59 protein-coding genes, 2 tRNA genes and 1 pseudogene (1 of these 62 running past the window's edge) are annotated in these 57,671 nt (G+C 43.9%); 30 read left to right on the top strand and 32 right to left on the bottom strand.

Going from position 1 to position 57,671, the window contains the following annotated elements:
* Window positions 1-4 precede the first annotated feature (4 nt).
* The 6 genes from ACNPNW_RS14475 (at window position 5) to panD (ending at window position 2,756) form a co-directional block, all read left to right on the top strand.
* A tRNA-Gln gene (locus ACNPNW_RS14475) sits at window positions 5-79 on the top strand.
* A 92-nt stretch (window positions 80-171) separates the two neighbouring features.
* Window positions 172-246 (top strand) — tRNA-Gln (locus ACNPNW_RS14480).
* Window positions 247-282: 36 nt separating this feature from the next.
* Window positions 283-1,236, top strand: a complete 954-nt coding sequence (locus ACNPNW_RS14485) for a ribose-phosphate pyrophosphokinase (RefSeq protein ID WP_004280601.1) — start codon at window positions 283-285, stop codon at window positions 1,234-1,236.
* Between the two features lie 98 nt (window positions 1,237-1,334).
* Window positions 1,335-1,631 carry a 50S ribosomal protein L25 gene (gene rplY / locus ACNPNW_RS14490; RefSeq protein WP_004645781.1) on the top strand — a complete coding sequence of 99 codons (297 nt, stop codon included), beginning with the start codon at window positions 1,335-1,337 and terminating at the stop codon, window positions 1,629-1,631.
* An 18-nt stretch (window positions 1,632-1,649) separates the two neighbouring features.
* A complete protein-coding gene (gene pth / locus ACNPNW_RS14495; RefSeq protein ID WP_448767090.1) occupies window positions 1,650-2,231 on the top strand; it encodes an aminoacyl-tRNA hydrolase in 582 nt (193 codons plus the stop codon).
* 144 nt (window positions 2,232-2,375) lie between these two features.
* Window positions 2,376-2,756 carry an aspartate 1-decarboxylase gene (gene panD / locus ACNPNW_RS14500; protein ID WP_004280606.1) on the top strand — a complete coding sequence of 127 codons (381 nt, stop codon included), beginning with the start codon at window positions 2,376-2,378 and terminating at the stop codon, window positions 2,754-2,756.
* A gap of 68 nt (window positions 2,757-2,824) precedes the next feature.
* On the opposite strand, the gene ACNPNW_RS14505 is transcribed toward panD, so the two are convergent.
* The 4 genes from ACNPNW_RS14505 to ACNPNW_RS14520 form a co-directional block, all read right to left on the bottom strand.
* The gene (locus ACNPNW_RS14505; RefSeq protein WP_420937845.1) at window positions 2,825-3,391 is read right to left on the bottom strand and encodes a GDYXXLXY domain-containing protein; all 567 of its coding nucleotides are present in this window, start codon (window positions 3,389-3,391) and stop codon (window positions 2,825-2,827) included.
* Window positions 3,388-5,193, bottom strand: coding sequence for a DUF2157 domain-containing protein (locus ACNPNW_RS14510; protein ID WP_448767091.1), 1,806 nt, complete (start codon window positions 5,191-5,193; stop codon window positions 3,388-3,390). The genes ACNPNW_RS14505 and ACNPNW_RS14510 overlap by 4 nt, the downstream gene beginning before the upstream one ends.
* Window positions 5,194-5,283: 90 nt before the next feature.
* Window positions 5,284-5,895 (bottom strand): LysE family translocator, encoded by a 612-nt coding sequence (locus tag ACNPNW_RS14515; RefSeq protein WP_004280611.1) that lies wholly within the window; start codon window positions 5,893-5,895, stop codon window positions 5,284-5,286.
* A 45-nt stretch (window positions 5,896-5,940) separates the two neighbouring features.
* Window positions 5,941-6,426: a DUF1289 domain-containing protein gene (locus tag ACNPNW_RS14520; RefSeq protein WP_114541676.1), complete on the bottom strand. Its 486-nt coding sequence runs from the start codon at window positions 6,424-6,426 to the stop codon at window positions 5,941-5,943.
* A 189-nt stretch (window positions 6,427-6,615) separates the two neighbouring features.
* Between ACNPNW_RS14520 and trhO the strand changes: the two genes are divergently transcribed.
* From trhO to ACNPNW_RS14540, 4 genes and pseudogenes are all read left to right on the top strand, one after another.
* A complete protein-coding gene (trhO, locus tag ACNPNW_RS14525) occupies window positions 6,616-7,548 on the top strand; it encodes an oxygen-dependent tRNA uridine(34) hydroxylase TrhO (protein ID WP_448767092.1) in 933 nt (310 codons plus the stop codon).
* Between the two features lie 206 nt (window positions 7,549-7,754).
* Window positions 7,755-8,033 carry a hypothetical protein gene (locus tag ACNPNW_RS14530; RefSeq protein ID WP_005103989.1) on the top strand — a complete coding sequence of 93 codons (279 nt, stop codon included), beginning with the start codon at window positions 7,755-7,757 and terminating at the stop codon, window positions 8,031-8,033.
* Window positions 8,034-8,120: 87 nt separating this feature from the next.
* Window positions 8,121-8,738 carry a DedA family protein gene (locus ACNPNW_RS14535; RefSeq protein WP_005103990.1) on the top strand — a complete coding sequence of 206 codons (618 nt, stop codon included), beginning with the start codon at window positions 8,121-8,123 and terminating at the stop codon, window positions 8,736-8,738.
* A 27-nt stretch (window positions 8,739-8,765) separates the two neighbouring features.
* A pseudogene (locus tag ACNPNW_RS14540) lies at window positions 8,766-9,182 on the top strand (ABZJ_00895 family protein); the annotation flags it as partial.
* Window positions 9,183-9,262: 80 nt separating this feature from the next.
* Here ACNPNW_RS14540 and ACNPNW_RS14545 read toward each other — a convergent pair.
* Window positions 9,263-9,787, bottom strand: a complete 525-nt coding sequence (locus ACNPNW_RS14545; RefSeq protein ID WP_004280621.1) for a YecA/YgfB family protein — start codon at window positions 9,785-9,787, stop codon at window positions 9,263-9,265.
* Between the two features lie 71 nt (window positions 9,788-9,858).
* Window positions 9,859-10,065, bottom strand: a complete 207-nt coding sequence (locus tag ACNPNW_RS14550; RefSeq protein WP_004280622.1) for a PA3496 family putative envelope integrity protein — start codon at window positions 10,063-10,065, stop codon at window positions 9,859-9,861.
* Window positions 10,066-10,416: 351 nt separating this feature from the next.
* Here ACNPNW_RS14550 and rpoD point away from each other — a divergent pair, with 351 nt between their 5' ends.
* The 6 genes from rpoD (at window position 10,417) to ACNPNW_RS14580 (ending at window position 17,016) form a co-directional block, all read left to right on the top strand.
* Complete coding sequence (rpoD, locus tag ACNPNW_RS14555) at window positions 10,417-12,351, top strand: RNA polymerase sigma factor RpoD (protein WP_423090317.1); 1,935 nt, start codon at window positions 10,417-10,419, stop codon at window positions 12,349-12,351.
* A 113-nt stretch (window positions 12,352-12,464) separates the two neighbouring features.
* The gene (locus tag ACNPNW_RS14560) at window positions 12,465-12,752 is read left to right on the top strand and encodes a YbeD family protein (RefSeq protein WP_004280625.1); all 288 of its coding nucleotides are present in this window, start codon (window positions 12,465-12,467) and stop codon (window positions 12,750-12,752) included.
* 151 nt (window positions 12,753-12,903) lie between these two features.
* The gene (lipB, locus tag ACNPNW_RS14565) at window positions 12,904-13,563 is read left to right on the top strand and encodes a lipoyl(octanoyl) transferase LipB (RefSeq protein ID WP_423090200.1); all 660 of its coding nucleotides are present in this window, start codon (window positions 12,904-12,906) and stop codon (window positions 13,561-13,563) included.
* A 74-nt stretch (window positions 13,564-13,637) separates the two neighbouring features.
* Complete coding sequence (locus ACNPNW_RS14570) at window positions 13,638-14,171, top strand: hypothetical protein (protein WP_423090199.1); 534 nt, start codon at window positions 13,638-13,640, stop codon at window positions 14,169-14,171.
* A 1-nt stretch (window position 14,172) separates the two neighbouring features.
* Window positions 14,173-15,357 (top strand): iron-containing alcohol dehydrogenase, encoded by a 1,185-nt coding sequence (locus ACNPNW_RS14575; protein WP_004280629.1) that lies wholly within the window; start codon window positions 14,173-14,175, stop codon window positions 15,355-15,357.
* 267 nt (window positions 15,358-15,624) lie between these two features.
* On the top strand, window positions 15,625-17,016 hold the full coding sequence (locus ACNPNW_RS14580; protein ID WP_004280630.1) for an APC family permease: 1,392 nt from the start codon (window positions 15,625-15,627) through the stop codon (window positions 17,014-17,016).
* A gap of 68 nt (window positions 17,017-17,084) precedes the next feature.
* Here ACNPNW_RS14580 and ACNPNW_RS14585 read toward each other — a convergent pair whose 3' ends face one another.
* The 8 genes from ACNPNW_RS14585 to rplU form a co-directional block, all read right to left on the bottom strand.
* Window positions 17,085-17,567 carry a hypothetical protein gene (locus ACNPNW_RS14585; protein ID WP_423090198.1) on the bottom strand — a complete coding sequence of 161 codons (483 nt, stop codon included), beginning with the start codon at window positions 17,565-17,567 and terminating at the stop codon, window positions 17,085-17,087.
* An 89-nt stretch (window positions 17,568-17,656) separates the two neighbouring features.
* Complete coding sequence (locus ACNPNW_RS14590; protein WP_338839773.1) at window positions 17,657-18,133, bottom strand: tRNA (cytidine(34)-2'-O)-methyltransferase; 477 nt, start codon at window positions 18,131-18,133, stop codon at window positions 17,657-17,659.
* Window positions 18,134-18,494: 361 nt separating this feature from the next.
* Window positions 18,495-19,877: a siroheme synthase CysG gene (gene cysG / locus ACNPNW_RS14595; RefSeq protein WP_420937840.1), complete on the bottom strand. Its 1,383-nt coding sequence runs from the start codon at window positions 19,875-19,877 to the stop codon at window positions 18,495-18,497.
* A gap of 72 nt (window positions 19,878-19,949) precedes the next feature.
* Entirely contained in the window at window positions 19,950-21,221 is a 1,272-nt protein-coding gene (gene serS, locus ACNPNW_RS14600) for a serine--tRNA ligase (protein ID WP_004645799.1), read from the bottom strand.
* 100 nt (window positions 21,222-21,321) lie between these two features.
* A complete protein-coding gene (locus ACNPNW_RS14605; RefSeq protein ID WP_420937838.1) occupies window positions 21,322-22,083 on the bottom strand; it encodes an RsiV family protein in 762 nt (253 codons plus the stop codon).
* A 169-nt stretch (window positions 22,084-22,252) separates the two neighbouring features.
* Window positions 22,253-22,948 carry an outer membrane lipoprotein periplasmic chaperone LolA gene (gene lolA / locus ACNPNW_RS14610; protein ID WP_420937837.1) on the bottom strand — a complete coding sequence of 232 codons (696 nt, stop codon included), beginning with the start codon at window positions 22,946-22,948 and terminating at the stop codon, window positions 22,253-22,255.
* A 246-nt stretch (window positions 22,949-23,194) separates the two neighbouring features.
* A complete protein-coding gene (gene rpmA / locus ACNPNW_RS14615; protein ID WP_004280639.1) occupies window positions 23,195-23,449 on the bottom strand; it encodes a 50S ribosomal protein L27 in 255 nt (84 codons plus the stop codon).
* Between the two features lie 19 nt (window positions 23,450-23,468).
* A complete protein-coding gene (gene rplU, locus ACNPNW_RS14620; RefSeq protein WP_004280640.1) occupies window positions 23,469-23,780 on the bottom strand; it encodes a 50S ribosomal protein L21 in 312 nt (103 codons plus the stop codon).
* Between the two features lie 446 nt (window positions 23,781-24,226).
* On the opposite strand from rplU, the gene sdsA reads away from it, so the two are divergent.
* The 9 genes from sdsA to ACNPNW_RS14665 all read left to right on the top strand — a co-directional run bounded on the left by sdsA (window position 24,227) and on the right by ACNPNW_RS14665 (window position 35,773).
* Window positions 24,227-25,204, top strand: coding sequence for an All-trans-nonaprenyl-diphosphate synthase (gene sdsA, locus ACNPNW_RS14625; protein WP_004280641.1), 978 nt, complete (start codon window positions 24,227-24,229; stop codon window positions 25,202-25,204).
* 15 nt (window positions 25,205-25,219) lie between these two features.
* Window positions 25,220-27,268: a site-specific recombinase gene (locus ACNPNW_RS14630; RefSeq protein ID WP_253099835.1), complete on the top strand. Its 2,049-nt coding sequence runs from the start codon at window positions 25,220-25,222 to the stop codon at window positions 27,266-27,268.
* Between the two features lie 151 nt (window positions 27,269-27,419).
* Window positions 27,420-28,022 carry a phosphatase PAP2 family protein gene (locus ACNPNW_RS14635; protein WP_219308715.1) on the top strand — a complete coding sequence of 201 codons (603 nt, stop codon included), beginning with the start codon at window positions 27,420-27,422 and terminating at the stop codon, window positions 28,020-28,022.
* Window positions 28,023-28,058: 36 nt separating this feature from the next.
* Window positions 28,059-29,327, top strand: a complete 1,269-nt coding sequence (locus ACNPNW_RS14640; RefSeq protein ID WP_004814853.1) for an efflux RND transporter periplasmic adaptor subunit — start codon at window positions 28,059-28,061, stop codon at window positions 29,325-29,327.
* A 12-nt stretch (window positions 29,328-29,339) separates the two neighbouring features.
* The gene (locus ACNPNW_RS14645; protein WP_311203737.1) at window positions 29,340-32,516 is read left to right on the top strand and encodes an efflux RND transporter permease subunit; all 3,177 of its coding nucleotides are present in this window, start codon (window positions 29,340-29,342) and stop codon (window positions 32,514-32,516) included.
* Complete coding sequence (gene adeK, locus ACNPNW_RS14650; RefSeq protein ID WP_004280647.1) at window positions 32,516-33,982, top strand: multidrug efflux RND transporter AdeIJK outer membrane channel subunit AdeK; 1,467 nt, start codon at window positions 32,516-32,518, stop codon at window positions 33,980-33,982. The genes ACNPNW_RS14645 and adeK overlap by 1 nt, the downstream gene beginning before the upstream one ends.
* Window positions 33,983-34,090: 108 nt before the next feature.
* Window positions 34,091-34,447 (top strand): YbjQ family protein, encoded by a 357-nt coding sequence (locus ACNPNW_RS14655; protein ID WP_005104015.1) that lies wholly within the window; start codon window positions 34,091-34,093, stop codon window positions 34,445-34,447.
* Between the two features lie 3 nt (window positions 34,448-34,450).
* The gene (locus ACNPNW_RS14660) at window positions 34,451-34,900 is read left to right on the top strand and encodes a YbjQ family protein (protein WP_004731922.1); all 450 of its coding nucleotides are present in this window, start codon (window positions 34,451-34,453) and stop codon (window positions 34,898-34,900) included.
* 198 nt (window positions 34,901-35,098) lie between these two features.
* Entirely contained in the window at window positions 35,099-35,773 is a 675-nt protein-coding gene (locus ACNPNW_RS14665; protein ID WP_448767093.1) for a DUF1345 domain-containing protein, read from the top strand.
* Between the two features lie 120 nt (window positions 35,774-35,893).
* Here the strand turns inward: ACNPNW_RS14665 and ACNPNW_RS14670 are convergent, their stop codons facing one another.
* The 3 genes from ACNPNW_RS14670 to ACNPNW_RS14680 form a co-directional block, all read right to left on the bottom strand.
* Entirely contained in the window at window positions 35,894-36,391 is a 498-nt protein-coding gene (locus ACNPNW_RS14670; protein ID WP_004280652.1) for a DUF2505 family protein, read from the bottom strand.
* Window positions 36,392-36,540: 149 nt separating this feature from the next.
* The gene (locus ACNPNW_RS14675; protein WP_004280654.1) at window positions 36,541-36,816 is read right to left on the bottom strand and encodes a hypothetical protein; all 276 of its coding nucleotides are present in this window, start codon (window positions 36,814-36,816) and stop codon (window positions 36,541-36,543) included.
* Between the two features lie 259 nt (window positions 36,817-37,075).
* Window positions 37,076-37,561, bottom strand: coding sequence for a hypothetical protein (locus ACNPNW_RS14680; protein WP_219308713.1), 486 nt, complete (start codon window positions 37,559-37,561; stop codon window positions 37,076-37,078).
* Window positions 37,562-37,932: 371 nt separating this feature from the next.
* Between ACNPNW_RS14680 and ACNPNW_RS14685 the strand changes: the two genes are divergently transcribed.
* Entirely contained in the window at window positions 37,933-38,400 is a 468-nt protein-coding gene (locus ACNPNW_RS14685) for a GNAT family N-acetyltransferase (protein WP_448767094.1), read from the top strand.
* On the opposite strand, the gene ACNPNW_RS14690 is transcribed toward ACNPNW_RS14685, so the two are convergent.
* From ACNPNW_RS14690 to ACNPNW_RS14710, 5 genes are all read right to left on the bottom strand, one after another.
* Complete coding sequence (locus tag ACNPNW_RS14690; protein WP_448767095.1) at window positions 38,397-40,208, bottom strand: sensor domain-containing diguanylate cyclase; 1,812 nt, start codon at window positions 40,206-40,208, stop codon at window positions 38,397-38,399. The two genes, ACNPNW_RS14685 and ACNPNW_RS14690, sit on opposite strands and share 4 nt — an antisense overlap.
* 241 nt (window positions 40,209-40,449) lie before the next feature.
* Window positions 40,450-40,788, bottom strand: coding sequence for an FKBP-type peptidyl-prolyl cis-trans isomerase (locus tag ACNPNW_RS14695; RefSeq protein ID WP_004280661.1), 339 nt, complete (start codon window positions 40,786-40,788; stop codon window positions 40,450-40,452).
* A gap of 85 nt (window positions 40,789-40,873) precedes the next feature.
* Complete coding sequence (locus ACNPNW_RS14700; protein ID WP_039902312.1) at window positions 40,874-41,497, bottom strand: MgtC/SapB family protein; 624 nt, start codon at window positions 41,495-41,497, stop codon at window positions 40,874-40,876.
* Window positions 41,498-41,582: 85 nt separating this feature from the next.
* Entirely contained in the window at window positions 41,583-42,113 is a 531-nt protein-coding gene (locus tag ACNPNW_RS14705) for a YaeQ family protein (RefSeq protein ID WP_448767120.1), read from the bottom strand.
* Between the two features lie 101 nt (window positions 42,114-42,214).
* Window positions 42,215-43,222, bottom strand: a complete 1,008-nt coding sequence (locus tag ACNPNW_RS14710) for a CobW family GTP-binding protein (RefSeq protein ID WP_253139031.1) — start codon at window positions 43,220-43,222, stop codon at window positions 42,215-42,217.
* 391 nt (window positions 43,223-43,613) lie between these two features.
* Between ACNPNW_RS14710 and ACNPNW_RS14715 the strand changes: the two genes are divergently transcribed.
* Both ACNPNW_RS14715 and ACNPNW_RS14720 read left to right on the top strand, forming a co-directional pair.
* Window positions 43,614-43,847 (top strand): hypothetical protein, encoded by a 234-nt coding sequence (locus ACNPNW_RS14715; RefSeq protein ID WP_219308707.1) that lies wholly within the window; start codon window positions 43,614-43,616, stop codon window positions 43,845-43,847.
* A gap of 353 nt (window positions 43,848-44,200) precedes the next feature.
* On the top strand, window positions 44,201-45,805 hold the full coding sequence (locus ACNPNW_RS14720) for a bifunctional 3-(3-hydroxy-phenyl)propionate/3-hydroxycinnamic acid hydroxylase (RefSeq protein ID WP_253174387.1): 1,605 nt from the start codon (window positions 44,201-44,203) through the stop codon (window positions 45,803-45,805).
* An 81-nt stretch (window positions 45,806-45,886) separates the two neighbouring features.
* Here the strand turns inward: ACNPNW_RS14720 and ACNPNW_RS14725 are convergent, their stop codons facing one another.
* The 7 genes from ACNPNW_RS14725 to ACNPNW_RS14755 all read right to left on the bottom strand — a co-directional run bounded on the left by ACNPNW_RS14725 (window position 45,887) and on the right by ACNPNW_RS14755 (window position 51,812).
* Window positions 45,887-46,501 carry a glutathione S-transferase family protein gene (locus ACNPNW_RS14725; protein WP_253174386.1) on the bottom strand — a complete coding sequence of 205 codons (615 nt, stop codon included), beginning with the start codon at window positions 46,499-46,501 and terminating at the stop codon, window positions 45,887-45,889.
* Between the two features lie 131 nt (window positions 46,502-46,632).
* Window positions 46,633-47,526 carry a LysR substrate-binding domain-containing protein gene (locus tag ACNPNW_RS14730; protein ID WP_191112525.1) on the bottom strand — a complete coding sequence of 298 codons (894 nt, stop codon included), beginning with the start codon at window positions 47,524-47,526 and terminating at the stop codon, window positions 46,633-46,635.
* 26 nt (window positions 47,527-47,552) lie between these two features.
* The gene (locus ACNPNW_RS14735; protein WP_253174385.1) at window positions 47,553-48,728 is read right to left on the bottom strand and encodes an MFS transporter; all 1,176 of its coding nucleotides are present in this window, start codon (window positions 48,726-48,728) and stop codon (window positions 47,553-47,555) included.
* Window positions 48,729-48,768: 40 nt separating this feature from the next.
* On the bottom strand, window positions 48,769-49,332 hold the full coding sequence (locus tag ACNPNW_RS14740; RefSeq protein ID WP_253174384.1) for a TetR/AcrR family transcriptional regulator: 564 nt from the start codon (window positions 49,330-49,332) through the stop codon (window positions 48,769-48,771).
* Between the two features lie 150 nt (window positions 49,333-49,482).
* Complete coding sequence (locus ACNPNW_RS14745) at window positions 49,483-50,004, bottom strand: acyl-CoA thioesterase (protein WP_004280680.1); 522 nt, start codon at window positions 50,002-50,004, stop codon at window positions 49,483-49,485.
* 287 nt (window positions 50,005-50,291) lie between these two features.
* Window positions 50,292-50,468 carry a hypothetical protein gene (locus tag ACNPNW_RS14750; RefSeq protein WP_005263564.1) on the bottom strand — a complete coding sequence of 59 codons (177 nt, stop codon included), beginning with the start codon at window positions 50,466-50,468 and terminating at the stop codon, window positions 50,292-50,294.
* A gap of 339 nt (window positions 50,469-50,807) precedes the next feature.
* Window positions 50,808-51,812, bottom strand: a complete 1,005-nt coding sequence (locus tag ACNPNW_RS14755; RefSeq protein WP_448767096.1) for a patatin-like phospholipase family protein — start codon at window positions 51,810-51,812, stop codon at window positions 50,808-50,810.
* A 124-nt stretch (window positions 51,813-51,936) separates the two neighbouring features.
* Here ACNPNW_RS14755 and chrA point away from each other — a divergent pair, with 124 nt between their 5' ends.
* Window positions 51,937-53,142 carry a chromate efflux transporter gene (gene chrA / locus ACNPNW_RS14760; protein WP_253174383.1) on the top strand — a complete coding sequence of 402 codons (1,206 nt, stop codon included), beginning with the start codon at window positions 51,937-51,939 and terminating at the stop codon, window positions 53,140-53,142.
* Between the two features lie 55 nt (window positions 53,143-53,197).
* On the opposite strand, the gene ACNPNW_RS14765 is transcribed toward chrA, so the two are convergent.
* Together ACNPNW_RS14765 and gltS are read right to left on the bottom strand one after the other, a co-directional pair.
* Complete coding sequence (locus ACNPNW_RS14765) at window positions 53,198-54,673, bottom strand: alanine/glycine:cation symporter family protein (RefSeq protein ID WP_004731963.1); 1,476 nt, start codon at window positions 54,671-54,673, stop codon at window positions 53,198-53,200.
* 45 nt (window positions 54,674-54,718) lie between these two features.
* A complete protein-coding gene (gene gltS / locus ACNPNW_RS14770) occupies window positions 54,719-55,957 on the bottom strand; it encodes a sodium/glutamate symporter (RefSeq protein WP_253174382.1) in 1,239 nt (412 codons plus the stop codon).
* A 902-nt stretch (window positions 55,958-56,859) separates the two neighbouring features.
* Here gltS and ACNPNW_RS14775 point away from each other — a divergent pair.
* The gene (locus tag ACNPNW_RS14775) at window positions 56,860-57,567 is read left to right on the top strand and encodes a nitroreductase (RefSeq protein WP_253174381.1); all 708 of its coding nucleotides are present in this window, start codon (window positions 56,860-56,862) and stop codon (window positions 57,565-57,567) included.
* A 76-nt stretch (window positions 57,568-57,643) separates the two neighbouring features.
* Here the strand turns inward: ACNPNW_RS14775 and ACNPNW_RS14780 are convergent, their stop codons facing one another.
* Window positions 57,644-57,671 carry the end of a multidrug effflux MFS transporter gene (locus ACNPNW_RS14780; RefSeq protein ID WP_253174380.1) on the bottom strand. It continues 1,190 nt past the right edge of the window, so only the last 28 of its 1,218 coding nucleotides appear in the window; its start codon lies off the right edge, out of view — the gene reads right to left on this strand; its stop codon occupies window positions 57,644-57,646.

Here is a 57,671-nt window from a genome sequence, read left to right on the forward strand (position 1 = left end):
AATTAGGGGCGTCGCCAAGTGGTAAGGCACCGGGTTTTGATCTCGGCATCCGTTGGTTCGAATCCAGCCGCCCCTGCCATTTTCTCGAAAAAAGACAGAACACTCATTTGCTGTAAGACTGTTAATTTACCTTGACACTTTACCGCAAAAATATTAAAGTTCTGCCGCATTAGGGGTATCGCCAAGTGGTAAGGCACCGGGTTTTGATCTCGGCATCCGTTGGTTCGAATCCAGCTACCCCTGCCATCTATTCCCATATATCCCAACCGCCAAGGGTGCTTCATGCCCAATCTTGTCGTTTTTAGTGGATCTGCGCATCCACAATTCGCTCAAAAAGTCGTAAGTCACTTACATATTCCTCTAGGCGCTGCCTCTGTAGGTCAGTTCTCTGACGGTGAAATTGCTGTCGAGATTACTGAGAACGTTCGTGGTAAAGACGTATTTATCGTACAACCTACTTGTGCCCCAACTAATGATAACCTAATGGAAATCTTGGTGATGGCTGATGCTTTGCGTCGTGCAAGTGCGGGTCGTATTACTGCCGTGATTCCTTATTTTGGTTATGCTCGTCAAGACCGTCGTCCACGTTCAGCACGTGTTCCAATCACTGCAAAAGTTGTAGCAGACATGCTCACTACTGTAGGCGTTGACCGTGTGGTGATGATCGACTTGCATGCTGACCAGATCCAAGGCTTCTTCGATATCCCTGTAGACAACATCTACGGTACACCAGCCCTACTTGCTGACTTGCGTCAACAATCGCATCACAACCTGATGGTGGTTTCACCTGACGTGGGTGGTGTAGTGCGTGCACGTGCTGTTGCGAAACAGATGGGCGATATAGATCTTGCAATCATCGATAAGCGTCGTCAAAAAGCGAATGAATCACAAGTGATGCATTTGATTGGCGATGTAAAAGATCGTGATTGTGTCATCGTTGATGACATGGTAGATACTGCTGGTACGCTATGCAAAGCTGCTGATGCATTGAAAACTTTCGGTGCTCGCAAGGTTGTTGCATATGCAACGCATCCAGTACTTTCTGGTAAAGCGATTGAAAACTTAAAGAATTCTGTGATTGATGAACTGGTTGTGACTGATACCATTCCTCTTTCTGATGAAGCTTTAGCACTGGGCAAGATTCGCCAGGTTTCAGTAGCCAGTATGGTTGCCGAAACGATTCGTCGTATTAACAACGAAGAATCTATTAGCGCAATGTTCGATTCTTATCTATAATAGAGCGCTGAATTTTCAAAGCCCTGCCATTTGGTAGGGCTTTTACTCACCAGACTGGTCGCAAGTCTGGTTCATTTAACTTAAATAGGATGTCTATCATGGCAAACTTCGTATTAAACGCAGCAGCACGTGAAGAAGCAGTTCAAGGGAAAGGTGCGAGCCGCCGCCTTCGTCTTCAAGCTAAAGTTCCTGCAATCATCTACGGTGGTGAAGCTGCTCCTGTAGCAATTACTGTTGAGCTTCGTCAGCTTGTTAAATTCTTAGAAAACAATTCATTCTTTGAAGAAGTTATCGAAATTGATGTAGACGGTAAAGTTGAAAGCGTGAAAATCCAAGCGTTACAACGTCACCCAGCTAAAAACACACCAATGCACGCTGACTTCAAACGCGCATAAGTGTTAATGGTGTAATTAGTGTCAAATATTTCACTGATTGTTGGTTTGGGTAACCCAGGTTCTGAGTATGCCCAAACCCGCCATAATGCAGGCTTCTGGTTCGTAGAACGCCTTGCAGACCAATATGGCATTAGCCTCAAAAAAGACCCGAAATTCAACGGATTTAGCGGTCGTGGCAATATCGAAGGTCAAGACGTCCGTCTTCTTTTACCAACCACTTTTATGAACCTTTCCGGTAAAAGTGTTGTTCCTTTCGCCAAATTCTACAATATCGCACCTGAATCGATCATGATTGCCCATGATGAACTGGATATGAATCCTGGTGTCATTCGCCTGAAAACTGGCGGTGGTCACGGTGGTCATAATGGTCTACGCGATATCGTGCCGCATATTGGTTCAAACTTCCATCGCCTGCGTATTGGAATTGGCCATCCTGGTGCCAAAGACCGTGTTTCCGGTCATGTGCTCAGTAAAGCGCCTAGCAGCGAACAGAATTTAATGGATGATGCGATTTCCCATGCCCTCGCTCGCACAAAAATGCTAGTGAACGGTGAAGTACAGCAAGCCATGAATCAAATCAACGCATATAAGCCGAACTAAACATTCAAAAATTGCTGGACAATTCCGCTTGCCAGAAAGTTTATTTAAGCGCAAAATGCGTTTGCTCGATTGTTCACCATACAGCAAGCAAGATTGATTTAACCAAATGATCAAACTCTTAGGTCAACTCAGGGGACGCTAGCCATGCTATCTCGTTTATTAAAATGCAAAATTCACCGCGCTCACGTTACACATGCAGAACTACACTATGAAGGTTCATGTGCAATTGATGGCGTTTTGATGGATTTGGCTGGCATTCGTGAATACGAAGAAATTCATGTGTGGAACGTGACCAATGGTAAACGTTTTGCAACTTATGCAATTCGTGGCGAAGACAACTCAGGCATCATTTCAGTGAATGGTGGCGCTGCGCATCAGGCGGATGTAGGCGATATCGTGATTATTGCAACCTTTGGCGATTTCACTGAAGCTGAAGCGAATGCCCATCAGCCTCGTTTGGTTTATGCTAACCCAAACAATACAGTCAGCCACACTGCCAACTGTATTCCGGTACAAGTTGCATAAGCTGATCAGACCAGATACCTAAAAGCTCGCATATCGCGGGCTTTTTTAATACCGGAACATTGACCTATTTAACTGCCTTCTCGCCAGCTTTTAGAGCTTTCACAGTTTAAGGGTTTTAATTTTTGATCCAGCAAATCAAATAACAAGGCCTCACCATTTTCCTTCACCTTCAGCTCTGCAAATTTGGCGTTACGATAACAAGGCTCCAGACCTTCGGCAAACATGAAACTGTTGGCAGCAGGATACAAAGCTTCAAAAGTATTGCGTGGATTTTTCAGAATTAATCGGGCTGAACGTTCCGACTGATTTAGTGCATTTCGATCAAAACTGGTTTTGATGACTCTGCGCTGCTGATCCAGCTGCACATAACTCATCACATGGGATTGATTTTTAAAATCTTCAATCTTGATGTCAGAAATAGGCTGTTCGGAACCATTCCTCACAGCCACTGCGCTAAAATGCAGATCATAGTTCAGTGCCATATAATCCCCTTGCAGGATCGAACGTGGATCGACTGGCGCCAACTCGACAAAGATACTGTCGCTTTTTGCCAGATGCCATTCATGCTGGATGATCAATCCCCCGAATAAAGCGATACTAAAAACACTCAGGTGCAGCGCCAGAAACTTTTTCATGAGGCCACTCCTGCTTTCAACTGAAACTTCGGTGAACTCAACACATAAGCCAGAAGCAACACCAGCACACCTGAGGCAAAAATACTGACACTTTTAAATAAAAAGCTGAGTCCCAGATTGTAATACAGTAGCCATAACCAGAAGATCAGTAGCAAAATGCTCAAGGCTTGCATCAATCGTTGTTGATTCACCATTGCCCAAGCCATAAACACCAAAATAATAAAAATTTCAAAGTAACCCAATGCAATCAGCAGAATTCCCGCGGCAGGAATCAGCCAGAGTTGAATCCGTGAAAATTGCTTAAGATGAATCTCGACAAAACTCAACAGCCAGAGCGCTGGCAAAATATAGAAAACAATTGCTTCATCTATGCCGCGAGGCTGCAATTGCTGAGCCACACCAAATTGCAGTAGGCATTGAAAAATAGCTGTCACTGCCAAAATACTAATCATCCATAAAGTCACGCTTTTGGCATAAGCTGAAGCGAGCCAATGTCTCGCACTTAGCAAAGCTACCGTCAGAATGCTGTAATTCAGCAGCATAATCCATGTCATCAGCCGCTGATCCTGAAAAAATGCATGTTGCTCGACCAGAACTGCAATTCCCAGTATATGTGCAAGTAACAACTGCAACAGCACCACTAGCCAATGCATACGACTCATGATAGTCAGCAGCGTAATGCCGACTTGTATCAGCCAGATTAGTAATAGACTCTCTGTAAGTAATTGAGTATGAATCAATACCGCGGCCTGACCGCAAACCCACAAACAATAAGCCAATTGCCGCAGAAAAACTGAGGGCTTGCTACGAATCAACCACCAGGCGACTGCGATAAAAATGATTCCCATCAGGATCGAAAAACTTTCCCAATAGGTCAGCAACAGCATGGCCAAGATCACACCAGCAATCCATGCGCCAAGGGCCAGTGGAATGACCGAAAACCGGCTCTTGGGCAACAGCTTGATCAGCAAACCTGTAATAGCTGCGAACCAGCTGAATATCAGCAAAGCTAGTATCAATAAGCCAGCGGCAGAATCCTGTAAATATTGCTCAGTGAGATCAAAAATTAGAATGCTAAAGCTCAGGGCCAGTCCTGCAACCAGTAAACTGGTTTCAAGCTGTTGCTTTCGGGTATAGAAATAAACACTGAATAAAATCGGCAGAACCAGTACCGAGCCCAAATACCAGATCGAATCCGAGTCGACAAACCGGAACATACTCACTACCGAAATGAGCACCACGATGGCGATAAACAGATAGCGCAAAACCGGATAATAACGTAATGCATAGATCATGCTTAATCCGGTCAACAGATTCAGACTGAGCAGATAAAGAGTTTCAGCACGTACCAACCAAAAGCTTTGTTTAAAATAAAAATAGAGTGCTAACTGGCTGACCACGCAAAATAATGCAAAGATCCCAATATTCGGACGATACAACCAAGGCAACAACAGCAAAGCCCAGAGCAGAAATAACTGATAACTGTCAGCACCAGTCTGATAAATCTGTCCAATCACGGCCAGACTTAAGCCCAGCATTAGACCCGATACAGTATCCAGACTTTGTCTTAACTTTTCCCGCGCAGCGAAACGTACACTCAGCAATGCCGAACCCAACAATAAAATTTGAGGAATAAATAGCTGGATGAATTTGGGCAGCATCCACCAGTTTGCCGCCAGTAAATACGCAATACTGACAGCGATCAGCGCAAGCCCAATGATGTAAAGAATTTGAAGCACAGCAGGTTGAATAAATAACAGCGGGGAAAATGGACGGTCTGGCGATGGTACTGTTCTAGACATACTGATCTGTTCAATTTTTATTTGATTTCACCTTAGCATGATTTTTGCAGGATATGCCAGGCAGGAACAGTCCAAGTACGCTGTACATTTTTAAATCAGAATTTGATAAATTCCGTACCCTGCAATCATGAGCAGAATCATGCCGCACAATGCCAGCAAATGTGGATAGAGTCGAGAATGGGATAAGTGGTTGAAACCCAAATACACCACAGACAAAGTCAGAAAATCCAGGAGAATCCAGCTCAAAGTCAAAATAATTAAACTTAAATCAAGATCAGGAGTAATCCCGATAAACTGCGGGAAAAAAGCCGCAAAGAAAATAATGTCCTTCGGATTAGAAATACCAACCAAAAAACCTTGTCGAAAACCACCATGCACAGGAACTAGATTCTCCTGAGCTTGCTCCTGCTGCTTAAAAATAACTTCACGGAAAATCTGCCAGCCCAGATAGCCAATATATAAACAGCCCAGCAGCTTGATCGCATCCAGCCATTGCGCATTAATGACCAACAAACCTTTTAGACTCAATACCGATAAGGCAATTAACACCAGAGAGGCGAAATTGGTACCAAAAATGGTTCTTAAAGCCGCCGCATAACCACCTTTTAAACCGGCACTGGCCACCAGCAACATCACTGGGCCAGGTGTAGCGATCATCACCACAACAGCCAGACAATATAAGAAATATTCACTAATATTCATGCTATTCCCTCAGCTATTGTTGTTTTTGTGTATAAAAAAGAGGACTTAGTCCTCCTCTTGTATATGAATCAGATGCTGACTGATGCCATCTGCCCGCAGAAAAGCCAGATCATAACTGGCGGTAGCCAAGGCCAAGATCCGGCGCTCAAACTCGTCCCAGAGCGGACGCACCTGCTTATAATGGATGCCTAAACCACTATCGTCGGTAAAATGCCGTTTTTTTTCACAGAGCTTTAAAGCATGATACAGCTTGCGCCCTTTGGAAGCATCATCACGCAAGCGCACCCGTTTCGACAGCACAAAGGCCTGCACTTTGACAAGATCGGCATGCGGTAACAATGGCACCAGAATCTGATCCAGCTGTGCATCCAGTCGCTGCCACACAGCTCGATGCTGCTCAGCACTATACGTATTCCAGTGAATCACTTCATGATTAAAACGGCGGCAACCACGACATACCGCATCACCAAATACGGTCGAGCAACGCCCTGCACATGGGGTTAAAGACGCAATACGACGATCTGAACTCAAAACACACTCCAACGATACTGCAAATTTCAGTATCTGCATCACTGCACAAAATCCTGGGTCGGGCATGACTATACACGCTCTCCCCCATGAATTGAAGCCTGTTAAAAGACTTGCGTTTTACTCGCTTATTCACTCGAATCAAGCTAAAATATGCGCCTTTCAAATTATCATGCTACGTTGGAGTATTCCATGAACGCTACTGTAGAACAGCTTGCACCTGTAGAACAGCAAGCGACGACTGGTTGGGTTGTTGCCGCACTTTATCAATTCAAAGAAGTTCAAGATCCTGCCGATCTTCAGCAACGTCTTTTGGACCTGGTAAAATCCATCAACCTTTGCGGTACTCTAATTGTGGCAGGTGAAGGCATTAACGGTACGGTTGCAGGCGACCGTGCATCGATTGATCAAATTCACCAGTTCCTTCTAAATGAAGGTTTTAACGAAATGGAATACAAAGAATCTGACAGTTCTGAAAAGCCATTCCGTAAGATGAAAATTAAATTAAAAAAAGAAATCGTGACTTTAGGCGTGGAAGTAAAACCGCGTGATTTAGTCGGTCACTATCTTGATCCAAAAGAATGGAACGAACTGATTGCACGTGATGACGTGATTCTGGTCGATACACGTAACGATTACGAATACAAAGCCGGCACTTTCAAAGGCGCAATTGACCCGAAAACTGAAAGCTTCCGCGAATTCCCTGAATACGTGAAAAATAATCTGGAACAGCACAAAGACAAGAAGATTGCGATGTTCTGTACAGGTGGTATTCGTTGTGAAAAATCAACCTCTTTACTTCTTCAAGAAGGCTTCACTGAAGTTTATCACCTGAAAGGCGGTATTTTGAAATACCTGGAAGAAACCCCGGCTGAAGAAAGCATGTGGGAAGGTGAATGCTTCGTGTTTGATGGTCGTACTGCCGTAACGCACGGTGTTGAAGAAGGCCAAAACACCAAGTGTCATGCGTGTGGCTGGCCTTTACTTCCAGAAGAAGTTGCACTCCCAAGTTATGAACATGGTGTCTCTTGTGTATACTGTATTGACAAAACTACGGAGAAACAAAAACAAGGTTTCCGTATGCGTCAATCACAAATTTTAGCAGCAAAACGCAAACGCCTCTAATTTGGCCTTTTGTAATGAAATATATAAAAACCCTCTTCGGAGGGTTTTTTGTTTACATAAAAATTACAACAGTAATAAAACTCTTACCAATTCCTTACCAAGAACCTCATTTTTTTCCAAACAAGATTGTTAGTCTAATGATACGGTGATTTACAAGCTAAGTCTTTCATTATTAACTGAAATTTTTACTTGAAAAGGAATATAAAATGGCAGGCTCACTTGCTCGAGATTCAGACAATCTGGTTCAATTTCAACCAAAAGAAAATATAAAGTTGCAACGGCTTCATCAAATTTCTGAAGAGCTTGAACAGCAGTCACATTTGTTCGTAGTTATCTTGGGAACCATTATTGGCGCAATCTTGGCGCTGTTCATTGGTTACCATATCAATACCAGCATCATGCATTTTATCCTGTTGAGTATTTTGCCGATCTGCTTGGCCTATTTCTTACGTAAAGTTTATATTTATACCCTGACACATAGCTGATTCTGTCTGATCATTTATATTCCAAGACTTTACCGCACAAAAAATACTGCTTAGGATACAGGCAGTATTTTTTATTTTGCCAATCATATGAATCTGACCGAATGGATTATTTCCGTCATGGAGCAACTGGGCTACTGGGGCATTGCCCTGCTCATGTTCCTGGATAATGTCTTCCCGCCAATCCCTTCCGAAATTATTATGCCTTCCGCGGGCTATTCCGCCTCTCAGGGCGAGTTAATACTCTTCGGGGTCATCATGTCCGGCTGTATCGGCTCTCTACTAGCAGCCGCCTTGCTATACTGGATTGGCTATAAATTTAACCATGATTCTATTTTTAAATTTGTCGATCGTTATGGCAAATATTTATTTATTAAATCAGAGGATGTGAAAAAATCACTCAGTTGGTTTGAGCATTATGGTCACCGGATTGTGTTTTTTGGCCGCATGATTCCTGCCGTCCGCTCGCTGATCAGCATTCCTGCCGGCATGAGTCATATGCCCTTCTGGAAATTTATGTTCTATAGCGCACTTGGAACCATCATCTGGACTACATTTTTGGCCTGTGTCGGATTTTATTTTGGCGAAAACCAGCAGTTGATGCAGCAAATTTTCAGTAAAGTCAGTTATGTGATTATTGCCATTGTTGCGGTAATTATTATCTGGATTTTCTACCGTAGACAGCAGCGTAAAAATCGTCCATCCTGAGGAAGATCCCTTAAGGAGATTAAAACGATGTCGCATTATCTTAAATATTTTGCCACCGTTTATCTGACCTTAGTTCTATTGGTAGGCATATTCATCTATGTATTCAATCTGGGCGCCATTCTGCTGATTCCTGCCCTGATTGCTTCTGCCTTTCTCAGTGCCCGATACTTTGTTAAGAAAGAACTTCGTTTGCCGACTCAGCAAGAGAAAAGCAAACTGGTCTGGGGCTCCACTATTATTGCCATGACATTCGGGTTTATCTTTTTAGTTGTGGTCATCTGGATGAACCCGCAGACAGATGAGATTTATAGAACCATCACCTATACAGGAAGAGGAACAAATTCATTCCTGGTGGCTGCAAGCATTGCCTTACATGCCTTGCTGTTTCATATCGCCTACAATGCTTATGCACGCTATAGTCTGGCGAAGCGTACAGGCTTGAAAGAAAATAGGATTCGAGTAGATCTCAAAGATGCAAAAAGGCCAAAGCTAAAAAAAGCACCCTGCGGTGCTTTTTTTATGAATTATTCTGGCGTGTGATACATCAGGTACAATTCATTTAAGTTTTCTGGAATTTCTTCTGCAAGTTCATCCATTAACTGGCCATTGCGACGGAAAGTTTCCATTTGTGGATCTTCATCATCAATGCCACTGAAGACCATGATTGGCAGGGTTAAATCCACCAGTTGTTCTTCAAATTCTTCAGTAAACCAAGCGTCTTCGTTCAGGAACATGGCATCTACAAAACCCACACTCCAGTCACCCAAGCTTGATTCAGTATCTGCTTCTTCAATTTCAAACGGGAATGTAATCCCTTCTTCATTGGCTAAGCTTTGACGAATAGACTCTAACCATGCTTGCACCTGAGTGATGATTTCTGCAGGCACTTTCTTTTGATTACTATCAAAAAGTTCGTCTAACCATTTGTCGAATTTTGGGCCTACTGCAATAGCACATAAGAAACCATGGGTTGCCGCGAAATCTAGACCATGTTCATTTTGGTCACCATCTAGATATTCACTCAACAGGTCTAAATCTAAAGCACTCATCTAACATCCAAACTTAGAAAACCGAAAGGTTTAGCATAGCATTTATTCAGACTATGCTAAATCCGAATTCGTTAATCTTCGTCATCAAAATCGTCGTCATCGTCGAAGTCATAGTCAAAATCTTTGAGTTCGCGCTCTAAACGACGTTGGGTCAGTAGATCATCGATCAGACGACGTTTTTCCAACGACTCTTTAGCACTGAGCTTGCTAGAAGCCTCATCGAAATTAACATCATCTTCACCGAAGTTATCATCTAGTTCAAAATCTGTAGAAGACACTAAAACTTCCTCATGAGTGAAAAATGTAAAAGGATTTAAGCGCTATTTATCGTGCCTAAAATAACAAGTCAAGTTTTATTTGGATTTTCGTATTTTTAATTTGTAATTAGGGGTTTTTTCTGTCTCAATTGTGTGCCATGATATAATCCACCCTGCGTCCTTATGTTTTTTGATTCTCCTTTTTTGAGTCATAAACAGACACGCAGGGGATGAACTTGAAAACAACAAATTCACCCCCATCTTAAATTACTGAATTTCATTTTAAATATTTTATCAGACAGCTTTCATGCTGAATTCTCTGATGAAATATATAGGCTATTCACTAAATTTAACGAGCTTAAATCGTGCAGCATTGTACGGTTTTTTACTGTCACAGATTCAACGAAGAGTAAGCAAAAGATGAGCGATATGACTTCCCCTACTTCTCAAGTAGCGGCTCTGATTAGCCGAGGCAAAGAACAAGGTTATTTAACCTTCGCTGAGGTTAACGATCATCTGCCGGACTCCATCACAGAAAGCGAGCAGATTGAAGATATCATTCAGATGCTGAATGACGTCGGTATTCCGGTACATGATCGCGCGCCTGAATCTGATGATACGATGTTCGAAGATACTGCAGAAGCGGCGGATGAAGTTGCAGAAGAAGAAGCTGCAGCCGTACTTGCATCGGTAGAAAACGAGCCAGGTCGTACCACTGACCCTGTACGTATGTATATGCGTGAGATGGGTACAGTAGAACTTCTGACTCGTGAAGGCGAAATCAGCATCGCAAAACGCATCGAAGAAGGTATTCGTGATGTTTTGCACTCGATTGCTTACTGGCCGAATGCGGTAGAAGTGGTACTGCAAGAATACAAAGATTATGAAGCCGGCGAACGCCGTCTTGCTGACCTTTTATCAGGTTATTTAGATCCTGAATCAGATGAAGAAATTCCTGAAGTTCTAGAAGAAGAAGCGGTTCTTGCTGAAGATGAGACTGACTCGAAAAAATCGACCAAAGACGTAAAACTGGACGATGATGAAGAGGAAGAAGAAGCAGATTCTGATGATGAATCAGAAGCAGATTCTGGTCCAGATCCTGAAATTGCCAAAGCGCGTTTCACTGAACTGGAAAATGCGTGGCTGAATACCAAAGCAACCATTGAAAAACATGGTCGTGACAGCAAACAGGCTGAAGAAGCTCTTCAGGCACTTGCAACTGTATTCATGATGTTCAAATTCACCCCACGTCTATTTGATATCATTTCTGAAATGATTCGTGGTACCCATGACCAGATTCGTGGTGCAGAACGTGAAGTGATGCGTTATGCAGTACGTCGTGGCCGTATGGACCGCACCCAGTTCCGTACCAGCTTCCCGGGTCAGGAATCGAATCCAGCCTGGTTAGATGAGCAGATCGCGAAAACACCTGCAGACCAGAAAGCTTATCTGGAAAAAGTACGTCCAGACGTATTGGCATTCCAGCAAAAAATTGCCGATATCGAGAAAGAGCTTGGCCTTGATGTAAAAGGCATTAAAGACATTGCCAAACGTATGGCCGTCGGTGAAGCCAAAGCACGTCGTGCCAAGAAAGAAATGGTTGAAGCGAACTTGCGTCTGGTCATTTCGATTGCGAAGAAATATACCAACCGTGGCTTGCAATTCCTGGATCTGATTCAGGAAGGTAACATCGGTCTGATGAAAGCCGTAGACAAGTTTGAATACCGTCGTGGTTATAAATTCTCGACTTATGCAACTTGGTGGATTCGTCAGGCAATCACCCGTTCGATTGCGGATCAGGCACGTACCATTCGTATTCCGGTACACATGATTGAAACAATCAACAAGATCAACCGTGTATCTCGTCAGCTTCTACAGGAAATGGGTCGTGAACCAACTCCTGAAGAACTGGGCGAGCGTCTGGAAATGGACGAAGTCAAAGTACGTAAAGTACTGAAAATCGCCAAAGAACCGATTTCGATGGAAACACCGATCGGTGATGATGAAGATTCGCATCTGGGTGATTTCATTGAAGACAGCAACATCACGTCACCAATTGATGCTGCAACGTCTGAAGGCCTGAAAGAAGCAACACGTGAAGTTCTGGAAAACCTGACTGAACGTGAAGCCAAAGTCCTGAAAATGCGTTTTGGTATCGACATGCCGACCGACCATACTTTGGAAGAAGTGGGCAAACAGTTTGACGTAACACGTGAACGTATTCGTCAGATTGAAGCCAAAGCACTGCGTAAACTTCGCCATCCATCGCGTTCAGAACACTTACGTTCATTCCTTGAGAATGATTAAGATTTGATACTTGATGTGGAGACTTGAAATTTGATCATCAGTCTCCATTTAAGTAGCCAAGACAGACCCAAACGCCTGCATGATTGCAGGCGTTTAAAATTAGGGGGACTACCATGTTAGACCGTACACCATCTCGTGAACTTCAAGAACATCTTTGGGTTTTCCCTATGGATTATCCGATTAAACTGATTGGCCTTGCGGGCGATGAATTGCGTCACGCTGTCATCGACATTTTTCTAAAACATTTTCCAGATTTTGAAGGTGATAGCGTAAGTATTACACCATCACGTACTGGCAAATATCACTCCATTACCGCACAACTGCGCTTTCTGGAGCTGGAACAGGTGCATGCAGTGTATGCAGATTTGGCCGCCTGCCCGCTGATTAAAACTGCATTGTAATCGAAAATACAAAAGACACGCTTCCGGGCGTGGTTTTTTTTTGCCTGTACAATGACTGAGCTAGCGCTTAAATATTGCAGATCTCGCCCCTATTTCATGCCGAAGCCATTATAATTATGATCAGTTTTTATAATTACTAAGGACACTCCCTGTGACTGATGTGCTGCAAAAGCCCGAGCTGATCATTCGTCAATATCACGACCTCACACCTTATGAAGATCGTTTTCTGGAAATGAAAACATTTACGGAAACCCGTGATGAACATAGCCCGGATCAATTGTGGATTTTGCAACATCAGGATGTACTGACTCAAGGTCAGGCAGGCAAACCGGAACATATTCTAATGCCGAGCAATATTCCGGTGATTCAGACCGATCGTGGTGGTCAGGTGACCTGGCATGGTCCCGGTCAATTGGTGGCTTACTTCATGTTTGACCTGAATCGTCTGGGCTGGAATGTGCGCACGCTGGTGTCTTATGCTGAAAACCTGATGATTGACTTGCTGAAAAAATATGGCATTGATGCCTATGCCAAACCGGATGCACCCGGGGTATATGTGTCTGAGCGAAAAATTGGCTCACTCGGTTTTAAAATTCGTAAAGGCCGTAGCTACCATGGTCTGTCCTTAAACCTGGATTGTGACCTGAGCGGATTCAACACCATCAATCCTTGTGGCTATGCAGGACTGGAAATGGTACGCATGAGTGACCTGCTCGAACAACCACCCCAGTTTAGCCAGTTGTGCACTGAAATTATTGAAACTTTGCGCCACAGCGGGTACTTTAAGCAAATAACTGTCGAGCAAAGATAAAGCCTTTGCATTTTACTCCCAAATAAATTAGAGTATTTACTCTAAACTAATAATATTGAGATAGGGATCATCACGTGATTGCGACTAAATCCGTAAAACCCGCTTTGCAGCTTGCCTATGTCAAACTCATGATGGATGTGATTGGCCGAGGTCTGGTCATGGCAAGTCAGGTGGATGAAGAAATCAAACAGGAAGTGGCCCATTTTCCAGCAAATTTTACTCTTTCCATGAAAGTCTTTCCGCATGGCCCGGCCTTTGTGGCACGGGTCACTGAGGACAAACAACTGGAACTGGTCAAAAATCTGGAAAAAGCACCTGATTTGATCATTACCTTTAAACATCTGCACCATGCCTTTTTGGTGTTTTCTTTTCAGGAAAGCACCTCACAGGCTTTTGCCCATGACCGTATGATTGCTGATGGCGATATTTCCAATGCCATTCGTCTGGTACGCTGCCTGAATAAAATGGAAGCACTAATTTTGCCAAAAATGGTGGCACAACTGGCAGTGAAAGAATATCCAAGCAATCTGAGCTTAAAAGAAAAACTAAGCGAAGCGAGCAGCATTTATCTGAAAATCGCTCAATCCTATTTGAAACGGAGTGTATAACATGGCTAAACCTTATTATGAATTTTTCTGTCCGGTCAAAGTGATTGCCGGTCATGCCGCGTTAGAACATATTCCGTTTGAACTTGCGACTTTAGGGGCCAAACGTCCGCTGATCATTACCGACAAAGGCGTCCGTGCCAACAATTTGTTGGCACCAATTGAAGCTGCATTTGAAATGGCAGATGCTGCAATTGTAGCGATTTTTGATGATGTACCACCCGACTCTAGCTTGGGTACAGTGCGCAGTGCGGCAAAGCTGTATCGCGAAAATCATTGCGACGCGATCATTGCTGTGGGCGGAGGTTCAGTCATTGATACCTCTAAGGCAACCAATATTCTGGTATCGGAAGGCGGTGATGACCTGCTGAAATATTCGGGTGCACATAACTTGCCTAAACCGCTGAAACCGTTCTTTGTGATTCCAACCACATCTGGTACAGGTTCAGAAGTGACCATGGTCGCTGTCGTGTCGGACACTGAAAAGAACGTCAAAATGCCGTTCGCCTCTTATTATCTGATGCCGCATGCTGCGATTCTGGATCCCCGCATGACCCAGACCTTGCCGCCACATTTAACCGCCATGACCGCAATGGATGCTATGACCCATGCGGTCGAAGCTTATACCTGCATGGCAGCCAATCCGATTTCGGATGCTTATGCCACCGCCGCAGTCAAAAAGATCAGTACCCACCTATTTAATGTGCTGGATAACCCTTCCGATGCACAAGGCCGTCTGGAGCTGGCACAGGCATCGACCATGGCGGGAATTGCATTTTCCAACTCGATGGTTGGCATTGTGCATTCACTGGGGCACTCATTGGGTGCAGTGGTACACCTGCCGCATGGTTTATGCATGAACTTATTCCTGCCTTATGTGCTGGAATACAACAAAGAGGTCAATGGCGATAAAATCGCAGATCTGCTCCTGCCTTTGGCGGGTGCCGATATTTATGCACAAACGCCGGCGCATCTACGTGCTGACAAAACTATTGCAACGATTCTAACCATGCGTGACCGGATTTACAGTCTCACCAAATTACCGCGCACATTACGTGAAACCGGTAAGATTTCTGAAGCCCAGCTCGATGAAGTGGCAGAGAAAGCCCTGAATGATGGTTCCATCATTTATAACCCGAAAGAAGCTACCCTGGAAGATTTAAAATCTATCTTAAAAAAGGCTTGGTAATTACTGAAAAATAAGCCAATATAGCCGAAATTCCAGCCTGATGTTTTTTTAAACATCAGGCTTTTATCTTGCATAAGAAAAAATTCGATTTCTATTTTTGAATGGCACATTTTATGCAGGACAAAAGTCAAAAAAATAGCTAGCAAAAGCCGTTCTTTTCAAGTAGATTGGCGGACTTTTATAGAAAACTGTAGGGGGGATCGTTCGTCTCAAACGATCCTTACAAATATGACTGATCCTTGATCAACGATTAAGAGGATAACGCCGTTGACTAATATCTCTGGGACTCAATCGGCAGCTAAACTGCAAAAAACGCTGGGACTCTGGCACATCATTATTATTGGTTTAGCTTATATTCAACCCATGACCTTGTTTGATACATTTGGTCTGGTATCTGAAGAAAGTAACTTCCACGTTCCTACCTCTTACATTTTTGCACTGATTGCAATTTTGTTAACCTCCTTGAGCTATGGTCATATGATTCGTCGCTACCCTTCTTCGGGTTCGGCCTATACCTATGCGCAAAAATCCATCCACCCGAACGTAGGTTTCATGGTGGGTTGGTCATCCTTGCTGGATTACCTGTTATCGCCAATGGTCAATATCATTCTGGCGGTGATTTATCTGGAAGCACTTTTCCCAGACATGAACCATTGGGTTTGGGTCATTGGTTTAACCGCCTTTATGACCGCGATTAACCTTCGTGGTGCGAGATTTGTTGCCAACTTCAACAGTATGATTGTATTCGTACAATTGGGCGTCATTGCATACTTCACCTGGATGGTTTACCAACTTCTGGAAGGTGGCGTAAATGCAGACGGCACACTGGTCGATGCAAAATATCAACTGTGGAGTTTAGAGCCATTCTGGAATGAGTTTACTTCTGTTGCTGCCCTGATTACCGGTGCAACCTTACTGTGCTTCTCATTCACAGGTTTTGACTCTTTAAGTTCTCTTGCTGAAGAAACCAAAGATACTGAGAAAACCTTACCTAAAGCGATTTTCTTGACTGCATTATTGGCAGGTATCATCTTCATCATCAGTACTTACTTCATGCAGATCTTCTTCCCGAATGATCCAAAAACTTACTTTGAAGATATCGCTGCAACACAGCCGGATATTTTACAAGCTGTCGGTGGCGTGGCGTTTAAGACAGTCGTACTTTACTTCGCAATTGTGACAGTCATGGCTTCTGGTATTTCAGCACATGCGGGGGTATCTCGTCTGATGTACGTAATGGGTCGTGATGGCGTAATCAACAAGAAGATCTTTGGTCATATTAGTCCGAAAAACTACACACCTTCATACAACATCCTGATCGCTGGTGCAGTGGCTTTAACTGCTGGCTTTATGGATCTTGATTTTGTGGTGTCTTTGATCAGCTTTGGTGCCTTAACTGCATTCAGTTTCGTCAACTTGTCGGTGATTTCACGTTATGCATTACGTGATGGTCGTACCAAGAGTGCTAAAGAGATCATGAACTTTGTCGTTGTTCCTTTACTTGGCTTCATTTCAGTCTTTGCATTGTGGCTAGAAGTCGATGAAGCTTCGCTTAAATATGGTCTGATCTGGGCATTTGGCGGTATCTTGTACTTGGGTTATAAAACCAAAGGCTTCAAGCACCCAGCTCCTCAGCACAATGAATTTGACGATAAATAATATCTTTTCAATTCAAATAAAAAAGGCGCTTCATGCGCCTTTTTTATGTCTGTCATGTTTTGATTTTACTAACGCAGATAGCAATCAAAACCCATCTGGGTATTAACTCGATTATTTTCATAACCCAGTTTCTCAATAAACAGACTGCGATTAGACAATAACTTTTGCTCTTCCGGACCTAAACGGGCTCTATTTTTGATAGCTAGTTGATACATTTCATCGACGACATCCTGAAAAATATCACAGACTTCCTCACGCTTGGCGGGCTTTAATTTACGCCCCCGCCAGGTCCATTGAAAATCATCTGAATTCAGGCTCTGCCCCCATTTTTCGATACGTGTATCTAAGCGTTTTTGCATGTTGAGCAAGCCCTGCTGTATTTCCGCTTGAGTAATGGGTTGAATTTCCTTTGTTGCCGATGTGGCAGCACTGCTCTCTTCCGCACTGATGGAAGCCGCAATAGTTCCAAGGCAACATGCGATGACAAGTTTTAATAGAGGCTTCAAGGCTGTACCTTTTGTTATATTTGATAAAGTTATAAATTCAAGCATACAACGAAGTGAAAAGCAGTTTATCTATTTGTTACACAAAATAAAAAAGCCACCCAAAGGCAGCTTTTAGAATCATCACAAATTTCAGCTTAAAGCGTTTTAAAATCTTGCTGACGCCAAGCTTCGTAGACAATTACTGCAGTGGCATTCGACAAGTTCAAACTTCGGGAGTTTTCTGCCATCGGTAAACGAATCCAGTGCTTTTGCGGAAACATCATACGAACATGTTCAGGCAGACCACGAGTTTCCGGACCCATTAACAAGGCCACAGGACGGTTTAAATCCGAAGTATGCGGTGTTTCAGAACCTTTGGTGGTCAATGGATAGATTGCATCCAGCCCAATGCCTTTGCTTGCCAAATCGGCCAGACAGTCTTCGATGTTTTCCCAAATCTGCATATTGGCATATTCGTGATAATCCAGACCGGCACGTTTCAGCTTTTTGTCATCCAGCTCAAAACCCAGCGGCTTGACCAGATGCAACTGTGCTCCGGTATTCGCACATAGACGAATGATATTGCCTGTATTTGCAGGAATTTCAGGCTCATATAAAACAACGTGGATCACAGCTTACTCACTCAATATATTTAATTCAGACAGGACATTCGTCTTGCGCTCGGGCAAAGCAGTGCTTTGCTTATCCTCTTACTTCACGCACAGCCTTAGTCTTGCGCTCGGGCAAAGCAGTGCTTTGCTTATCCTCTTACTTCAGGCCTAGCCTTCGCCTTGCGCTCGGGCAAAGCAGTGCTTTGCTTATCCTCTTACTTCAGGCCTAGCCTTCGTCTTGCGCTCGGGGCAAAGCAGCGCTTTGCTTATCCTCTTACTTCAGGCACAGCCTTCGTCTTGCGCTCGGACAAAGCAGTGCTTTGCTTATCCTCTTACTTCAGGCACAGCCTTCGTCTTGCGCTCGGACAAAGCAGTGCTTTGCTTATCCTCGCTCATGCCATTGCAATTGTTCACGTAAGCGTACAACTTCACCAATAATGGTCAAAGTCGGTGCCTGAATCTGATGTTCGGACACTTTGGATGCAATGTCAGCAAGGGTTCCCACGACGACTTTCTGTTCAGGCGTCGTACCTTTAGAAACCAAGGCCACCGGCATGTCGGCTCGCTGACCATGAGCGATTAATTCTGCACAGATTTTCTCCAGTCCAACCAGTCCCATATAGAGCACTAAGGTCTGGTTTTCATAGACCAACTCACTCCAAGGCAATTCTGGCGAACCTTCTTTTAAGTGACCTGTCAGAAAACGCACACTTTGCGCATAATCACGATGGGTTAATGGAATACCGGCATAGGCTGAACAGCCTGAAGCTGCGGTAATTCCTGGAACCACCTGGAAAGTAATCCCTGCAGCAAATAGCTCTTCAATCTCTTCACCGCCACGCCCGAAGATAAATGGATCACCGCCTTTCAGACGACAAACCCGTTTTCCTTCACTGGCATATTTCACCAACAAGGCATTAATCCCATCTTGCGGAACTGCATGATTGGAACGTGCCTTACCCACATAGATCTTTTCCGCATCACGGCGGCACAGCTCCATAATTGGCGCTGAAACCAGACGGTCGTAAATGACCACATCAGCCTGCTGCATCAAACGTAGGGCTTTTAAGGTTAACAGTTCTGGATCACCAGGACCCGCACCGACCAAGTAGACTTCACCTTTCGGCTTTTGCCATTCTTGTAATGCTTGCTCGATCAGGCGATCTGCTTCCGCGATATTGTCGTTGAACACCTGTTCTTTTAGCGGACTGGCATATAAATCTTCCCAGAAAATACGACGTTCATCCGGATTGACAATTTTAGCCTTAACCGCACTGCGCCATTTTCCTGAAAATTCAGCCAGCTTGCCCATACCATGCGGAATAGTCGTTTCAAGCTGAGTCCGGATCTGCCGCGACAACACGGGCGACGTACCATTCGATGCCACTGAAATCACCAATGGCGAACGGTCAATAATTGCAGGAACCATAAAGCGGCAATGCGGCGGATCATCAACGCTATTGACCAGGACATTTTCCGCTTCACACAATTCAAAGACCTGACGATTGGTCTCTGCATCATCAGTCGCCGCAATCACCAGTCGATATGAACGTAACGCAACTTCAGGATGAAAAGCTGCCTGCACATAGTGTCCTTGGCTATTTTGCACAATTCGCAGCAGACTCTCTTCAATTTCAGGCGCAATCACATGAATGATCGCACCTGCTTTTTGTAGGAGAAGTGCTTTACGGTATGCAATATGTCCACCACCGACAATCAGACAAGGTTGCTGTTGCAACTTTAACGAGATTGGAAAAATATCCACGAACTACCTCAAAATTTTAAATCTGCTGTCTATGCAATTTTCATGCACATTTAGGGATGCTGAGATCGACAATTAGTCGATATAAGTCGCACCACCCATATATGGACGTAATACTTCAGGAATCTCAATCGAGCCATCGGCGCGCTGATAGTTTTCCATCACTGCAAGTAAAGTACGACCCACGGCCAGACCTGAACCATTCAAGGTATGTACAAATTCAGTTTTCTTCTGATCAGCACGGTAACGCGCTTTCATACGACGTGCCTGGAAGTCCCCCATGTTTGAGCATGAAGAAATTTCACGATAGGTATTTTGGCTTGGTACCCAAACTTCCAGGTCATAAGTCTTGGTCGCACCAAAGCCCATGTCACCACCACAAAGTAAAATTTTACGATATGGAAGTCCAAGTGCCTGCAAGATGCCTTCAGCATGGCCAGTCAATTCTTCAAGCACTTGCATCGAAGTTTCAGGCTTCACAATTTGAACCATTTCGACTTTGTCGAATTGGTGCTGACGGATCAAACCGCGGGTATCACGACCATAAGAACCTGCTTCGCTACGGAAACATGGCGTGTGCGCTGCATATTTCAGTGGCAGACGGTCTGCATCAATAATTTCATCACGTACGAAATTCGTCACTGGCACTTCAGCAGTTGGAATCAGATAAAACTCTTTTTCGCCCTGCAGCTTAAACAGATCTTCTTCAAATTTAGGCAGCTGACCAGTCCCACGCAATGAATCTGCATTGACCAGATAAGGCACATAGGCTTCGGTATAACCATTTTGATCAGTATGCGTATTTAGCATGAACTGGGTAATGGCACGTTGTAAACGCGCCAATGGACCTTTCAATACACTGAAGCGTGAACCAGTTAATTTGGTCGCGGTTTCAAATTCAAGACCGCCCATCATTTCGCCCAGATCCGTATGGTCTTTGATTTCGAAATCAAATTCACGCGGTGTACCCCATTTCAGGATTTCCACGTTATCGCTTTCGTCTTTACCTTCAGGCACAGCTTCATCTGGCAAGTTTGGAATAGATAATAATTTTTCTTCAAGCTCAGCTTGCAGTTCAGCCAGTGCTGCTTCAGCCGCTTTGATTTCATCACCAATCGCAGACATGCGAGTCATGATTTCAGATGCGTCGCCACCTGCTTTTTTAATTTGACCGACTTGTTTGGCACCGGCATTACGTTCAGCTTGCAGTGTTTCTGTCTTGGACTGAATCTCTTTACGGCGTGCTTCTAGGGATGCCCACTCTTCAACATTGAGTTGAACACCACGTTTTGCCAAGGCTACATTTACAGCCTCAATATTATTTCTGAGTAATTTCGGGTCGATCATAATCAATCTTTGCAGAAGAAAAAAACTGGCTATAGTGTAAGCTCTTAGCATTAAAAAATACAGTGACCAAGACCACGGCTGCGTCCTATTAGCACAATATTTAGGAAGCTGTCTGCTGCAAAATGGCTAAATATTCAGGGCGAATCACTTCATTTAAATCCGCATATGACACTTTTAATTCAGGCATTCCTGCTGCTGCCGGAGCTAGTTCGCCTGCCGGATACACCATCACCAGACCTGTTGTATCAAAATAATAGTTATCACTCAATTTTAACTGCTGTTGTTGAATACCCTGCGTATTCAGCCATTGAGTATTGGTTCGATACATCGCATTCAGCAGTTTCTGCTCACCACCATTTAATAACAGTTGAGACAAAGCCAAACGTTTTTTCTGTTTTAGATCAAAATTGATATATTCCGTATGAGTCATCAGCTTGGACTGATTGCGAGGTAGATTGGAACTTTTTAAGGCAAAAGAAGCCAGATGGGCACGCTGACCGACAAATTCCACCTTGATAAAGCGCTGATCCAGATAATACGGCTCATCGGCTTTTTTAGGATTTTTCTGGGTGACCTTGGTGAATGCAACAGGTTCGGTATGCTGTATCCGCTCAATAAAATATTGATTAATCCAGTCAATATTGCTGTCCACTGTTTGTAGATCAAAGCGTACACAACCTTCTATTTCACACACCACTTTGGCTGCCCCTTTCACAGGAACGCTCTTGGCTTCAATCTGCACAACACGGTCTGTTTGCGCGAGCGTTGCCACTGAGCTGGATTGAGGTTGACAACCCATCATACCCACAGTGAGTAATAAGACAGCGTAGATTCCAACTGTTCTAAATAGATTATTCTTCATCCTGAGCTCCCAAAATTTTGCAATTCCATTGACTCGACTTTTATTTATTCTAAGATGCTCTCCTGTTTAGATATAGCTGAACCTTGTAGCCTGCTCAAAAAAATCCTGATGATCGGCAATAAAAAAGCAACCTCGAAAGGTTGCTTTTTTAGTTGGTTCATATTGATGCTTATTGATCAATAATGTCCGTACCTTTTGGTGGAGTAAAGTTAAAGGTAGAGGCTGGAATACTGCTATTTACTTTTACATTGCTAAATTTGATATGGGTGGTTTGTCCCAATGAATCCTGCAAGATCATCAAGCTTGGTGCTTTGTTCGCGCCAAAGCTAATGGTCAGGCTTTCAAACACACCATCGGTATTTTTAGGATATAGCGTGTAATAGGTTTTGCCTTTATTTGGCTGAGTCACCCGGTAAGACTGCATAATCTGGCTGGTGTTTCCTGACAGCAATAACGCCGGTGTATTGGCAACCTGCTCATCTAAGCTTTGACGAACGGCTTGCTGCAAGTCCGGATCATAAATCCAGACGGTTTTACCCGTGGTTGCAATGACTTGCTTCGACGGTGCAGTCGTTTCCCAATAGAATTTACCCGGACGCGCGACTTTCATCACGCCTTTAAAGGTTTGATTCATATGTTGTGCAGTCAAACCTTTTTTCTGGGTCGCTCTCGGGTTGGTTACCTTGGTGCTTTGTTCGAAATTTGCCGTCATGCTACGCACATGATTGAGCTGTTTGACCAGACTGGCTGTTGCCTGTTGCTCCGAAGCTGCCACAGGTGCAGCAAACACGGTTGTACTCATCACCGGTGCTAAAGTCACTGCACCCAGAGCCATAGCACAGACGGTTTTACGAAGCATATTCATAATTTCACCTTTATATTTTGCGTGATCGCAATTTATTTGATAGCTCATCTTAAACGAAAATTAAAAGCTAAAATGATAGAAAATAAGAACTTTTGTATTGTTATTAATTCGAAACCGGTTTTTTTGTTCATCATTATGAAGATTTCAGGACAATTTTTACATTATGGAATGTCGCTTAATCTGCCTATTAATTTTCAGGCATAAAAAAACCCACAATAACTGTGGGCTTTTTTCTATCTCAGCGAATTACGCGTCAACAGATACGTAGCGACGGCCGAATTGACCTTTCACTTCGAATTTTACTACGCCATCAGCAGTAGCAAATAATGTATGGTCACGACCCATACCAACGTTTTGACCAGCGTGGAATTCAGTACCACGTTGACGAACGATGATGTTACCTGCAGTTACAGTTTGACCACCGTAAACTTTAACACCTAACATCTTAGGATTCGAATCACGACCGTTCTTAGTCGAACCACCGGCTTTTTTAGTTGCCATGTCTATTTACTCCTCGTAATTAGCCTGAAATAGCTGTAATTTTCAACTCAGTGAACCATTGACGGTGACCTTGTTGTTTACGGTAGTGTTTACGACGACGCATTTTGATGATGCGGATTTTGTCGTGACGACCATGGCTAACTACTTCAGCAGTTACAGTAGCACCAGCAACAACTGGAGCACCGATTTGAATGCTTTCACCGTTAACAAGCATCAATACGTCATCAAACGTAATAGTCGCGCCAGTTTCAGCTTTCAATAATTCTACTTTAAGGGTTTCACCCTCAACTACACGGTGCTGTTTACCACCGCTTTGGATTACTGCGTACATAATGTACTCCAAACAAGCCCGTGCCGTCGTGCCGATAAAGGAATATATCGAACTTAAGACGTACGCCACTGGGGGGATATCTAAGGGCGAGGATTTTAAGGGATATTCAAAAAAACAACAAGCCATTTTACTGAAATAATAATGAGCAGGATGCGCTAATTATTTAACTATTAAATAATTTCTATCAAATCAAATACTCAAGATATATTCAGCAACAAAATAATACAGCAGAAATCCGGCCAGTTTGATTAATATACTCAGCCTGACGAATAGGGCCACGCCCCTGACCTTTCCTGATTTTTTATGGCTCAAAATATGGATCGAATCTACATAAGATCTATAAAAAGCTGATTTTTAGTGGAGTTTATGCATTTCTTAGGTTTCACTCATGTTATAAATTGTTAAACTACGCCCAGCGATTTACCAGACTAGAGGTTTTCTTTCACATGACCATCGACTTTAAGCAAGACATTCTCGCGCCTGTTGCTAACGACTTTGCTGCGATGGACACATTCATTAATGAAGGAATTACCTCAAAAGTTGCATTAGTGATGGCTGTCAGCAAACATGTGGTAGAAGCGGGTGGCAAACGTATGCGCCCGATTATGTGCCTTTTGGCCGCCAAGGCGTGTGGTGCTGAAAATTTAGAACCGCACCGCAAACTGGCTGCAATCATTGAGATGCTGCATACCGCAACACTGGTGCATGATGATGTGGTGGATGAGTCTGGCCTGCGCCGTGGCCGCCCGACGGCCAATGCGACCTGGAATAACCAGACTGCGGTTTTAGTCGGTGACTTTCTGATTTCACGTGCTTTTGATTTGCTGGTCGATCTGAACAACATGGTGTTGCTCAAAGATTTTTCGACCGGTACCTGTGAAATTGCTGAAGGTGAAGTGCTGCAACTACAATCCCAGCATCAACCGGAAACCACTGAAGCGACTTATTTGAATATTATTCATGGCAAAACTTCGCGCCTGTTTGAACTGGCCACCGAAGGTGCTGCCATTTTGTCGGATAAAGATGAATTCCGTCAGCCTTTAAAAACCTTTGCCGGACATTTCGGCAATGCTTTCCAGATTATTGATGACATTTTAGATTACACCTCCGATGCGGACACGCTCGGCAAAAATATTGGTGATGATCTGATGGAAGGTAAACCGACCCTGCCATTGATTGCGGCACTGAAAAACACCACCGGTGAGCAACATGAAATCATCCGTCGCAGTATTGCGACTGGCGGTACGGAACATCTGGAACAGGTCATTCAAATTGTCAATGAATCTGGTGCGCTGGATTATTGCCGTCAACGTGCTACAGAAGAAACTGAAATTGCAATTGATGCCTTACAGGCATTACCTGACTCCGAATATCGTCAGGCCCTGATTAATCTGGCCAAACTGGCCCTACACCGAATTCAGTAACTTTTAAACTCGCCTATGCATATTAATTTTCTAGATCTTTTTCAAAACATGCAACACCAGCTTGAACAACCTCGGGCGGTGCTGGATGAAAATCTTCTGATTGAACTGGTTGAAAGAATCAGACCTGAAGACAGCAGAAATACCGAAGAGATCGAAGCGAAATTCAATGCATTTATCCGGGCTTTATTACTCACCCCGAATGCGGTTGCCACGCTTCAAACCTTTACCCTGCGGATCATTAACCGCTATAAACAGACCGGTCTGTTTTCCGATACCGGCATTTTGTCTCTAGATGGATTCTGGAACCAGCTAAACCAGCGCCTTGGTGCACATGTCTTGCCGCTGATTCCTGACCATCAACAACTTCAGGAATTATTTCGCAAGGTTTTTTATCAACGTACTGATAAATACTGGCTAGACTATTTTGATGAAGATGACTGGCAACGTTTATTTGCAGTCCTGAATCAGGGACATTCCAATCAACCTGAAAAAACCCGGATTAAAGACCAGCTAATCAAGGCACTGACCATTTTGTCGTACCGGATCAGTGGTATTGGTCTGCACCCTGAATTTATTAATGCCCAGCCTGAACTGATGGAATACGAATCTCCTTTTCTGGTGCAGAATCGTGAGATTAACGAGTTTATTCAGGAATATAAAAAACGTTATAACACAGTCACCCTGGTCGATTCGATTACCCCACCGGATGCCTCACAAGCGCTGGTGATGCTGGAACAATGTCATGATGTCGTGGCCAAGATTCGCCGTTCTACCAAGCGGACTGGCGTCAGTGTCAGCCTGACCTATATGCTGGCACTGCTAGAACAGTGTCTGGAACGGGTTGAGATTCTGCTGAATATGGTGATGGATGACGATGATCTGCGTTATCAATCCATTGGCCTGTTTATGGCGGACATTACTGAAGCAATTTATAGTGAACGCAGTGTGCGGGCCCTGCTGGCTACCAATAGTGAACTTTTAGCTTTACAGGTAACTGAAAATGCCAGCAAGACTGGTGAACATTATGTGAGTACCGACAAGCAAGGCTTTCTGGCCATGTATAAATCGGCTGCAGGGGCTGGTGCCATCATCGCAACAATGGCCACCTTAAAAGTTCTGATGACACGCCTCACCATGGCCCCTTTGATGCAGGCCTTTAGCTATAGCATGAACTATTCGCTAGGCTTTATGCTAATTCATGTGCTGCATTTTACCGTGGCAACCAAACAGCCGGCGATGACTGCTGCCGCACTGGCTGCTACCGTACAGCAGCGTAAAGGCTCGAAAATGGCTCAGATTGCCGAGCTGGCTGCGCTGATTGTAAATATCATCCGCACCCAGTTTGTCGCCATTCTGGGCAATATTTCGATTGCGATTCCAGTAGCAGCATTGATTACCCTGCTGTGGGATTTTGCGCTGCATGAACCTTTAATGAATCATGCCAAGGCTGCCAAAACCCTGCATGACCTGAATCCGTTTACTTCGTTGGCAATTCCGCATGCAGCGATTGCCGGGGTATGTCTGTTCCTGTCCGGATTATTGGCCGGTTATTTTGACAATATGGCCGTTTACCGCAAAGTTGGTCCGCGCCTGAAAGCCCATGTGCGGTTATCTCAGCTGATGGGGCAAGAACGTCTTTACCGTTTTGCTGATTATATCGAACGCAATCTGGGTGCACTGGCGGGTAATTTTATTTTCGGGATCATGCTCGGCAGTATGGGTACCCTTGGTTTTATTCTCGGTCTGCCACTGGATATTCGCCATATCGCCTTTGCCTCTGCCAACTTTATTCAGGGTCTAATTACGATCAATGGTCCCGATATCGGCTTGATCGTAGTGTCTTTTCTGGGTGTGTTACTCATTGGCCTGACCAACTTGTTTGTCAGTTTCACTCTGACGATTATTGTAGCCTTACGCGCACGCCGGGTGCGTTTTGAACAGTGGAAACCTTTGGCAAAACTGGTCATGACGCACTTCCTGACCCGACCTAGTGATTTCTTCTGGCCACCCAAGCAAAGCATTGAAATTGACGAAAATCATACATCGACAAAAACTCAAAACTGAGATAATTACACTATATTTAGCAACAAATTCCTTACGAAAAAAATGGAATTCGCATAAAATACGCACACTTGAAAAAAAGTGTACTGACAAGTACACTTTGGTCAGACAATTGACCGATCTGCGAACGGTTAAAAGGACAAGGATTTTTGGCATGCATTACTTGTTACTTTTTGTCGGTATTTTATTTTTAATTTTCAGTGTGTTCATCCTGAATATTCCCGCTTTAAACGAGCTCGACTTGCAAGCTGTGGAATGGATGAGTCTGTATCGCACCGAGTTTTGGAATCAAATTACTCAGTCCTTATCCTTAATAGGTGGCATGCCATTTGTATTATTTTTATCCACGCTATGGTGTATTGCATTGCTGTGGTATAAAAAGTATACAAACGCAATTTTTATATGTATCGGAATTATCGGAGGAATTCTCCTAGCTTGGCTGTTGAAATTTGCAATTGCCCGACCCCGACCACCAGAATCCTTGCATCTGGTTGAAAGCTTTGGAAGTTCCTTTCCAAGTGCCCATAGTCTATATGCGGCCTGTCTGGCGTGTCTGGCAATTTACATCCATCGGCAACATTCCCGTTATACCCTCACTGTGATTGGTGCAGTGGTATGGATGTTGATGATGGGGATCTCAAGAGTTTATCTGGGTGTACATTTTCCTTCAGATGTCATATCCGGCTGGAGTATCAGTTTTATTTGGATTTCGTTGTGGTATATGGTCTGGATCAGATATTGCGCGGCTCACAAATAAGAAAATTTAGATATAAATCTAATTAGAGGTGGAATAATGATGTCTGCAAAGCTTTGGGCACCTGCCCTGACTGCTTGCGCAATGGCAACAAGTCTTGCACTTGTTGGTTGTAGCAAAGATCCTAAAGAGGGCCAGCAAGCTGGTGCTCAACAACAAATGCCACCGACTGAAGTCGGTGTTCTTGTTGCACAACCGCAAAGTGTAGAGCAGTCTGTAGAGCTCTCAGGTCGTACAACAGCATTTGAAATTTCAGACGTACGTCCACAAGCCAGTGGCGTGGTGCTTAAACGCTTGTTCACGGAAGGCAGCTATGTGCGTGAAGGTCAGGCCTTATATGAAATCGATTCAAGCACCAACCGCACTACAGTAGACAATGCCCGTGCAGCGATTGCCCGTGCTGAAGCCAATCTGGGCGTATTGCGTGTGAAGGAAGGCCGTTACCGTCAACTGGTCGGTACCAATGCCATTTCCAAACAGGAATATGATGACATCGCGGCACAGGTCAAACTGGCTGAAGCTGATTTGAATGCCAATCGCGCAACTTTGCGTAATGCAGAAATCAACTTGGGCTATTCGACTGTACGCGCGCCGATTTCAGGCCAGACCAACCGTTCGTCTGTGACGGCGGGTGCTTTGGTAACAGCGAATCAGCCAGAGCCATTGGTAACGATTCAGCGTCTAGATCCCATCTATGTAGATATCAACCAGTCAAGTGCCGAGCTTTTACGTTTACGTCAACAGCTTAATCAAGGCAGCTTGAACAGCTCTAACAATACCAAAGTCAAGTTAAAGCTTGAAGATGGCAGTATCTACCCGGTTGAAGGCCGTCTTGCATTCTCTGATGCTAGCGTGAACCCGGAAACAGGTACCGTGACTTTACGTGCGGTATTCCCGAACAAAAATCATCTGCTTCTTCCAGGTATGTTTGCCACTGCGCAAATCGTACAGGGTGAAGTACCGAATGCTTTCCTGATTCCGCAAGCAGCTTTGACTCGTACCCCAACAGGTCAGGCAATGGCGATGCTGGTCGGTGCTGACAATAAAGTGACGCCACGTCCAGTGACTACCGTTGGTTCTCAAGGCAGCAACTGGATTGTGACTGAAGGTCTGAATCCAGGCGATAAAGTGATTGTAGATGGTATTGCGAAAGTAAAACCGGAACAACAGGTCGTGGCTAAACCTTACCAGCCTCAAGCTGCTGCACCACAGGGTGCTGCACAACCTGCTGCCCAACAACCAGGTGCAGCGCAAAAAGCGGATGATGCAAAAGAACAATCTGAACAAAAACCTGCTGCTAAAGCATAAGGAGTAAGGTTTATGGCTCAATTCTTTATTCATCGCCCGATTTTCGCTTGGGTGATTGCATTGGTGATTATGCTGGCGGGTATTTTGACCCTGACCAAAATGCCGATTGCCCAGTATCCAACCATTGCACCGCCTACAGTCACGATTTCTGCGACTTATCCAGGTGCATCTGCTGAAACGGTCGAAAATACTGTAACCCAGATCATCGAGCAGCAAATGAATGGTCTGGATGGACTGCGTTATATCTCATCTAACAGTGCGGGTAACGGTTCTTCGTCTATTTCCTTGAACTTTGAACAAGGTGTCGATCCTGATATCGCACAGGTTCAGGTCCAGAACAAATTACAGTCTGCGACTGCCCTGCTGCCTGAAGATGTACAGCGTCAGGGTGTGCGTGTTACCAAATCAGGCGCCAGCTTCCTGCAGGTATTGGCTTTCTATTCACCTGATGGCAGCATGACCGCCGATGATATCAAAGACTATGTAAATTCGAACATTTCTGAACCTTTAAGCCGTGTGGCTGGGGTGGGTGAAGTTCAGGTCTTTGGTGGTTCTTATGCTATGCGAATCTGGCTTGATCCAGCCAAAATGGCGAGCCTGCAAGTCACGCCAAGTGATATTGCGACTGCCATCCGTACCCAGAATGCTCAGGTCGCTGTGGGTCAACTCGGTGGTGCACCCGCTGTTGAAGGACAAGTCCTGAATGCGACTGTCACTGCACAAAGCCTGCTGCAAACTCCAGAACAGTTCAGCAATATCTTCCTGAAAAACACCACTTCGGGCGCGCAAGTCCGTCTGGGTGATGTTGCACGGGTTGAACTTGGTGCAGATAATTATCAGTTTGATTCGAAGTTTAACGGTAAACCAGCTGGTGGTGTGGCAATTAAACTTGCCACTGGTGCTAATGCGCTTGATACAGCCCAAGCAGTAGAAGAACGCTTAGAGCAGTTACGTCCGAACTATCCGCAAGGCATGGTCGACCAACTGGCTTTTGACACCACGCCATTTATTGAACTGTCAATCAAGAGTGTAGTTAAAACGCTAATCGAAGCAATTATTCTGGTGTTCCTGGTCATGTTCCTGTTCCTGCAGAACTGGCGTGCTACCATTATTCCAACCATGGCAGTTCCAGTCGTGGTATTGGGTACCTTTGCCGTGATTAATGTCTTCGGCTTCTCGATTAATACCCTAACCATGTTTGCCATGGTACTGGCGATTGGTCTTCTGGTCGATGACGCGATTGTTGTGGTCGAGAACGTCGAACGGGTCATGGTGGAAGAGCATCTGGATCCGGTTTCTGCAACTGAAAAGTCGATGAAACAGATTTCTGGTGCACTGATTGGTATTACCTCGGTGCTATCGGCAGTATTCGTTCCAATGGCTTTCTTCGGTGGAACCACCGGGGTTATTTATCGTCAGTTCTCGATTACGCTGGTCACAGCAATGGTCTTGTCGCTGATAGTGGCATTAACCTTTACCCCTGCCCTATGTGCGACCCTGCTGAAACAGCATGATCCGAACAAGCCGCAAAGTAATGGTATATTTGCGCGTTTCTTCCGCTGGTTTAATAGCAGTTTTGACAAGGTTTCTGTGAAATATCAGGGCGGCGTCAACCGTATGACTCATAGCAAGATTTTCTCAGGCGTGGTGTATGCCGTGGTACTGGGTATTATTGTGCTGTTATTCCAGAAACTGCCTTCTTCGTTCTTACCGGATGAAGACCAGGGCGTGGTCATGACGCTGGTTCAGTTACCGCCAAATGCAACCTTGGAACGTACCGACAAAGTGGTCAGCACCATGACCAACTATTTCTTGGAAAACGAGAAAGAGCATGTCGAGTCCGTGTTTAGTGTGGCAGGTTTCTCCTTCACGGGTGTGGGACAAAACGCAGGTCTGGCATTTATTAAACTGAAAGACTGGTCAGAGCGTAACAGTCCGGAAGCTCAAGTCGGTGCCATTATTCAACGTGGTATGGCGCTGAACATGATTGTCAAAGATGCGTCTTACATCATGCCACTGCAATTACCTGCAATGCCTGAACTGGGTGTGTCGGCTGGCTTTAACTTACAGCTCAAAGCTGCAAGTGGTCAAAGTCATGACCAGCTCCTGGCAGCACGTAATACCATCCTCGGTCTAGCAGCACAAGACTCGCGTCTGGCTGGTGTACGTCCGAATGGTCAGGAAGATAATCCACAGTACCGTGTCATTGTCGATCATGCACAAGCCGGTGCATTGGGCGTGAGTGTTGCTGAAATTAACAGTACCATGGGTATTGCTTGGGGCGGTTCGTATATCAATGACTTCATTGATCGCGGTCGTGTCAAGAAAGTCTATGTTCAGGGTGAAGCTGGCTCGCGTATGATGCCGGAAGATCTGGACCAATGGTATGTGCGTAATAATCGCGGTGAAATGGTGCCATTCTCGGCGTTTGCCACAGGCGAATGGACCTACGGTTCTCCACGTCTTGAGCGTTATAACGGCGTATCGTCCATGAACATTCAGGGTACACCTGCTCCGGGTATCAGCTCGGGTGATGCAATGGTGGCCATGGAAGAAATTGTAGCGAAGTTACCAGAAATGGGCTTGCAAGGTTTCGACTTCGAATGGACAGGTCTGTCTTTAGAAGAGCGTGAATCTGGTGCACAGGCGCCGTTCCTGTATGCCTTGTCACTGCTGATCGTCTTCCTGTGTCTGGCAGCCCTATATGAAAGCTGGTCGATTCCATTCTCGGTTCTACTGGTGGTCCCATTGGGTATTGTCGGTGCATTATTACTCACCTTTGGTGGAATGGTATTACTGCAAAATCCGAACCTGTCGAATAACATTTACTTCCAGGTGGCGATTATTGCCGTGATTGGTCTTTCTGCGAAAAATGCGATCTTGATTGTCGAGTTTGCGAAAGAATTGCAGGAACAAGGTGAAGAGTTATTTGAAGCAACCTTGCATGCGGCAAAAATGCGTTTACGTCCAATTATCATGACCACGTTGGCCTTTGGTTTTGGTGTATTACCGCTTGCTCTGGCTTCAGGTGCAGGTGCAGGTAGCCAGCATTCAGTCGGTTATGGTGTACTCGGCGGCGTGATCAGCTCGACCTTGTTAGGTATCTTCTTTATCCCGGTATTCTACGTGTGGATTCGAAGTGTCTTTAAATACAAACCAAAACAACAAAATCAGGAGTATAAGTCGTAATGCAAAATGTATGGTCTATTACAGGTCGTAGCATTGCGGTATCTGCCCTTGCGCTTGCTTTGACGGCCTGTCAAAGCATGCGCAGTCCAGAGCCGGTTGCGCAGGCAGATATCCCGAGCAGCTATACCAATGCGTCTGGTACTTCTGTAGCAGAACAGGGTTATAAAAACTTTTTTGCCGATCAGCGCCTGTTACAGGTGCTGGATCTGGCATTAAACAATAACCGTGATTTGCGTATTGCTGCCCTCAATATTCAACGAGCTCAGCAACAGTATCAGATTACTGAAAACAACCAGTTACCGACGATTGGTGCCAGTGGTAGCGTATTGCGCCAGGACACCATGAATTCCCAGAATCGTGGTGCAGTGACGACTTATAATGTCGGACTGGGTGTAACTGCGTATGAACTAGATTTTTGGGGACGTGTCCGCAGCTTGCGTGACAATGCACTGGATAGTTTCCTGGCGACCCAAAGTGCGCGAGATGCGACGCAAATTGCCTTGATTGGTCAGGTGTCTCAGGCTTGGCTCAGCTATTCGTTTGCCAATGCCAATCTGGCTTTGGCTGAACAAACACTAAAAGCTCAGCTTGAATCTTTCAATCTGAACAAGAAACGTTTTGATGTCGGGATCGACAGCGAGCTTCCAGTGCGTCAGGCGCAAATCTCGGTTGAAACAGCACGTAATGATGTTGCGAATTACCGCACTCAGGTAGCACAGGCACAAAACCTGTTAAACCTGCTGGTCGGTCAGCAAGTGCCTGCGAATTTATTACCAGCACAACGCGTAACCCGCATCACTTCAAATACTGCATTGGGTTCAGGCTTGCCAAGTGATCTATTAATTAACCGTCCAGATGTCCGTGCAGCAGAGTATCGTCTGTCTGCGGCGGGTGCCAATATTGCCGCAGCACGTGCACGTCTGTTCCCGACGATTAGTCTGACTGGTTCAGCAGGTTATGCCTCTACTGATTTAGGCGACCTGTTTAAATCAGGTAGTTTTGCCTGGTCATTTGGTCCAAGTCTGGATATTCCAATTTTTGATTGGGGTACCCGTCAGGCCAATATCCGTATTTCTGAAACCGATCAGCAAATTGCCTTGTCAGATTACGAAAAGTCGATTCAGACTGCTTTCCGTGAAGTGAATGATGCCTTGGCGGTACGTCAGAATATTGGTGACCGTCTGGCAGCTCAGCGCCGTCTGGTCGAAGCAACCAACACCACCTATCGCTTGTCTCAGGCACGTTTCCGCGCCGGAATTGACAGCTATCTGACTGTACTGGATGCACAGCGTGCGTCTTATGCAGCAGAACAAGGTTTGTTATTGCTTGAACAGGCCAATCTGAACAATCAGGTTGAAGTCTACAAAACCCTGGGGGGCGGCTTGAAAGTCAACACGACGGATACCTTGCCGAATACCCCGTCTGTGTCTGAACAGCGCCGTGCGGCAGAACAGCCAGCGCAATAAATTCTAGACAGATCAAGAAAAGCTCACTTCGGTGGGCTTTTTTTTATTGCATTTTCAAGGCAGTTTTCCTATTGTCATAGACCAGCAATTTATTTAGAAAACATGCACATGTTACTTAGCAATCTGGAATCTGTACCGGGTCATACCATTCGCCAGCAAATTGATGTGGTGTATGGCAGTACCGTACGCAGCAAACATGTCGGACGTGACTTACTGGCCGGCCTGAAAAATATTGTCGGTGGTGAGCTTACCGCCTATACCGAACTGCTGGAAGAATCCCGTCAGGAAGCCATGAACCGCATGATTGAAAAAGCCCGTAGTATGGGTGCCAATGCGATTGTCGGCATTCGTTTCTCGACCTCTAATATCGCCCAAGGTGCTTCTGAACTCTTTGTTTATGGGACAGCCGTAGTCGTTGATCCGATCATGCCGAAATTGCCCGACCCTTTTCCGCAGGCAGATTAAAGCATGGATGGTTTAATTCTCCAGATCATCATTTTTGCCATTCTGTTTAGTGTTGGTTTCGGTTTTGGACGTTATAACGAAGGTAAACATTTTCGTTATCTGGATGAACAGGAACAACGTCTGGCCTATATCCGGGTGAACAATAGCCGCTTCGTTGTGTCTGAATATTCCGGACAGATGATCAGCAGCAATGTGGTCATTTCCCATGATTATTTTAAATATGCGATTGCCAATGTACAGAATATGCTGGGTGGCCGTCTGACCAGCTATGAAAGTGTAGTAGAACGCGCACGACGTGAAGCGATTGTACGTTTAAAACTGGAAGCCGAAAAAATTGGTGCGACTCAGATTATGGGCATTCGGCTCAGCACGACTGAACTCGGTATGCAAGGTGGCATGGTGGAAGTCTTTGCTTATGGCACTGCAATCCAACAACCCGCTCAATCCGTTTAAACATCAGTTCAGAAAAAATCTATTGAGATAATCACGCGTGCTACGCGATCCGCGCAGTCAAATGATTCAACTCGAATCAGTTCGACACCTTTAGGATGAAATGTTGTAGAGGAAATAACTCAGACCGTTGCAATCTTCTTTATTGCAAACGGTTCTGTGCTAGGATCTTGAGAAGTCAGCAAAATAAATATAAATGACATGATGCAGTTTCTTCAGTCTATAAAAACGGCACTTCAATCCCGTCTGTATTTCTTTATTATTTTCCCAGCCATCATTGGATTTTATCTGATTTTACAGACCCTTACCCCTTTGAGCTGGTCAAGCTGCCTATTGATCAGCTGGAATATCGCGATTTACGCTTATTTATTATTGACCATAAAAAAACTCTGGCGTATTGATCATGCTCATATTCTGCAACGTGCAATGCAACAAGATGCCAGCAAATGGATTATTCTGTTTTTGGTGATCATCACCCTGATCATGTGTTTTATTGCGATTATTATTGAAATTAATCATTTACCCAAAGATACTACCATCCGAACCGGTCATTTAATCTTGTCAGTTCTGACCATTATTTCAGCCTGGTTCTTGATGCATACGGTTTTTGCAATTCATTATGCACATGACTTTTATCTGGCGCTCGACAGACAGCAACAAGGTGGACTAGATTTCCCCAATACCACCAGACCGACTTATCCGGACTTTCTATATTTCAGTTATATCATCGGGACTTCTGCGCAAACTGCAGATGTCTCCATTACTTGCCAATCCATGCGGGTTTTAAATACCCTACATTTGCTTTTGGCTTACGGATTCAATACCACCATTCTGGCCATCAGCATTAACGTGACGGCAAACTTTATCAGCACTTAAAAAAGTTTTTTGGATAGTGGTAGTGCCCTGAAAATGGTGATCTACCGCCCAATTAGCTACCACTACCCAGCGTCTACCTAATCAGTTTTTAAATTAGGTCGATCACACTATTTGATTGCTTCAAGCGGTGAGACCTTTACGCAATTCATCTTCGACGATGCTGAGTTCAATTTCACTAAATTTACGAATCTCACCTTCCGCATGCTTTTCTAGCATGCCACCGAGCAAAGGCACTTTGACTTTGACTGTCCAGTTTAATTGAAACTGGATCTGGTCTTCATCTCCGGTAACTGCACGCTGACAGATGGCTTCGATCGGCAAGTTCGCACCGAGTTGTACCGTTGACGTCATTTCATTCAGATCGCTGACATCGGTACGCTGCAAACGGAAGGCATCTTTGAGTAATTTTTTTGCGATATCCGGAATATTAACATCTAGATTATAAGCGCGTTTCAGGGTATACATATGCCCCTGCTTTTCCGAAACCAGGATTTCCAAGTTTTGCGCAGGAATTCGATGGCAAACTGCCTCATGCAAACGAATATCATTGGCCAAACGCTTAAATTCATCAATAGACACGCCATTGATAATTGCTTTCACGGTGAACTGATGTGCCATGCTATTTTTTCCTTATTTTTATTACGATATTCGCCTATGCCACTCTCGGCTGATGCGAATAAAAATCAGATACAGAGATGACTCTGCAATTTATATCAACTTTATAGCGGATGTCATTATTCTTTTATCGGGAAATTCCGGCAGCCCGGTCAATGTTTGCAACATAGTTTTACTGAAAGCTGTGCCTGTCCACAGCTGATCTGTAGCTGCGCTTCGCCATAATAAATCACGGCATGAAACTCATCGGCACCATCATCTAGACCGGAAACATAGTATTCAGTTCCAGCTGGGAAAGCCTGCAGCCAGTCAGCCTTATAAAAATCAGACACAGAATCAAACTGCAAATACAGTTCAGGCTCAGCTTCGATCTTCATCGCCAGTGCAATAAACTTCTGTAATTGTGCTTGATGAAAATCAATGATCATAGTATTTCTGCCTTTTTAGTCCGGATCATTGCTCGCCAGACTTCGTACATTTTAAATGACTATTTCAAGGATACGACTCTCGAGTTTTGAGGTTTTTCTAGCACAAGATTATGGCTTAAAGGAGATAAATTATATGGGCTATTTCCGCCAAGTGGCAGAAAAAATCTGAGCTAAGGCATGAGATACCTTTTCTGAATTGCAATGGCTTAAGTACGTAGTCTGAGATCTTCAATCGTACAGAATGACTGAAAGTGGTGTTCTAAGCACAGTCAGAATGCAAAAGCTCCCTACGAATTTCATGCCGGTGCTCTTCTCCAAAACGGTCGACATGTGCATAGAATACGCCATAGCGACCGACATAATATTCCAGTGACTGATCATAAAAATTCCAGAAAATAGACCATTCGCCTAAATCCATCTGACGAATCTGGGTACCACTGTGCATCGGCATTTTTTGTAATAGTTCTTGCTGTAACTGTTCGGCCTGTGCCCGACTCTCAATATGCACCTGCCGTTGAAAGAATAGCTGTGCCACATCGTCAAACAATTCCAGTTCATAAGCATCCACCAGATGTACTTGCTGCTCTTGCTCGATGACCTCTTGCTCTGTCATGCTAGAAATCTGTGCCGGTTTTTCTGGACGCTGACACACCAGATGGCGCTGAGCTTTATAGATCTTTCTGCCGACGATCCAGGCAGCATTCAACATGAATAAAACACATAACAACAGCAGTAATTTCAGCATGGTTGATGATCTCATGTGACTAATTTTATTTTTATGGTTATAGGATCAAGATTCATTTGAATAGTCCCTTTTGACTCAGCATACGTCTATTTTTTATACAGTGCAAACTTGAGGCTTATTTTTACTATTTATCTTCTCTGCTTGCTCATTTGTGCCCAGATTCGAACTTCGATTTATTTAAAAATTGATTTACTTTGATTTTTTATTTTTAACTCCCTAATGAGATTCAAGAACTTGAGATAAACAAACAGGACAAATCATCAACAGAACCAATCTTCACATTAATAAATCACAGCAAAGATTCTCAAAAAACTACAATATTGTTCTGTTTTTTACCCTCTTCTTTTTTATCAAATAAACCTTCCCTATAAATGTTCGAGAAAATGAATAATATTATGATTCGTGAAGGGAGGGTCGAAGATATACCTCAAATTATTCAGGTCATTCATGACAGCATTCAGTCCTGTGTACTGGATCATCAGCGTGAAGAAAGCAAAATTCAAACCTGGCTAGAAAAATTTGATCATGCCAGCCTGATTGTCGATATGCTGTATAACGATTGCTGGGTTTATCTCATCTATGACAAGGTCGTCGGGTTCTTATTGGTCAGTGATGCTGGAGAAATCCGGATGCATTATGTGGCCCAACACTGCCAAAGGCTGGGGTTTGGCACCGAGTTATTTCATCAAATGCATCACGCTTTATTAAAGAAAAAAATTCATCAGATTGAAATACAGTCTACTCAAACTGCCTTAAGTTATTATCAACACTGCGGCTTTCATCCACATTCTGCCGAGTCAGAAGATGAATCGTGTTATCTGTATAAATATGTTTTTTAATCGGCCTCTTTCTCAATTTTTAACTGATCACGTCCTGCCTGTTTAGCGGCATAGAGCTGCACATCTGCCGCTTTCATCAATTCATGAATATCTGCATAGCCATGTTTTTGTTCAACCCAGGCCGCGCCCATACTAACCGTAACATAATCTTTTGCATCTGGCCGATTCAGATGTTCCATACGCTGTTCCCGAATCTGGTTTAATACATTTTCCAGATTTTTTAGGGCAGTTTGAACCGGCATTCCGCTGAGCAGAATAGCAAACTCTTCACCACCATAACGTGCCAGATAGCCAGACGGTGGCAAAGCAGCTTGGATAATCCTGACCAGATTTTTCAGGATTTCATCGCCTTTTAAGTGACCATAATAATCATTATAGTTTTTGAAATAGTCGACATCGAGCATGGCAAAAATCAAGGTATGTTGCGGCTGTTTTTGGGTCTGTAAAAACTGCTGCTGGATTTCATGATTTAAGGCACGCCGGTTAAAAGCCCCGGTCAGTGCATCAATATTCATTTGCTGTTCCAGTTTGGCATTCACTTCACGCAGCTGCTGGGTCCGTTCTTTAACTTTTTGATCGAGTGAATCGTTGAGCGCGATCAGGTTCAGGTTTAGCTGTTCAGTCTCATAAGTTTGATGTGCATAATGTCTGGACTGCTGAAACATAATTAATAAGGCATAAACACTGGTAGAGATAAAAAACAGATACGTGGTTTTAATTGCATTGATCAGCAACAGATAATCATTCAAAAAGGTGACACAAAGAAAAATAATCGCAATCAGATTTAAACGCGAATAATGCTCTTTATAACGTAAGGTCTTATAAAAGCCGTAAATAAAATTACCGATGATAACCAAGGCAAAAATCGCACTAAATAGGGCGAGACGTTCAAATATCTCAGGAGGTGAGAATAATGTAAAAATAATATTAAAGACCAGTAATACCACCGCGATATAATAAATCACTGGATTTAAATAGCGCCGGTTAAACAGATGCATATAACTGAGAAAAAAGAAGGCAGCAATAAAAGTAAACAGATACTCTAAGCGGGCTCCCCACAGCCAGTTGATATTGGTAAATACCGTATAGGCATAAGGTGCAGAAAACAGATTATGCAGGGCCAAAAAGACAATAAACCAGCCAAAAACAAAGATACTTTTACTGTTACGTTCTTGTGATCCCCTGAATACCGAAAATAGAATAGTAAACATCCCCACCCCAAGCACCGCCCCACACACCATGGCGATACTCATCATGAGCTGCTGGAATTGGCGATTGATGGTAGCTGCAACGCCGATCTGCATTGGTCGTTCGAGACCGCCATGCAAGTGGGTATAATTGGAAGCCTGAATGCTTAAAGTAATATATTCAGTGTCTGGAACAAAATAGCCAATACGCGGTGCTTTTTCAGTCACCTGTTTTTCAGGTGTGGTACTGATTTCTCCGAGTCGGACAATAAACTGTCCATTGACATATACCCGATAGGCGCCGTATTGGGTCGGAATCCGAATCGCGATGCGTCGCCCGAGAAATTCTTTCGGAATTTTAAAATAGCCAATAAAGGTACCATAGCCAGAATTTGAACCTGCCAGAGTTTTAAAAGAGGCTGGCAATTCAACTGTTTTTGACTGGAGTATGGGACTAGGCTGAACAATAAACTGGCTCGGATAAAACAACCATTTTCCCTGCAAAGGACTCGTACTATGTTCGGTAAAATGGACTTCAGTAACATGGCCGTGAGATTGCTGCTGAAATGACGGCGAAGGGAGTTCATCCTGGGCGATTGCTGAACTTACGATGCAAGTCATCCAGCTCAAGACACAGACAAATACGAAAAAACAGACATTCCTTATCAAGTTATGCAAATACGTTCTATCTCAAGATAATTCTTTATTATTCTTATAATCTACAAGGAATATTTTTGATTTCAAATCTTTTTAGATGTTTTTTGTAGCATCTCCGGCACAGTCTATTTTGAAGCGACTGTACCAGAACCTTCATACATTTTTGAATAAAAAATATAATTTATATTCAGCTAGTTAAATGATTTTAATCACGTGTTTTTACATCAAACAGTTCAATTTCAAAAATCAGGTTGGAATTGGCTGGAATGACTTTACCCATTTTACGTTCGCCATAGGCCAAATGTGCAGGCACCATCAGTTTACGCTTACCGCCAACTTTCATTCCCAGAATCCCCTGATCCCAACCTTTGATCACACGACCGGTACCAATAACAGTTTCAAAATAATTACCGCGGTCAATTGAAGAATCGAACTTGGTTCCATCTTCCAGCCAGCCAGTATAGTGCGTGGTAATTAAGGCACCTTTTACCGCTTCTTTACCTTCGCCTACTTTTAAATCAATAATTTCAAGTTCGTTGATCATGGTTATTTACCTGAGAGGAGCATAAAATTCAAAGCTCAGTATAAACTGGAATGCTCTATATTTTTAAGTCTGGGCCATTGATGGGTTAAAAGCTGAGTTCCTGAATATTCTTATCATTGAGTAAATACTGGGTTAATTCTTGATGATTCTTGGCCGATCCCATCAGAATCCAGCGTCCGACAATCTGTTGATCAATTTTTTTTTGTGAGGAATGCACCACTTTTAACTGATAACGTTTAAATAACATTTCGTAGTGATCGGAATCATTTTGATCAAATGGACAAACGATTTCATAGTTGCGTTCCTGATTCAGAGATTCAATGCCGCGCTGGACATACATCAATAGAACCAGCACCGCCATGACAATAAAAGTAGCCCAAATACTTAAGAGTTCATAGCCTGCACCGACCGCCATGCCGAGTGCTGCCGTCATCCAGATCGTGGTTGCGGTGGTAATTCCAGAAATACGGTTATCATCTTTCAGGATAACACCGGCACCCAGAAAACCCAGTCCAGTCAAGACATTAGCGGCCAGCCGGTCAGGATTGGCCACGCCTATTTTCAGAGAGATAATGGTGAATAAACAGGAACTCAGACTGACCATAATCATGGTACGCAGTCCGGCAGATTTACTATGATACTCACGCTCTGCACCAATAATTGCGCCGATCGCGACAGCCAGCAGTAAATCATAAAGTTCATGGTACATGGTGCAACCCTGCGTATTCTTATTCCTCAGATATACGCAATTTGAGCTACAGGATACAAGTCCAGACTTGCATCCTTATTTGGCCTTATTGTAACTGTCCCCACTCCACCAGCACTTGGCCCTGATCGCCAATCAAGGTCCATTCACCATCCATCACATTGAGCTGTAACTGCATGGTGCGTTCGCATAACTGTGGCAATGCGTCGGTGGTTGCGGTAGATAACTTCCACACTTCCACATTTTTTAAGGTTTTTAATTTGCTGCTGCGCTTATACCATTCATCCACCGCAGAACCATAGGTGACGACTGCGACCTGCTTGCAACGCGCACTGGCCTTTTTGACTTTATCTTCATCCGGGCTACCGACTTCAATCCATTTGACCAGTTGACCGGTCAGATCTTTTTCCCAGAGTGCCGGTTCATCGGTTTCAAACAGATCCTTGGTAAATTCCAGTGCTTCATCGGCATAGCGTGCATAGGCCAGAATACGCACCATCAAGCGTTCAATGGTTTCTGAAGGATGCAGCGCCATCGTCAGCTGATAATCCTCATAACGATGCGTATCCATGTCCGCAATATTCAAATCAACCTTATAAATCGTCGCTTTTAACGCCATCACATAATCCTCAAATTTGGCGCCTAGCATATAAGATTTAGCGCTATTTTGCTGAACAGATTTAGGCCAATAATTCATTCAGCGCACTAGAAACAGTACCATTATTTCTCTGGATCCATACGACATTGCATCAGGGCAGTTTCAAAGGCCAGCCAATCCCGTGACTGTTGATAAATCACTTCTACCCGGTTATCAATGCCTTCATCTGCCGACTGATAATTAAACTGCTCAGGATTAAAATTAAAGCTTTTCCAGCCTTGATCCGTATTAAAAATTCCCTTGATTCTGAGCCAGTCTTTTTGTTCACAGAGCAGATCCAGCAGATCATAAAAATTGAATTGCCAGCGTTTTGGGAATTTCCAGCCCGCAACCTGATAACCCTGCGCGCTTTCTACATAATGATAAGGCATTTGCTGAATCACTAAGGGCGTATCTGCTGAACGGGTGATCTGTTGCTGTTTTAACAAAGGCTGAATCTGACGGGCGGAACCCCGATAGTCCTGCTTGATCAGTTCGATATCGAGTTGTCCATGCTCGGTGAACAACCACTGTTGGGCATAAGGTTGATATTCTGTCTGAAGTTGCGTGAGTGCTGCGTGGTCTGCGGTTGTCATCAAGTCAGTATGTGAAATCACCACAATATGCGCTGCCTTGAGTTGGTCTGCGTACAGGTTTTGCTGAGTCCAGTCTCGATCATGCAAACGTGAACCATCTACCACTGTGACCAATGCCTGCATGTTTAAATGACTCTGCCAGTGCGGTTCGGTCAGCTGTTCCAGTAATTGGCCAGGATGCCCCAGTCCGGTAGGTTCGATAAACAGACGATCCGGTTTCACTTCTGACAGCAGGCGTGACAAGGCAATCTGCATCGGCAATTGGCTACTGCAACATAGACAACCACCCAACAGCTCTTTGACCGCATAACCCTGATCTTGCGGCAATAACTGCTGGTCTACCCCAATCTGGCCGAATTCATTCATTAGCACAGCCCAGATTTCCTGTTCCGGTTTTTGCTGTAATAAATGTTTGAGTAGTGTGGTTTTACCTGCACCCAAAAATCCGGAAATGATATGGACAGGAATAGCCTGCGACGCTGACAGAATTTTCAAAATCGACTCTCAAGAGATTGAATAGAAATAGCAATACTCTGCATTATAAAGCACAGTGTGACTTTAAAATGCGTGTTCTTCGCAAACACGGCGTGAAAATCACAGAGATAAAAATTAATGGAATGATCCCAAATTACCAATTTTCTATGTTAACTTTTATTTCAAATTGGATTCTTGAAATATTCACACACACTTTCATTAAATAAAACTCCGCATAATTAACAGAAATAAAACAACTTTCTCAGTTTTGTATCTGCTGGGTTATTCCCTGCGTGTCGCTTTTGTTAATTGATTTGCTCAGTAAAATTTCAGTGCTTAGGATGGGCATCTGTCGAATTGATGTGATGGTCAGCTCGGCAGATTACATGACATGAATAAAAGGATGCCAAAAATGAAATATGCACAAATCTTACTTGCCACTACGCTTACTGCTGCTGCAGCCACCAGTTTTGCTGACAGCAAAACCACAGATGCGAAAACCACCACTGCAGAAGAAAAAGTGATTGTGACTACACAAGAATTACCTGAATCGAATGCTCCTGTTGCAGGTGCATCTGCAGAGCAGCCTGCTGCCTCTGAAGCTGCTATAGAAAGCACGCCCCCTGCAAAACCTGCTGCACGTTAATTAATTGAACGACTCGTTTAATCCTTCAATGAAAATATCAGGGACAGTAATTCTCCAGTAGGCTTTGTCCTATACTGCCCCCGATATTATTCGATGCTGAATCATGCTTGATGCTGGTTCAGCATTTTTATTGCACAAAATCTATTTATCACCATAGTCAAAACTGATCATAGAATTAATACGGGCTATCAAATTTTTATTATTTTTATAATTAAAATCAATTGTTTATTTAAAAACCACCTATTTCATTCCAATATTATCCATATACTTAAGCTACTATCGCCTAACTTGTTTCTAGCTTCTAACTGTCCCTTAATAGCATCAAATGCAAGTCGATTGAATGGACATTCGCTATGAGCAATACTAATTACACTACTGAAGTGGCAATCCTTGGCGCCGGCCCTGTCGGCTTAACCATTGCCAACTATCTGAGCAAGCAAGGCATAGCTGTCACGATTGTCGAGCAACTGGATAGTTTGATTGATTATCCACGTGCGATTGGAATCGATGATGAATCCTTGCGTACCATTCAATCTTTGGGTTTAGTCGATCAAGTCTTACCGCATACCACTCCGAATCATGCGATGCGCTTCTTGACGCCTAAAGGTCGCTGTTTTGCTGATATTCAACCTTTAACACGTGAGTTCGGTTTCTCGCGCCGTAATGCCTTTATTCAGCCACAAGTTGATAACGTCCTACTGCAAGGCTTAAAGCAATATAAAAACACCCAAGTGCTGTTTTCTCGTCAATTGACTCAGTTTAGTCAAGATGCTGACGGCGTAATACTCAATCTGCAAAATAAAGAGGGCGATGCAGAAACCATCCGCGCTCAATATCTGATTGCCTGTGATGGCGGTAATTCTTATGTGCGCCGCAACCTGGGCATTGCCTTTGAAGGTGAAACCGCACCGAATCAATGGATCGTGATCGATCTTGAGAATGACCCGCTTGCTACACCGCATATTTACTTATGTTGTGATCCGGTTCGTCCTTATGTATCAGCTGCTTTGCCACATGGTATTCGACGCTTTGAATTTATGGTCATGCCGGGTGAAACGCAGGAAGAACTGAGCAAACCGGAAAATATTGCCAAACTTCTGTCCAAGGTCTTACCAAGCACGGATGGTATCGAAGTGATCCGTCAGCGTGTTTATACCCATAATGCCCGTATTGCCGACAAGTTCCGTGTCGACCGTATTTTGCTGGCCGGTGATGCTGCGCACATCATGCCGGTATGGCAAGGTCAGGGTTATAACAGCGGTATGCGTGATGCCTTTAACCTGGCCTGGAAAATGGCACTGGTTGTTCAAGGTAAAGCTGGCCCAGCACTTTTAGATTCGTATCAGATCGAACGTAAAGACCATGCCAAGGCGATGATTGACCTGTCGGTGATGGCAGGTCACGTACTGGCACCACCGAAAAAATGGCAAGGATTTGTTCGTGACAGCATTGCCTATGCCCTGAACTATATCAAGCCGATCAAACAATATCTGCTGGAAATGCGCTTTAAACCGATGCCGAAATATCATGACGGCGCACTTTTGAGTAACGGAGCCAAGAACTCTCCGGTCGGTAAGATGTTTATCCAGCCTCAGGTTCAGCTGGCTTCGGGTGAAACCGTATTACTGGATGAAGTGATCGGCAATGATTTTGCGATTATTGCTTGGGGTGTCGATCCGAAATGGGGTCTGAGCCCAGATACGTTGCAACAGTGGAAAACGCTCCGCGTGAAATTCATTCAGGTAATTCCTGCGGTGCAATTGCAAAATAGCCAGCGTAAACAGTATGAAGATGTCATCACCATTGGTGATATCGGCACAGATATCCGCTCGTGGTTTGGCAACACGTCTGATTCAGTTGTGATCTTGCGTCCTGACCGTTTCGTAGCTGCCCTGGCCATTCCTCAATCGATGGAAAGCACCAGCCAGCAACTGTTTAAAAAGCTTTACCTGAAATAATATTAGGGTCACTTTTCACCACGCTTCGGCGTGGTTTTTTTTATTGTTTTAGATCTCCCGGACAATATATAGACAGAGGAATTAGACTCGGTACTCTTGAAACCACGGGATATCTTTCAGGGAATCACGGCGAGCCATCTGCTGCAGGAAGAGCCTAAACTCGTCAAATGGCGGTAAAATTTTCGCAGATATGGCGAAGATCAAACAGTAAGCCACATAGAGATCCGCCGCCGAGACTTTTTCACCCAACAGATAAGGACTAGCCTGCCCGATGCCCTGTTGCAGAAAATCAAATACGGCTGCTTCATTCCCAAAACTTAAACTTCTCCGGTTCTTTTCAATATTTTCTGGCGACACCTGCAAATTTTTTATATCGATATATTCGGTGAAGGGTCCATGACAGAAAAACATCCATTTTAAATACGCCCCACGCTTCGGATCATCCAAAGCAGGTGCCAATCCTTTGTCACGATATTTATCTGCCAGATAGATAAAAATAGCGGCCATTTCTGAAATAATGACACCTTGATCCACCAGACAGGGAACTTTTCCCATCGGATTGATCTGTGTATACGCCTGCTGATGCATATGCTCATAGGCGACTTCCACCTGTTCAATCTGGTCTTCAATCTGCAATTCTTTCAGTAAAGGCAACAAGGTCAGGCCACGTGATTGCGGGTTGTTATAGAGCTTCATCATCCTGCTTCAACCGGTTTTTATTGTTAGAGGTTCAGTATAAAGTGATTTGCAGTCCCGATTTAAAAGGATGTGCTACAGATCATTTCTGTCGCACGGCTTTTTAGATGGGCAGATTGAAGGTTTAAATATTAAAAAAGATCCACACAAAACTTTTCTTTTAATACTTTCAAAATCAGATCAATCACCACATGTTTTTGATCCTTGCGATAATTGGCATACAGTCCAATCATCGGTAACGGTTCTAGGGTCTTTTTCACCACAATATTATCGCCGAGCAATGGAATCACATAGGCTGGCACCAGACTCCAGCCCACGCCCATTCCCACCAGATTGACATTGAGCAGAATATTGGTGGAATACTGCACCACATTCACTTTTAATTTGGACTGTTTAAAAAAATCCTGAATCAGCTTATGCAGTTGCGGTGAGGACTGCTCATCACTAATTACAAAGTCCTGATTTTCAAAACTCTTGATACTGACATAGGGCAAGGCCGCAGCCGGGGAATCTTTCGGCACAATCAAGGTTAAAGGCTCATCAAAAATGCGGATCGAATCAAATTCACTCAACTGCCCCGGATAACGGGTAAAGGCAATATCGATCTGTCCATTTCTTAAGGCACTAAACTGCTCTGCATCGGTCAGACTGTGAAACTGTGCTTTCAGTTCAGGAAAATGCGCGCGGATATTCGGCATGATATAAGGAAAGACTTTCATTTCCGCGACCGGGACAAAACCGATATTCAGCTGGTCCTGCTGTGCATTGGCGATCTGTCTGGCAGTCTGAATGGCGCGCTCTGCATGCTCAAGACTCAATAAAGCTTCTTTTAAAAATGCCTGACCGGCTTCAGTGAGCCCGACCTTACGGTTATTCCGCTCCAGCAACTGTACGCCAACCTCACGTTCCAGATCCTTGATTTGCTGGCTCAGTGATGGCTGTACCGTATTTAATTTTTCCGCGGCACGGGTAAAGTTCAGTTCCTGCGCCACTGTAACGAAATAACGTAAATGTCTTAATTCCATTTTATAACTCCAAACTTGCCGGGCGCTTATTTTTGCTTTTTGGCAACATACTGACGATAAACCAATATCGTCACAATGACGAGTACAGCACTCAAAACATAGGTGGTTTCAAAGCCCCAATAGGCAATCAATATTCCCATGGCTACGGAACCGATCGCTAAACCCAGATCAAACAGGGTAAAGAAGGTTGAAATCGCATGTCCCATACGCTGTTTGTCGACCGACTGAATGGCCAAGGTCTGCAAACATGGGAATAGTGAACCATAACCGATCCCAATAAACACCGCCGACAACCATAATATCCATTGATTGGAAATCAGGCTGACAATCACCAGACCAATGGCAAAGAAAATAAATGAAGGATAAATAACTGCACTGGGTCCCTTACGGTCATAAATCTTTCCAACCCAAGGTCTGACCAGCAACATGGACGCTGCAAAGACAATAAAGAATACGCTGGTATAGGCTAAAAGCTGCTTGGTTTCACTAAATGCAGTAATAAAGCTCATGATGCCCGAGTAGGCAAAAGCGGTTAATAAAGCCACGAAACTTACCGCCAGAACTTTGACTTCCAGAATATCCTGCAAGCTCAAGCTGGTTTTCTCTTTGCTTATGGCTTCAGGTTTTGGTAACTCTGTGATTTTGAGCATCCAGCAAAAGATTAATCCCAAAGAAATAATAACGGCAAGAATGCCAAATAAGACCTTGAAGCTGGTGAACTGAATCACGGTCAATGCCAGCAAGGGCCCAAATACCACACCCAGATTGGTTGACATGACAAAATAACCCATGCCCTCACCTTTGCGCTGTTCAGGAATAAATTCATTGGCGACGGGTACTGCCACCGTGGTCAAAATACTGAACCAGATGCCATGTAAAAAACGCACCAGCAACAGCGACCACATGCTATCTACCAGCAAATAACTAAAGGCAAATAAGGCAAAAATCACACCTGCGCCGCGCATCGAGATTTTCTTGCCGAGCTTTTCGATGATCATGCCGGAAAATGGCCGAATCGCAATCGAAGAGGCCAAAAATAGCGTCAGCGCCAACCCAGCTTCTTTTACCGAACCGCCCAGATCTTTCATGATGTAAATCGGCAAGATGGTCAGTAAGGCAAAGTAATAAACGAACAGGAAAAAATTATTGAATAAGCACAAGATAAATGAGCGATTCCATAACCGCTCAGCGCTAACTGACATAATCACCAACTTTTAAAATTTGTAGGGAAATAGCACAAACTCAGGCTTGAATAGCGACAGGATACAAGGCCAACTCGACCAGATTCTGGATATAGTGTTCATCTGGAATCCGGTTGAAAAAAATGATCTGGTAATGAATCGGGCCGTATAAGGTATCCAGCATCAAATCAAAAGGATAATCCGCGCGGATTTCTCCCCGTTCAATCGCTTGCTGAATCAGTTGATGAGTCTGTTGCCGACGTGGCAAGAGATATTGCTGAAAGAACTCACCTGCCAGTTCACGGTGATTGGCAATCACCACCAGCAAAGCCCGCCCCACCGGATGATTCAGTGCCTGAGATAAAGAACCAAGTTGTTGAATAAGATTACTTTTCAGGCTTTTAGAGGCATCCAGCTCAAATACCGAAGCTGTATGCTGTTTGAAAGTGTCCAGCACCAGTTCCGATTTATGTTTCCACCATCGATAAATCGTGGACTTGCCTACGCCGGCACGTGCCGCCACATCTTCAATCGTCAGCTGATGATATTCACATTCTGCCAGCGCATCTGCGACTGCCTGTAAAATGCACTGCTGTCGCCGGGAACTTTTTTCGTCACTGCTCATATTTTTCTACTTAACTTTTAATATTTAAAAATCGAAACGATACGTATCGTTTTATATTAGAGTAAAAAATGGCAAAGCTCCAGCAAAAAACTGAAATTGAATTAAAAAAAAGACCTTCTAAGGAAGGTCTTTTCTCAATCACGATCTAACTTAACTTTGTGCAGTCTTTTTATAAATGCTGCAAGAAGGATGATGATTTTCTTGCAAACGCGCGACTTTACGCTGTTCTGCTGCTTCAAAACGGCAACGTTTCCAGTCATTGTCCAGGTTCAAAGCTGGAATCTGTTTTGGTTTACCATTTTCATCCACCGCAACCATGGTGAAATAGCAGCTATTGGTATGACGTACCGTTCTCTTTTGAATATTCTGGGCTTCTACACGAATCCCGATTTCCATCGAGGTACGGCCAACATGATTCACACTGGCCAGGAATGTAACCAGCTCACCGACGTGAATCGGCTCTTTAAAATTCACCTTGTCTACAGATAAGGTCACGACATAACTACCCGAATAGCGACTTGCACACGCATACGCCACCTGATCCAATAATTTCAGAATGGTTCCACCATGAACATTTCCTGAAAAATTTGCCATATCTGGCGTCATGAGAACTGACATCGTTAACTCTGACTGGTCATCCGACACTGCTGCAATTTGATCTAAAGGGGCCATCGTTTTCTTTGAACTCTTTGAATGACAAGGTTATCGTTTATTATTATAGCGTTTTTAACATGAATAAAATGTTCAATTCGGCAAATGAAGCATCACAATTATTGATATAGAAAATGTATTCATACAGAAAAAAATATATTTAATTGCTTAAAATCTCAGTTAGAAAGTTAAGTGCCAATAAATCAACACTTATTTATCTGGGGTTGATCACACAGCAACTGAGAATTTTTCACTGTTTTAAGCGCTGAACAAAAATAATTCAGGAAAATAAAAAGGCTCTGCGTGATTTAAAGCATCACTGGCCTGAGCATTTCCTGCGCCAGGTTCTGATAACTTAAAATTTGTTGACCATCCAAGGTCGTTTCAACGGTAAAAGAACCATCCTGATGGGTCGCGGTCACTGTAAAAATATAGTGTTCGAATTGTGCCAGTTTGACCTGCTGTCCAATTTTAATATGCATCATGATGTCTACATCTGTGTAGTGATCTTTTCAAACTGCATTCTGGCATGAACATCGATGCTTTTGAATATTTGATCAACTTAAGTATACGAATAATAATATTAAAATTTTAATTTAAGACGAATAAGGCTTATTATTTAAAACAATATACTTATAATTCAATTTGTTATATTTAAAATTAATTTTATCTTTTGCGATAATTCCGACTGACTGATACACATAGGCAATCATCTTATCTTTTATAACAATCAGTTAAGCGTTACAGCCGATGATCCGTTATCCTTTTGAGTGAATATCCCTATACTTCGATATAGGGATAAACAGAAATTTCAAAAAAAAGATTTATTGAGCTTGATGTTCATGTACCACAAACTGTGGAATGCGATGTCCTTGAGCATAATCATGTTTTTGGTAGGCTTGTGAAATTTCCATCAACTTTAACTGGGTCGCCTCGGCACCAGCCTGCATGGTGAGTTCCCTGCCACGGACATCAAAGATATGGCCTTTTTCGCGTAAATCCGGCTGAATCACCACATCTGCATGCTTTAATTCTTCATGCGCCAGATGTTGCTGCATAATATTGATGTTCTGGTTAAACAGTCCCCAGACATTGCTGGTTTCCGTGTGAATGGGTTGTGCCAGAATATCCACCGCAATTACAATGTCGGCCCCTAGCTCACGTGCCACATCAACCGGCACCGGACTGACCAGACCACCATCTACATATTCTTTACCTCGAATGATGGTCGGAATGAACATACTCGGAATCGAGACTGAAGCACGTACCGCCTGTCCGGTATTGCCATGGTTAAAGACGACTTTCTTGCCTTCTTTCAGCGCGGTTGCTACCACAAACATCGGGATTTTCATGGCTTCAAGCGGGGTTTGATCGACTTGCAAGTTGACATAGTCCTCAACTTTCTTGCCATCAAAAAAACCTTTTCTGGCCAGCTTGATATCACGGACATCATTCGGTCGCATGTTGAGAGCAATATTGCGCAGTTCAATCGCCGGTTTGCCACTTGCATAAATGGATCCCACAATACTGCCCGCACTGGTTCCGACAATAAAATCTGGTTGAATACCCGCCTGTTCCAGTACTTCCAACGCACCAATATGCGCATAGCCACGCGCACCGCCACTGCCCAGAACTAAAGCAACTACCGGACGTTGCTGGGTTTGCTTGATCTTTTGAAAATCAATTTGATTCGGACGTGCCTGAGCTTCTCCGCGTTGTGCAGCAGGTTGTAGATGACTAGTCGCCGCTTGGGCTGTCATTGGGGTCGTTTGGCAAGCACTTAGGCCAAATGTACCCAGTATCACCATACTCAACACATATTTCTGCATGCAGAGAATGTCCTCATTAATCTAAAGCAGCATAGTGTATAAACACATGCATAAATAGTCTGTAGAATTTCGTAAAACTGTCATACAGTTCAGCTACTTTATCTTCATTTTTCCCCATAACTGTATGTCTTCAATCTCACTGTATCGGATTTTCCTGATTTTCCTGCAACTGGGCTGCATTTCATTTGGTGGTCCAGCGGCGCATCTGGTGTTTTTTCACCGAAAATTTGTGACCCAACTGCAATGGTTGAATGACACCCAGTACAGTCAACTGGTCGCTTTGGCGCAACTTTTACCCGGGCCGAGCAGCAGTCAGGTGGGGCTGTCGATCGGTTATCTGCAACGGGGCTATACTGGTGCCGTGATCGCATGGTTGGGTTTTACCCTGCCCTCAATGATTCTGATGACCTTGGTGGCGCTCTTGGGTCAAAGCTATTTCCATATTTTAAACTCAAACAGCTTTCATACCATCCAGTTAATTGTATTTTCTGTCATCGCCTGGGCATTCTGGCAAATGCTGAGAAGCTTCTGTAAATCAGCTTGGCAATATGCTGTCTTAATCCTCTCTGTCGCATTACTGATAGTCGTTTCAGTGAGTTTTAATCAGATTCTTGTGATTATGCTGGGCGCAATCTGTGGACTCTTGGCTGGATATTTTTCCCCATCAGATTCAAAACCTAAAGAAATTAACAAAACGGCAATCAGCTCGCCGTATATTCGATCTGCCGCTGCACCCTATTGGTTACTGGCATTTATCTTGCCGTTTGTTCTGCTCCCCTTAGCTGGAAAATTATGGGGTGAATCGGAGCTGCAATTTTTTTCCAATTTTTATCAGACTGGCTCGCTGGTGTTTGGTGGCGGTCATGTGATTCTGCCTTTGTTACATCAGGACTTTGTCACGACTGGTTTAGTGAGTGCACAATCTTTTGATCTTGGCTATGCATTTTCCCAGCTTATGCCGGGGCCTTTATTCAGTTTTGCCAGTTATATTGGTGCTTTGCTGCCTTGGACGCCCTATGTCTGGCTGAATGCAGTACTAGCGACCTGCGCAATCTTTTTACCTTCATTTTTCCTGATTTTTGCCACCTTGCCCTACTGGTCATGGTTGATGCAGCAGCGCCATATTCATCAGGCGGTGATGGGCATCAATGCTGCGGTGGTGGGGCTATTGCTGTATTTATTGCTGGATCTTTCACAACGTTATTTTAGTTATGGCTCCGACCTGGTCTTTGTCGCGGTGATGATTGCCCTGCTACGCTCAAAACTACCAGTCTGGTTCAGCCTGATTTTGGGCTTCGTGCTTTATCAAAGTTATTTAAATTTCTTCTAAAGAAAACTTTGGCACAAAAAAAGCCCCGAATGATCGGGGCTTTTTGCTTCAAGTCTTACCAGATATCTGATTTAACCTTATCTTTAAATTTAGGATGGTTATCCAGTTTAAATTCAGGTTCTTTCACACCACGCTTCAGCTGACCGGTATAGTCTTTGAGTAGCATCAGCAGGAATGGCATCAGCAACAGGATCGCAATCAAGTTGATACTTGCCATGACACCCATGAACAGATCTGCCATATTCCAGATCAACGGCACACTGGCGATAGAACCGAAATACACCATGACCAATACAAATAAGCGGAAAATCAACATCACCCGGCTATTGTTATTGATGAACTGGACGTTTCCTTCGGCATAGGCATAGTTACCAATAATCGAAGAATAGGCAAACAGGAACAGAATCAAAGCCAGGAAGTCATCGCCCCAAGCACCAATCTGGCTTTCAAGCGCCATCTGGGTCAAGGTCACGCCTTCAAAGCCTGCATTTTCATACAGTCCTGAGACCAGAATAATAATCGCGGTACATGAACACACCACAAAGGTATCTACAAATACCCCGAGCATCTGTACCAGACCCTGGTTGACTGGATGTTTGACATCCGAGGCTGCAGCGGCGTTCGGTGCCGACCCCATCCCTGCCTCGTTAGAGAACAGACCACGCTTGATGCCCATCATCATGGCCATAGATACCATGGCACCAAAGAAACCACCAGCAGCAGCTTCAAATTCAAAGGCTTTACTGAAAATGAGCTGGAAGATGGATGGGAGCAGATCGTAATTGATGACCGCAATATACAAAGCCACAGCCAGATAAAGCACAGCCATAAACGGCACAAAGCTTTCCGCAACTTTCGCAATCCGTTTAATCCCGCCAAAAATGATCACCGCAGTCATCAAGACCAGAAACAATCCGACCCAGGAAATTTCCAGATTCAGGCCGCCTAATGGCAGAATCAGGTTCGCCTGATCCCAGCCCCAGGCATGAGAGGTTGCTCCGGTAATGGCATTGGCCTGAACTGCATTGAAGACAAAACCATAAGTCGTGATCAATGCAATCGCAAAGACAATCCCGAGCCATTTCTGTTTCAGGCCTTGAGTAATGTAATAAGCTGGACCACCACGGAATTGCTGGTTTTTGTTATCTCGCACCTTAAACAACTGTGCCAAAGAGGATTCAACAAAAGCAGAACTCATGCCCAAAAAGGCAGTAAACCACATCCAGAACACGGCACCGGGGCCACCAATCGCAATCGCAATGGCGACACCCGCGACATTGCCCACACCGACCCGGCTTGCCAGTCCAGTGACAAAGGCCTGAAACGGGGTAATGCCGTGCGTATCCTGAACCTTGCCACGGCTATTTTTCATGACTTTCATGCTGTGCCAGAACAAACGAATTTGTACTGCACCCGTCATGATCGTGTAGAAAATACCGACTGCGACCAGAAACACCACCAGAAAATCCCATAAAGGGCCATTCAGGGCATTAATCCAGCCGAGTAAGGTTTCATTTAACTGATCATTCATGTCACATCCTTATGAGCCTATGACTCATCGTATCAGGCATAAAAATTATGCAAAAAACTTCAAAATCATCTGAATAACAGTAGCATTGATTAAGTCAACGAAGAACGCACCACATAATGGAACAATCAGGAAGGCCTTATGCGACGCACCATACATATTGGTAATCGCCTGCATATTGGCAACCGCTGTTGGCGTTGCACCCATACCAAAACCACAATGACCTGCTGCAAGTACCGCAGCATCATAGTTCTTGCCCATCAGGCGGAAAGTTACAAAACCGGCATACAAAGCCATGGTGATAGTTTGCGCACCCAGAATCACCATCAGTGGTCCTGCAAGGTCAGCCAATTGCCATAATTTCAATGACAACAATGCCATCGCCAAGTACAGCGACAATGAAGCATTACCGAACACATCAATCGCACGATCGAAAATCTGAACTTTGAAAATACCTTCCAGTACATTACGCAGGATGACACCACCCGCCAATGCCCACACGAATGTTGGCAGTTCAAATGCAGTACCTTTACTGAAACCCGTCATAAACTCTGCAAAAGCCAAACAGCCTGCAAACAGGCCCAAGGTCGTGATTGCATTATCAGCGGTAATTAAACGCACCTGATGCGGATATTCAAACGGTACATATTCGCTGGTGGTACTGTCCATTGGCGTATTGTCACGCGTTTCGATCTGCTGATCGGTACGTGCAGTAGCCAGGTTATAACGGTTGATCAGCAACTTGGCCAAAGGTCCGCCAATAATACCGCCGATAATCAATCCAAAAGTCGCACTGGCCATACCTAGTGCCAGCGCACCTTGAATACCATGTTCAACTTCAAAAATTTCCCCCCATGCCCCCGCAGTACCATGACCACCGGTTAAGGTAACTGAGCCTGCAATCAAGCCAATCAACGGGTCAATACCCAATAATGTTGCCAGACTCATGCCGACCGCATTTTGCAAAATAATGAAAGCCGAAACAGCAAACAGGAAAATAACCAGACCGATCCCGCCTTCACGCAACTTGGAAAAGTTGGCACTCAGACCAATCGAAGCAAAGAAAATCAGCATAAAGCTGGTTTGTAATTCTGCACTGGTGGTGATGCTATATCCCCACAATGAATGCACCAGCAATGAGATGATCGCCGCAACCAAACCGCCCGCAACCGGCTCAGGAATATTGTAACGTCTTAAAAAATCGATTTTATTAACCAGGAATCGGCCGAGTAACAGAACAATGACTGCGGCAATCAAGGTATAAAATGCGTTAAAAGTAAAATCCATAATTTTTTGCCCAAGATGATTTTGAATTTTTTATTGTTCTAAAAGTGATGAAGTGCGCTAGATCTCTAGCTCGCTCATTAGATCTTCATCTGGAAATATCCTGATTTGATCTATCACCATTAGAAAAACAAACCGATTTATCATCTCTTTTAAACTTATGAATATCATCATCACGATCATATTCAACAAATGAGAGATTTATAAAAGCAACACCTTTTCTATTCAGATACTCAGTCTGTTGGAAAATTGCAGACAATTTTCCAACAGACGCGCATGCTGGTAAAAAAACTGTGTTTTAAGCTCAAAAAAACATTCAGTGCTTGATGAGTGCTTTCAACCTAAAGACTTCATTCAAGCCATCTGGAATCGCGTTATTTAAAACAGATCTTAATCACAAAATGCATGAATTAAGATGAAAAGTCGTACATTATGCTGTTTCTTTGTATCAAGTTTTATTTCTTTTTATTAGCAATAGTTAATTTACCTATAAAAAATAATTATAATCTCTTATTTTTATATGAAGATTAATCTATATTTTAATTCAAAAAAAATATTAATCTTTTACTCAACACGTAATAAAACAGGCATCTTGAAATTAAATTATCTTGATTTTCAGTCAAAATAAACCAGTTCTCTGTGTGAAATTGTTATTGTTGAATGGTTCAAGCACTTGGGATTTAAGCTATTTTTTTCACTTAAAGACAATTTTCATAACAATATTTATTCTGATCATTTAGAGGACTAAACTCGTATTTTAGAAGGCCAAATAAGTACTCTTTGGCCATTTTTTGGATAAATCATTTTTATCATCCGGTAAACAATGAAATTTTCCTATCCTCCCTTCTGTTTGTTTAGTTTATAGTCATTGCAAACTCAATAAGGATATTCGACTGGACCCCATAATGGATCAAAATCTTGTTCATGCTATAGATCACACCATCACCTCTCGCCATTCAGTGCGTGCTTTTTTAAATACCCCCGTTAGTACAGATATCTTAAAAGAGATTTTGACGGTGGCCAGCCGCGCACCCTCAGGAACCAATACCCAACCCTGGAGGATATATGTGGTAACAGGCAAAAAGCGCGATGAACTCGTGCAACGTGTCTGTCAGGCACAAATGCAAATCTATGCAAATCCAGAATTGTCACAGCAGTATCAGGAAACTTTTGCCTATTATCCTGAACAATGGATCTCGCCATTTATTGAACGTCGTCGTGAAAATGGCTGGGGTTTATATGGCTTGCTGAATATTCAAAAAGGTGAAAAGGAAAAAATGGCGCGTCAGCAACTGCGTAATTTTGAATTATTTGATGCACCTGTCGGCCTGTTCTTTACCGTACATCGTTCTTTGGCGATCGGTTCCAAAATGGATGTTTCTATGATGATCCAGAATGTCATGCTGGCCGCAAAAGCCCGTGGTCTGGATACCTGCCCGCAGGCAGCCTGGAATCACTTTCACCCGATCGTGCTTGATCTGGTCGGCGCACCCGATGATGAAGAGCTGGTCTGCGGTATAGCACTGGGTTATGCCGACCCAGAGCAAATTATTAACAGCTTTATTACCCCGCGCGTTCCCGTAGAAGAATTTGCCGTGTTTATCGATGAGTGATGCAAGCAGGGCTAAGCCAACTTGCTTAGCCCTCTGTCCAGACCAGTATTTTTATTATCTGAGAGGCAGCCAGCATCTATGCATTTTTTAGGCTGGGCATGTTG

The organism is Acinetobacter endophylla (genome assembly GCF_053543775.1).

Coding starts and splice junctions, on each gene's coding strand:
- ACNPNW_RS14705 (WP_448767120.1), bottom strand. CDS start 42,113: ATGGCGTTAAAAGCGACGATTTATAAGGTTGATTTGAATATTGCGGAC.
- ACNPNW_RS14665 (WP_448767093.1), top strand. CDS start 35,099: ATGATGCAGTTTCTTCAGTCTATAAAAACGGCACTTCAATCCCGTCTG.
- ACNPNW_RS14640 (WP_004814853.1), top strand. CDS start 28,059: ATGATGTCTGCAAAGCTTTGGGCACCTGCCCTGACTGCTTGCGCAATG.
- lolA (WP_420937837.1), bottom strand. CDS start 22,948: ATGAATATGCTTCGTAAAACCGTCTGTGCTATGGCTCTGGGTGCAGTG.
- sdsA (WP_004280641.1), top strand. CDS start 24,227: ATGACCATCGACTTTAAGCAAGACATTCTCGCGCCTGTTGCTAACGAC.
- ACNPNW_RS14690 (WP_448767095.1), bottom strand. CDS start 40,208: ATGACTTGCATCGTAAGTTCAGCAATCGCCCAGGATGAACTCCCTTCG.
- rpmA (WP_004280639.1), bottom strand. CDS start 23,449: ATGGCAACTAAAAAAGCCGGTGGTTCGACTAAGAACGGTCGTGATTCG.
- ACNPNW_RS14695 (WP_004280661.1), bottom strand. CDS start 40,788: ATGATCAACGAACTTGAAATTATTGATTTAAAAGTAGGCGAAGGTAAA.
- ACNPNW_RS14725 (WP_253174386.1), bottom strand. CDS start 46,501: ATGAAGCTCTATAACAACCCGCAATCACGTGGCCTGACCTTGTTGCCT.
- ACNPNW_RS14680 (WP_219308713.1), bottom strand. CDS start 37,561: ATGCTGAAATTACTGCTGTTGTTATGTGTTTTATTCATGTTGAATGCT.
- ACNPNW_RS14560 (WP_004280625.1), top strand. CDS start 12,465: ATGTTAGACCGTACACCATCTCGTGAACTTCAAGAACATCTTTGGGTT.
- ACNPNW_RS14740 (WP_253174384.1), bottom strand. CDS start 49,332: ATGAGCAGTGACGAAAAAAGTTCCCGGCGACAGCAGTGCATTTTACAG.
- adeK (WP_004280647.1), top strand. CDS start 32,516: ATGCAAAATGTATGGTCTATTACAGGTCGTAGCATTGCGGTATCTGCC.
- ACNPNW_RS14720 (WP_253174387.1), top strand. CDS start 44,201: ATGAGCAATACTAATTACACTACTGAAGTGGCAATCCTTGGCGCCGGC.
- ACNPNW_RS14660 (WP_004731922.1), top strand. CDS start 34,451: ATGGATGGTTTAATTCTCCAGATCATCATTTTTGCCATTCTGTTTAGT.
- ACNPNW_RS14505 (WP_420937845.1), bottom strand. CDS start 3,391: ATGAAAAAGTTTCTGGCGCTGCACCTGAGTGTTTTTAGTATCGCTTTA.
- rplY (WP_004645781.1), top strand. CDS start 1,335: ATGGCAAACTTCGTATTAAACGCAGCAGCACGTGAAGAAGCAGTTCAA.
- rplU (WP_004280640.1), bottom strand. CDS start 23,780: ATGTACGCAGTAATCCAAAGCGGTGGTAAACAGCACCGTGTAGTTGAG.
- ACNPNW_RS14670 (WP_004280652.1), bottom strand. CDS start 36,391: ATGGCACATCAGTTCACCGTGAAAGCAATTATCAATGGCGTGTCTATT.
- ACNPNW_RS14675 (WP_004280654.1), bottom strand. CDS start 36,816: ATGATCATTGATTTTCATCAAGCACAATTACAGAAGTTTATTGCACTG.
- ACNPNW_RS14575 (WP_004280629.1), top strand. CDS start 14,173: ATGGCTAAACCTTATTATGAATTTTTCTGTCCGGTCAAAGTGATTGCC.
- ACNPNW_RS14585 (WP_423090198.1), bottom strand. CDS start 17,567: ATGCTTGAATTTATAACTTTATCAAATATAACAAAAGGTACAGCCTTG.
- ACNPNW_RS14735 (WP_253174385.1), bottom strand. CDS start 48,728: ATGTCAGTTAGCGCTGAGCGGTTATGGAATCGCTCATTTATCTTGTGC.
- panD (WP_004280606.1), top strand. CDS start 2,376: ATGCTATCTCGTTTATTAAAATGCAAAATTCACCGCGCTCACGTTACA.
- trhO (WP_448767092.1), top strand. CDS start 6,616: ATGAACGCTACTGTAGAACAGCTTGCACCTGTAGAACAGCAAGCGACG.
- gltS (WP_253174382.1), bottom strand. CDS start 55,957: ATGGATTTTACTTTTAACGCATTTTATACCTTGATTGCCGCAGTCATT.
- ACNPNW_RS14630 (WP_253099835.1), top strand. CDS start 25,220: ATGCATATTAATTTTCTAGATCTTTTTCAAAACATGCAACACCAGCTT.
- ACNPNW_RS14655 (WP_005104015.1), top strand. CDS start 34,091: ATGTTACTTAGCAATCTGGAATCTGTACCGGGTCATACCATTCGCCAG.
- ACNPNW_RS14645 (WP_311203737.1), top strand. CDS start 29,340: ATGGCTCAATTCTTTATTCATCGCCCGATTTTCGCTTGGGTGATTGCA.
- ACNPNW_RS14635 (WP_219308715.1), top strand. CDS start 27,420: ATGCATTACTTGTTACTTTTTGTCGGTATTTTATTTTTAATTTTCAGT.
- ACNPNW_RS14765 (WP_004731963.1), bottom strand. CDS start 54,673: ATGAATGATCAGTTAAATGAAACCTTACTCGGCTGGATTAATGCCCTG.
- ACNPNW_RS14775 (WP_253174381.1), top strand. CDS start 56,860: ATGGATCAAAATCTTGTTCATGCTATAGATCACACCATCACCTCTCGC.
- ACNPNW_RS14485 (WP_004280601.1), top strand. CDS start 283: ATGCCCAATCTTGTCGTTTTTAGTGGATCTGCGCATCCACAATTCGCT.
- ACNPNW_RS14605 (WP_420937838.1), bottom strand. CDS start 22,083: ATGAAGAATAATCTATTTAGAACAGTTGGAATCTACGCTGTCTTATTA.
- ACNPNW_RS14730 (WP_191112525.1), bottom strand. CDS start 47,526: ATGGAATTAAGACATTTACGTTATTTCGTTACAGTGGCGCAGGAACTG.
- ACNPNW_RS14545 (WP_004280621.1), bottom strand. CDS start 9,787: ATGAGTGCTTTAGATTTAGACCTGTTGAGTGAATATCTAGATGGTGAC.
- ACNPNW_RS14510 (WP_448767091.1), bottom strand. CDS start 5,193: ATGTCTAGAACAGTACCATCGCCAGACCGTCCATTTTCCCCGCTGTTA.
- ACNPNW_RS14700 (WP_039902312.1), bottom strand. CDS start 41,497: ATGTACCATGAACTTTATGATTTACTGCTGGCTGTCGCGATCGGCGCA.
- ACNPNW_RS14755 (WP_448767096.1), bottom strand. CDS start 51,812: ATGCAGAAATATGTGTTGAGTATGGTGATACTGGGTACATTTGGCCTA.
- ACNPNW_RS14745 (WP_004280680.1), bottom strand. CDS start 50,004: ATGGCCCCTTTAGATCAAATTGCAGCAGTGTCGGATGACCAGTCAGAG.
- ACNPNW_RS14515 (WP_004280611.1), bottom strand. CDS start 5,895: ATGAATATTAGTGAATATTTCTTATATTGTCTGGCTGTTGTGGTGATG.
- serS (WP_004645799.1), bottom strand. CDS start 21,221: ATGATCGACCCGAAATTACTCAGAAATAATATTGAGGCTGTAAATGTA.
- ACNPNW_RS14685 (WP_448767094.1), top strand. CDS start 37,933: ATGTTCGAGAAAATGAATAATATTATGATTCGTGAAGGGAGGGTCGAA.
- ACNPNW_RS14750 (WP_005263564.1), bottom strand. CDS start 50,468: ATGATGCATATTAAAATTGGACAGCAGGTCAAACTGGCACAATTCGAA.
- chrA (WP_253174383.1), top strand. CDS start 51,937: ATGTCTTCAATCTCACTGTATCGGATTTTCCTGATTTTCCTGCAACTG.
- ACNPNW_RS14715 (WP_219308707.1), top strand. CDS start 43,614: ATGAAATATGCACAAATCTTACTTGCCACTACGCTTACTGCTGCTGCA.
- ACNPNW_RS14530 (WP_005103989.1), top strand. CDS start 7,755: ATGGCAGGCTCACTTGCTCGAGATTCAGACAATCTGGTTCAATTTCAA.
- ACNPNW_RS14535 (WP_005103990.1), top strand. CDS start 8,121: ATGAATCTGACCGAATGGATTATTTCCGTCATGGAGCAACTGGGCTAC.